Source organism: Acidobacteriota bacterium (genome assembly GCA_038040445.1).
GTDB classification, from domain to species: domain Bacteria; phylum Acidobacteriota; class Blastocatellia; order UBA7656; family UBA7656; genus Onstottus_A; species Onstottus_A frigus.
This window is the reverse complement of record JBBPIG010000005.1, coordinates 1-57,671: the sequence shown is the minus strand read 5'-3', so window position 1 is coordinate 57,671 and position 57,671 is coordinate 1. Positions and strand designations below refer to the sequence as shown.

Here is a 57,671-nt window from a genome sequence, read left to right as displayed (position 1 = left end):
TGACTCAAAGCCGACGATTCTGGTATTGAAGCAGGGCCAGTCGCAAGACCTCCCGCCAGCACAGGACAAGATCATGCTGAGCTACGGCAATCGCCTCGCGCATAAGCTCGAGATCAACGGTCGCGAAGCCTACTTCCCTTCCGATACTCCTCATTTTTCCTCGCAAGTGGTCATCTCTCGCGAGAATTTCCAGACACTCTTCCGATGATTGAACTGGACGGAGCCGTTTAGCAAGCTTCGGCGGGCCTATCAGGAGAAACTAGGCTCGCTCGTTTCTTGACTGGTTCTTAGACCTCTGATATACCTCGCGCGGAGCAAATCATGGCTGGCATAACATCATTCGGAGCATACATACCTTTCTATCGGCTCGCTCACAAAGAGATCGCTCGCGCCTGGTGCGGGCGTGCTGGCGACGGCGAGCGCGCGGTCGCCAACGTCGATGAAGACTCGATCACAATGGCAGTCGAAGCCGTCCGCGATTTGCTCGGCAAAGGAGACGGCCGCGAAATAGACAGTCTGATGTTCGCTACCACCACGTCACCTTACGCCGAGAAGCAGGCTTCGGCGTTGATCGCCACTGCCGCCGATCTAAGGAACGATGTGCGAACCGCTGACTACACCAGCTCTTTGAGATCGGCTACCACAGCCACTTTGGCGGCTCTCGACTCGGTCAAGGCGGGGTCGGTGTCCAACGTTATCATCACGGCTGCAGACACCCGGCTCGCGCCGCCGAAGTCGGCTAACGAACGAATGTTCGGCGACGCAGCTTCAGCGATCGCCGTCGGAAGAGACAAGGTGATTGCGGAGTTGATCGCCGGCCACTCGACTGTCGACGAGATGACCGATGTCTGGCGCGCGGATGACGATCGATTCGTTTCTGGATGGGAAGAGCGTTTCTCGATCACCCAGGGGTACCAGCGAGTCGTGCGGCAAACGGTCTCTGAGTTGTTCGAGCGAAACGCGATCGGTCCGTCAGAGATATCGAAGGCAATATTCTACGCGCCCGATCCTGGAACTCTCGCAGGCACGGCGAAAAGCCTGGGGCTCAAAGCCGAACAGATTCCCGATCATCTATTCTCGACGGTCGGCAACACGGGAACGGCGATGCCGCTGCTCGTGCTGTCGTCGGTGCTCGAAAACGCTCACGCCGGCGAGAAGCTACTGGTTGTCGGCTACGGCTCGGGCTGCGACGCGTTGATGTTTGAAGTGACCGATGAAATCGACAACGCGAAAACCAAAGCGGGGCGCAGAGGGGTGAACGGGCATCTGGCATCGAAGGCGAATCTGGACAGCTACGAGCGCTACGCGAAGTTTCGAGAGTTGATCAATACGGAAGCCGCGCGCCGCCAGTCTCCCTCCGCGTCGGCTCCCCAAATCTGGCGAAGACGCGATGACATCTATCGTCTGCACGGCTATCGATGCTTGAACTGCGGCAAGGTCCAATATCCGCATCAGAGGCTCTGCATAGGCTGCCAGGCGAAAGACAACTTCGAAAGCGTGAGGCTTGCCGATAAGCCGGCGACGCTATTCACCTTCACCGTCGACTTTCTTAATGCCGACCCCGATCCGCCAAGCGTTATGACCGTGGTGGACTTTGAAGGCGGCGGTCGAGGTTACCTGATGATGACCGATCGGAATCCCGCCGACGTGAGAATCGATCAGACCGTCGAGATGACGTTTCGGCGAATGTACGAAGCTGAGGGTTTCACAAACTATTACTGGAAGTGCAGACCGTTGCGTGATGCGTGATCCGTGAAACCGGATCACGGATCACGGATCACGCATCACGTATCGGTGCAAGATCAAACTTCCTTCCGCGTTCTAAAGCCAGATCGATTCTCCAGCCCAACACTCGATTCAAGCAAAAAACGAGGAGATCCCTATGAAAGCCCTGATCAGAGTCCTCACTAGCGTTGTGTTGTGTGCGTTGTCAGTGGCCTGTTCGCCGGCCGGCAGAATAGTTGAAGCAAAGTCCGACGGCGCTGCGAAAGGTTCGAGAGTGCGACCGGTGCCTTCGAGCCTCGGTTTACCCGCGCGCCCCGAATGGCGGTTGGGATCGCCTACCACCTACAACAACCTGACGGTCTTCCCGGTGTTCGGTGATGGATCTTCCGCGAGCGCCGATCTCATCACTCTTGACGAAGGGTTGCGCTCAGGCAAAGTCATCATCACCGAGCTCGGCGCCGACGGACGCTCGCACCGGATCAACCGCCGTCAAAGCGGCGACAGCGCCGAAGTGAACCGCCTTGCACTGACTAACAACTCCGGCAAGGCACTGGTGCTGATCGCGGGCGAAATGATACTTGGAGGAAAGCAGGACCGCATCGTCGGTCACGACTGTATTATCGAGGCTACGAACACGCCTGTTCCGCTCGACGTGTTCTGTGTCGAACACGGCCGGTGGTCGGGAGGTCTCGCGTTCGGTGAGAGCCGGGGCGCCGGAGCCGCGAGTGGACGCGGCCGAGGTTCAGGCTCAGGTTCTGGCTCGGGTGCCGGTGCCGGGATGTCCGTGGCGCCGATGGCGCTTCCCAAAATTCGCGAGAAGGCGCAAGCACAGAAAAGCCAGGGGGAAGTGTGGTCTGCAGTTGCCGAGACCGTGACCGTGACCGCCACGAGCACCTCGACTGGAAACCTGAACAGCGTGTATCAAGACAGGCGCGTGAACAAGAAGCTTGATGATTACGAACGCGCGTTCAAAGACAAACTCTCGGCTGGCAACATTGTCGGAGTCGTGGCGGCTGTCGGCGGCAAGATCGTCTCCGCGGATGTGTTCGCCAACCACTCCTTGTTTCAAGCTTACTGGCCGAAGATGCTTAAGTCTTATGCGCTCGAAGCGGTCAGCAGAGGCGAGAATCGCGCGCAGCAAGTGAGCAGGACCGAGGCCGAAGCTTTCCTGGCTCGCGCGCAAGGAAACAGCGCCTCGGATGGTCGCGAAGGGGTGTATCGCCTCGCGGAGAACCAGTCGAGCGCCGATGCAAGCTTCGAGCTTGAATACACCAGGAAGAGTCCGACACTCGTCCACTTCAATCGAGTGAGCAAGAAGTGAGAACGCTTCACCAGCCGAGGCGATTCACGGCGACCTTGCCGTTGTTGATCACGACGATCACGTCTTGAATAGCCGTTATGTCCGCAAGCGGGTCTCGCTCGATCGCGATGAAGTCGGCTTCCATCCCTGGCTTGATCGAGCCGGTGCGTTTATCAACTCCGATGCAAGCGGCGGCAACGGAGGTCGCCGCTTTAATTGCATCCATCGGCGGCATACCGATGTTGACCAGCTCGAGGATCTCGTGCGGAATGCGGCGGCTGCTGGCGGGTCCGTAGCCGGTGTCGGTGCCGGCGACGATCTTCACACCCATCTTCCATGCGTGAGCCGCAGTCTCACGCAATCGCGGCAGCATCGCGCGGCCTCGGACTGAAAGAATCGGGTTGTCGTAGTCGCCTCCCGGATCGATCAAGTCCAGCACCGTTGCTATAGTCGGCACGAGATATGCGCCACGCTCTTTCATAAGCAACAGCGTCTTGTCGCTCAAGTACGTTCCGTGCTCGATCGAGCGCACGCCTGCGCGTACGGCTGCCGCGCCTCCTTCATCGCCGTGCGCGTGGGCGGCTACGTACACGCCCGACTTGCGAGCTTCGTCGACCGCGGCAGCCAGCTCTTCGTCGGTGAATACGCGCTTGCGCGGATCGGTGTCGGGCAAGCCTGCGCGCTCGGTGGCCATGATCTTTATTGCGTCAACGCCCCGATCGATCATCGCGCGCACCAACCTGCGGACGTTCTGGGTTCCGGCCACTCCGGTCATCAAATCTCTCATCTTTGGGGTGTCGAGAAAGAACTCTTCGGCGGGCCGCGGGCGAACGTGGTAGCCGGCTGCGACGACGTCAGGGAGTTCGCTGACTCCGGCATGATTGAGCTCGCGGATGCCGATGTCCACGAAGTGATTCACGCCCAGACAGCGCACGGTAGTTGCTCCCGAAGCGAGCGCTCGCCGAGCCGCGCTGGTGTCCGCAAGATGCGCGTGCGTGTCCACGAAACCGGGCAGCAGCCATTTGCCGTTCAGATCCATCACCGTCGCGCCCGGGGGAAGTTCGGCCTTGCCGGTCACGACGCTTTCGACGCGGCCATCTCGAATGAGCACTGTCGCATCTCTGATCGGCGCGGCGGAGAATCCATCGATCAAGTTCGCGTGGGTGATGACAAGAACGTTTGTAGCTTGAGCGTGTGATGGCCCTGACTCGCCTGGGATCGCGCAAAGGAGCGATAAGCAGATGAGGAGCGGAATCAGCCTTTTCATGTTCAGCCTCCGATGAACGGTGATGTTGTGGAGGCGCGATCCTATCACTCGACCGGCCGGCATCTCAAGAATGCGAGTTGGCTAATCTCATGTGCTGGGTGTGATTAAGAATGGGGCGACCACAAAAGTGTCGTGCGCTAATACCACCTACGGTCGATCGGCCTCTGACTTGAAATCCCCGTCGGATGCCGCTAGCTTACACGCTTGTCATATAGCACGCGCGATTCTCATTCAGCTCACAAAAGGAATAGCTTCTATGCAACGATTCATTGACGGCTGGCACAGCCCAAGCTTGAACAAGCACATGGAGATCGTGACCTACGGGCATTATGGGTTTCCACTGTTGATGTTTCCGACAGCGGCGGCAGACTACCTCGAGTACGAGCGCTTTTATATGATCGACGCGATCCAGGACTCGATCGAAGCCGGCAAGGTGAAGGTCTTTTCGATAAACAGCATTAATCGCGAAAGCTGGCTCAACAACGAGCTGCATCCGAAGTACAAAGCGCTGCGCCAGGTCCAATACAACAACTACATCGTCGGCGAAGTCGTGCCCTACATCTGGAACAGCTGTCAGGGGCGCTTCGGAGTCATCACAGCCGGCGCAAGCCTGGGCGCATTTCACTGCGCGAATCAAGTCTTCCGCCGGCCCGATCTGTTTGCGGGCTGCATCGCGATGAGCGGCGCGTACGACATCCGCGGTTACTACCGGGGCGACTACTACGACGAGAACGTTTACTTCAACAACCCGGTTGATTATCTGCCGAACGTCGAGGGCTGGGAATTGGAAGCGCTTCGGCACAAGGAGCACATCCATATCGTCAGCGGTCAGGGAAACTACGAGAACCCCGATGCATCGCGAAGACTATCGGCGATCCTTACAAGGAAGGGGATTCCCCATGAATTGTCGCTGTGGGGATACGATATGCCGCACGACTGGCCGACGTGGCGGCTGATGATGAAGTACTACGTCGCGGAAAGGTTTTGAGCCCGTCATTCGAGGAGGCGATGGGGAAACTCGATGGACAAGTAGTGATCGTGACCGGCGCCTCGGCGGGCATCGGCGAGGCTACCGTCAGGATGCTCGCGAGCGGGGGAGCCAATATCGCGCTCGTAGCGCGCCGCAAAGAGAGGCTCGATCAACTCAAGTCGGAAATCGGGAGCGGCGTTCGCTCGCTCGCAATCGCCGCCGACGTCACCTCCGCCGAAGACCGCCAGCGCATAGTGCATGAAACTATGTCGGCGTTCGGACGCATCGACGCGCTGGTGAACAACGCGGGCTACGGGCAGCGCGGGCCCATCGAGATCGTTCCAATCGAAGCCATACGCCGGAACTTCGAGACAAATCTCTTTTCGCTGATCGCGCTCACTCAACTGGTAATACCGATAATGCGCGAGCAGGGAAGCGGGCGGATCGTGAACGTTAGCTCAGTCGCGGGACGAATCGCGCGGCCGCTGTCATCGGTGTACGATGCCACCAAACATGCTCTGGAAGCCGTGTCCGACGGCTTGCGCGGTGAGCTCGCGCCGTTCGGGATAAAGGTCATCGTCATCGAACCTGGTTTCATCATCACCGAGTTTCTCGAGGTCGCGAACGAGGTGTCGCGAGAGACCTTGGAACACCCGGGACCGTATGCGGAGCCTTTCGAGCGGCTGGGCGGGGCGATTCAGCGGTTGCGTAAGATGGCAGGCCGGCCCGAAGACATCGCGGAAGTGATCTTCAAAGCGCTGACTGCCCGGAGCCCACGCGCGCGCTACGCTGCTCCCGGCCATGCACGCTTTGCACTCGCAGTAAAGCGCTTGCTGCCCGCGCGATTTTTCGATTACGTCATGAACCGCTAGGCAGAACTTGGTGATGCAACTCAGATGGCAGACGAACCCATAAGCGCTGAACTCCGCGACGCCGAACAGCAAGTCGAACGGCGCAGCGAGGTCTTCAAGAAAGAACTTGGCCTCACCGATCTCGCGCTCACGCAGATACTGTTCATCATTGGTCTTCCGTGGGTTGGAATCGCCGCCAAGCTCGGCCCCTCGCATATCATCTTTTGGCTGCTGGGCATCGCGCTTTTCTATCTTCCGTCCGCGGCAGTAGTGATCTACCTCAATCGGTTGATGCCCCTTGAAGGAGGCTTGTACCAGTGGGCGAAGCTCGGGTTCAACAGCTTCATGGGTTTCATGGTCGCGTGGAACCTGTGGCTGTTCGTCATCCTGAACTGTTCGGAGATCGGCTTGCAGGCGGCGACGAGTCTTTCGTATGCGGTCGGGTCGCGCGGCGCGTGGTTCGCCGGAAGCAAGTGGTTTATTTCGCTGCTCAGCTTTTTGATCATCGGACTCCTGGTCGTAATTTCAATACTCGGCCTGGGTGTCGGTAAATGGCTGCATAAAGCGGGTGGCGTGACGATGGTGCTGACATTTGGGTTGCTGGTCGCGCTGCCAATTGTGAACTACGCGCGGGGGACAATTGGCCAGTACCATCCGCTGGCGACCGAGATGCCGGCGGTCTCTTTGTTCAGCTTGAACATTCTTGGCAAGCTTGGATTCGGCGCGCTCGGTGGGTTCGAATATGTCGCGATTCACGCGGGCGAGTGCCGCGATCCCGTCCGCACGATCGGCCGTTCGGTGGTCGTAGCCGCCCCGCTAATCGCAGTGATGTTCATCCTGGGAACGAGCTCGGTGCTGGCGCTTGTCGCTCCGGAGAACATCGACCTTATCGGGCCGATCCCGCAGGTTCTACGGCTGGGGTTCGGTAAGCTGGGCTTCGCTGCGCAAATAGTGCCGGTCGCCATCGTGGCCTTCCTCGGAATTCGCATCGCGCAGTCGAGCGTTCAATTCGCCGGCAACACCCGGCTGCCGATGGTAGCCGGGTGGGACCGGTTGCTTCCCGACTGGTTCACCCGCCTTCACGCCAGCCGCAAGACGCCGGTCAACTCGATCATCTTCATTGGCGCCGGAACGCTCGCGATAGGGCTGGTAGGATTGATCGGAGTCGGCGAACAAGAAGCCTTTCAGCTCTTATGGAACGCAAGCGGGATATTCTACGCGCTGACGTATCTGGTGATGTTCGCGATACCGCTTGTCGGGTTGAAGGGAACGGCCGGGCGCGCACCCCTGTGGCTGAAGCTTGCTTCGACGTCGGGGTTGTTGATGACCCTGTTGTATGTGACGCTGTCAATCCTGCCGGTGATCCAGGTGGAAAGCCGCTTTGCATTTGCCGCCAAGATTGCGACCGTGATCATAGTGACGAACCTCATCGGAGCGGCGGTATTTCTGATCGCCGAAAGAAGACGGAAGCTGCGAACTATCGAAGAGGCGAACGCCCCAGCGGATTGATCCTCGTGGCGCAGACTTTAGTCTGTGGGGAGTGGCTCAGCTATGACCTCCTTCACCGCACAGACTAAAGTCTGCGCCATGGAGTTTGGACATTGTGGCGATTCTGGCAGTGGAACTCCGTTAGGAGTTCAATGTGACGCTTAGTCGCCCAACACATTTCACTCCTAACGGAGTGAGCATCGACGCCACGCTCGTGACTATAAACATGCAACCACTACGTGGTTGAGCGGACAGAATAAAGTCTGTGCTACTTCCCGGCGGTCCTTGTTAAACTGGAGAGCCGCACATTAGTATTCTCTTTCCCTATGTCTGAACATCACCGACCTAATGAACTGCGATGCTCCCTGCGACGCTTCAATCCAAGCGATCGCCGAGTCTGGCTCGTGCCGGCTCTGATCGTGCTGTCGGCGATGGCAGGGACCGCCTCGCCGAGTCGGTCGAAGTCGAAAGCCCCCGCTCCTGCACCCTCGGCAATGCAAACCGATGCGGCTCTCCCGGAGATCCTAATAGGGGCGACCCGCCGCGACTTCGGTGATGTGTTTGCCGGAGAGGAGCTCGAACAGAACTTTCCCGTTCGCAATGTGGGAACAAAGCCGCTCGAGCTTGCGGAGAAACCGACGCTGGGTATGCGACCAACCGCGCCGGGTTACCCGGTTACAGAGGCGGCATGGCGGCCGCACGGCGCATTACTCAGTCGAACGGTGGCGGCGGTGCGAGCGGCGCCGAGTTGATGCCCGCCCTCCGACTTTTACTTCGAGAGAGTCGTCCAGCCTGGTCAGGTTGGCACCATCTTAATCAAGGTTCACACCGCCGACCTCCGCGGCCCGTTTGAGCATACCTACGAGCTTAAGACAAACGACCCGCGGCATCCGTTCATCAAGATCACGTTGCTTGCGAACATAAAACCGCTGCCCGAGTACGTCAAACGCATAACGACGGCAAACGTGGGGCGCGGAGAAATTGACGGCGCATTCCAGATTTGGCCGACGGCGCAGCCGGCGATCACCGTCGAACCCGGTGAGCGGGTAGCCATCGCGCTGAGGATCAAGGCACTCGCGCCGGAAGCCGGCAGCTTGAAGCTTGCGCCAGATGCGCCCGACACGTGGAAGCTCAGGCGCGAAGGTAATGGTGGGGACTACTGGCTGGACATACCGATCGGACCCGCGAGCGAATCTAGTTCACGCGTGGTGCCGTTTGTTGTGGAGCTGAGCGAGGGTCGCTCTCGAGAGATTCGGGTGCGATTGACGGTAAGCGTGCCGGCGGAGAACCTTGTCGCAACGCCTCGGTCCATTGACTTCGGCGAGATTTCTTTGGCTAGCCCGAAAGGCGCGCTTAAAAGGGTCGGCGTTAGAAAGATAGTCGGTTCCTTTCACATCAAAGCGCTCTCATCTACTTTGCCTTTTCTGAAGGTGGAGCAAGCGACGATTATCGAGGGCAGCAACTACATCATCAGAGTCACAATCGATCCAACCAAGTCTCTGAAGACCGGGATTCATGAAGGCGTCATACTCATTGAGACCGATGAGGGCAAGCGCCTTGAAGTCCCAGTGAAGGTGAAGCTGATTGATCGCTGAGCTCGATCTGCTAGATAGAAGCCTCGTTTGCGCAAAGAAGCAAAAACCCATTCCGCACATCGAGCGCTTTCTGGCGAAGGTCAATTCCTTGACACTCCTGTGGCCCGGCTATATGCTCAAAACTCTGTTAAGCATAGCTTCCCAGTAGTCATTTCTAGGCACATTCAGGAGGGATTCGAGCCGATGGACCCCAAGAGAGTTTTGCAGTTCGCAGTCGACGAGCAGGTGAAGTTCGTCGATATCAGGTTCACAGACCTGCCCGGCGGTTGGCATCACGTCACCGTGCCGATCAACCAGTTCAATGAAGATACGTTCGAGTCAGGCATCGGCTTCGATGCGTCGAGCCTGCGCGGCTGGGCCTCAATAAACGAGTCGGACATGCTGCTGATCCCCGACGCAAGCCGCTTCTGGATCGATCCGTTTTTCGAGGAGCCTACGCTGTGCATGTTCGCCAATGCGGTCGATCCGATGACCAAAGAAGGCTATGAGTTCGATCCGCGCGCGGTGGCGATGCGAGCCGAGAATTATCTCAAGTTCACCGGAATCGCCGATGTCTGCTACTTCGGTCCTGAAGCTGAGTTCTTTATCTTCGATCAAGTCAACTATCACAACGAAGTGAATAGTGCAGGCTATCACTTCGACTCGTCGGAGGGCATTTGGAATTCCGGCCGCACCGAAGACAATCTCGGTTATCGCGTTCGAACCAAGGAAGGATATGTTCCAGTCCCGCCGGTTGATTCGCTGCACGATCTACGCTCGGACATCGTCCAGAACCTCCAGGCAGTCGGCATCGAACCCGAGATGCATCACCACGAAGTGGCAAGCGGCGGCCAGTGTGAAATCGACTTCCGTTTTTCGACCTTGTTGGGCACTGCAGACAACGTGATGTTGTTCAAATATGTCGTCAAGAACACGGCGTTCTACTACGGCAAGGCGGCGACCTTCATGCCCAAGCCGATGTTCGGCGACAACGGCAGCGGGATGCACTGCCACCAGAGCTTCTGGAAAGGCGACAAGGCGCTGTTTGCCGGCGACAAATACGCGGGCATATCGGAGATGGCGTTGCACTATGCGGGCGGAATCCTGAAGCACGCGGCGGCGATTGCGGCGCTTGCGGCTCCGACAACCAACAGCTACAAGCGGCTGGTTCCGGGCTACGAGGCGCCGGTAAACCTGGCTTACTCGCGGCGCAACCGCTCGGCGGCGATTCGCATTCCGATGTACTCGCAAGCGGCCGGGGCGAAGCGGCTCGAGGTTCGCTTCCCCGATCCGTCGTGCAATCCTTATCTCGCATTTGCTGCGATGATGATGGCTGGACTGGATGGAGTTCAGAACCGGATCGACCCGGGTGAGCCGCTCGACAAGGACATATACGATCTATCGCCCGAAGAGCTTAAGGACGTGCCCACGCTGCCGGGTTCGCTTGACCGTGCGCTCGACGCCCTGGAGGCTGACCACGACTTCATGCTCAAGGGCGATGTGTTCACCGAGGCGCTCGTCGAGCGGTGGATAAGCTACAAACGGACGAAGGAAGTCGATCCTATTCGCATGCGGCCACACCCGCTCGAGTTTCAGATGTATTTCGATGTTTAACTCGTCGAGCCGACATCTACGCAAAGAAACGCAGACCGCGCTGTCTGCGTTTCTTTGTTTGCGCGGAAAGTTAGTTGGTGCGATGCCACGAGCCGTTGCTGCGATCATACTTGTAGGTGTTTCGGCCGCGCACATCCAGGCCGTTGAAGATACAAAGCCCGCTGTTCGGCTGAAGGGTGTCTCCGTCAAACGCATCGATTGGAAGGACCGAACCGCCGAGACTGAGCTTTCGATCTCGATAGACAACCCCGGCCCGGCGTTCAAGCTGAAGGATATGAGTTATCGCCTGAAGCTCAACGGCCAGCAAGCGGGAGAGGGAAAGTGCGAACGAGGGATCGAGGTTGCGGCTCATTCAAGCACAACGGTCAATCTCCCAGGGCGCGTTGACCTCTCAGCACTCCCTGGCGTCGCGTGGGGCATCATTGCCGGCGGCTTCGACGTTCATTACGAACTCGAGACGGAGTTCACCGTTCCGTTCTTTCCCTTGTTCACTCCTAGAATGAAGTCGTCCATCGCCGGCGATCTCTCGCTGGCCGGGACCGTCTCGGGATGGACGGCCAAAATCAAAGAGCGCATATCGAGAGAGTGATGGACGAAGCAGATACCCTCGCAAGCCTCTTGCTCTTGAAGCTCGAAGAACAGATCGAGCGAGCCGAGCATCTGATCACGCTAATCCCTGGTGACAAATTGGAATGGAAGCCGCAAGCGGATGCGCTTCGCGTCTGTGATCTGCTGGGTCATCTGCTCGAATGCATGGCGGGATTCTGCGCGACCCTGTACGCGGTCGACCCAGAACGACTCTCGCACTTCGATCGCTTGCGGGACCTGCCGGTGAATCACTGTTGCGGACTCGAAGAGGCGACTGAGCGATTGCGCGATTATGGATTGCACATAAGAGAGGGCTTCGGGTTCCTCGACGATGATGACCTTGCGAGACGGGTTCCGACTGGCTTTGTTCCCGCAGGCGAAGCAGTGATGACCGTGCTGTTGGGAAACCTCGAGCACTTCATCAATCACAAGTATCAGCTTTTTTTCTATCTCAAGCTGCTGGGAGTTGGCGTGAGTACAGGCGACCTCTATCGAGTGCGATAGCGCGGCTACTTGATCTTCACGACCGGTTGATCAGGATGCGCCGGATTGGGGACTAGCCGCCTATTTGCGCAATCCACGTGGAGATCGAGTGTCTCGAGAACCGTCTGCCCGATTATTACCTCGTCCCCGAGAACAAGCGCATCTTCGATTGTATTTCGCCCCTCGATATCAATCTCCACGGGCTCCGTCACTCCGACGGTCTCTTTGCGCCCATCGGCCAGCTCCACAACTCTCCGTCCCCGGATTGCGAGATCGAGTTGCTGTGCTACGTGAGGAGGGATCACCGTGCGAACCGCGCCTGTATCAACCAGAGCGTCAGCTCTGTAGGTATGCACCTCGTCCGCCTTGAGCTTGCCCCGGCGCACTAACACCTGATCGGTCGCATTGGTGAGTGTCACGAAAGTTCGTACTTCCCCCATCGTACCTCCTGCTGTTTCTCTGTTATCTGCAAGCTCGATTCACCTCTGAGCGCTTGGAACGGTCGATCGTTTCCTTGGTGGATCTCGATCAGCACTCGGAAGTAACCCGAAAGCATCGAGTAGCGGCCCAGGTAACCGACAGTATATCGCGCTTAGTTAACTCGTCAAATCAGGTCAGGCTTGAAATATTGACATTTCCTGATATTGCATTGGCAAATGTCAATATCTCAAGCCTGACCCCTCTGGGATGTTTAGGGAAGACTATTCTCAGTTGGTTTCTCAACCGGATAGCCGGCGTTTATCCAGCCGTTGGTCCCACCGACTACGTTGTAAATCTCGGTGAAGCGATGGCGTTCAAGGATGCTCGTCGCAGCGCTAGAACGATAACCGCTCGCGCAGATTATGGCGGTCGGCATCTTCGGGTTCAGCGTTGAGAGCTGCTCTTCGAGGTGCGCGAGCGTCACGTTGATCGCGCCCGGAACGTGCCCGTTGTTGTACTCACCCGAGCGCCGGACGTCCACCACCTGAGGAACCGCTCCTTCTGCGATCCGATGATGAAGCTCATAGACCGGCATCTGAGGAATTGCTGCCGTCTCAAGCTCCGCTCGATCCCAGGCGTGCATCCCGCCGCCCAGGTAACCCGCAACGCTTTCAATCCCCACGCGCGCGAGCCGCATCACCGCTTCATCAACCGCAGCTAAGTCGTCGGCGATCAGAACGATCGGCGTTCCTATACCGATCAGCGTGCCGCACCAGGTGGCAAACTGCCCGCTGAGTGCGATGTTCAGCGCTCGTGGCACGTGGGCATTGCCGAACGCCGCCGACGATCGAACATCGAGAAGCATATGACTCTGCTTTGAAAGCGCGTTCACTTCTTCCGGTGCAAGCTCGTTGGGCCGTGGCAACTCTTCAAGGGCGGCCGCTCCCGTTCGATTGATCTCCGCATCGCGCGGGAAATAAGCCGGCGCTTCGGGCAGGTCGGCGGTCATCATCCTGACAAAGTCGTCTTTCAACATCGGCTGCAACGCATAGTTGAATCGCCGCTGCTCGCCGACTGTCGATGAAGTCTCCTTTGAAATATTACGCCCGCACATGGAGCCCGCGCCGTGGGCCGGATAAACCTCGACCCCGTCGTCGAGCTTCATCAGTTTGCCGTGCAAGCTGTCGTAAAGCATCGCAGCCATTTGCTCCGCGCTGTAGCCGCGCCCGCCCGCAAGGTCCGGCCGTCCTACGTCGCCGATGAACAACGCGTCACCGGTCAACACCTTCTGAGGCTGAGGCGAGACTTCATTGTCGATCATCAGAATCGAGATGCTCTCGGGCGTGTGACCGGGAGTCTCGAGAATGCGCAGCGTGACTCCGCCAAATTTGATCTCGTCGCCATCGTTGACCGCTCGATGAGGGAACGTCGCTCCGGACCTTGCGCCGAAGACGATGACGGCGCCGGTGCGTGCGGCAAGCTCGAGATGGCCGCTTACGAAATCGGCGTGCAGGTGAGTCTCGATGACGTGTTTGATCTTGAAGCCCTGCGCCTCGGCTTCGTTTATGTACTGATCGACATCGCGCTGCGGATCGACAACCGCGGCTTCGCCATCAGAGCCGATCAGGTAAGAGGCGTGCGCAAGACACCCGAGATAAAACTGTTTGAAATACATAGCCAACTCCCAACCACCCTTGTTTGCCGAAGCGGGAATCTACGTCATTACCCGGCCACAATCAAGCCATCAGGCTATTCACAGACAAACAGTTCTAATCGGCTCGACTTCGCGCAAGGCGTTGATACACAGTGCCGGAATGACTAATATTGACCGGCATGTCTTCGGACCTAACATTTCTTACCAGCGCTTCAGGCCCGAGCAGACCCGCGAAATCATTTTCAAAATGATGCTCGACTCGGAGATTCATCACACGGTTCAACTTGACGGCTCCGGCCCGGCTGACTACCGGTCGGTCGTCGCGTTCTTCGCAAGGCAACTCTTGAAGGACCTTCGTCTCGTCGGCGGATACGACGTGCTTTACGGAAGAGTGAAGACCTTCATGCGTGAGTATCTGTTCTCGCCCTCGCCCGTGAATCTGGAAGATCCAGTCGTGCTGCGAAATCTCTCGGAGCCGGAGGCCGGAAAGATTCTCTATGATTCGTTCAAGATCGCCATCAACTCTCTGACCATCGAGGACACCGGCACGACTCGCATTGAAGATCGAATTCGTCTCCGCAACACGCGCCCGTTTCGCACGGAACACCGGCCTTATATCGCCGCCCGCAAGTCGATCTTCACCAAGATCGTCGGCGAGCCGCACTCGGGTGGGTTTGAACTTTCATTCGCAGCTTTCCTCGAAGATGCGAACGATGTAGCTGCGTTCGCCAAAAACTATCTCGCGGTCGGCTTCAAGCTCGATTACGTGAAGGCGGACGGCGACCTTTCCAACTACACGCCCGACTTCATTGTGCGAACCGCTGATCGAGTCATCTGGATTGTGGAGACCAAGGGACGCGAGGAACTAGATCTGCCGCAGAAGATGGCGCGGCTGAAGCAATGGTGCGCCGACGCGACCGCCGCGGAAGAAGATGGCCAGCGTTACGATTTCGTCTTCGTGGACCAAAAGGGTTTTGAGAAACATGCGCCGGGAAGCTTCGCTGCGCTCGCCGCCAGTTTCACCGAATACAAAGGATGACAATGAGCAAAGACACCACCAATCCCGAAACTCGCATCGCCCTGTTCCAGAGCAAGGAAATCCGCCGCGTGATTCACAACAACGAATGGTGGTTTGTCATTACCGACGTTGTGGCGGTGTTGACGGATTCTGTCAATCCGTCCGATTACCTCAAGAAGATTCGCCAGCGCGACCCCGCTCTTTCCGAGGCCTTCAAAGGGGGGGGACAATTTGCCCCCCCCCTTGGCCTGCACTTTGACTCGCCCGGCGGACGGCAGTTGTTTCAATGCTGGAATACGGAAGGCATCTTCCGGCTGATCCAGTCCATTCCCAGCCCCAAAGCCGAGCCTTTCAAGCGCTGGCTCGCGAAGGTCGGTTATGAGCGCATTCAGGAGATCGAGGACCCCGAACTCGGAACCAAGCGTACACGCGCCCTCTACAAAGCTAAAGGCTACCCCGACGACTGGATCGAAAAGCGAATGCGCTCCATTGCCATTCGTGAGGAGCTGACCGGCGAGTGGAAGAATCGAGGCGTCGGCGAGCATCGCGAATATGCAATCCTCACCGCCGAAATCTCAAAAGCCGCCTTTGGCGTCACGCCGTCTGAGTACGCCGAATTGAAGGGTCTCAAGCGCCAAAACCTCCGCGACCATATGAATGATCTCGAACTGATCTTCTCGATGTTGGGCGAGGCTTCGACTACTGAGATCACCCGGACAAGAGACACACAGGGCTTCTCCAGGAATAAACAAGCGGCGCGAGAGGGCGGCACCGTGGCCGGCAATGCCCGCCGCGAACTCGAAAGGAAGAGCGGCCGAAAGGTCGTGACCGGTGACAACTTTCTCGCGCTGACAGAGCCGGCCAAGACAACCAAACCGCTGACCACCTCCAAAGCCGAACGGAAAGGATCGAAGAAACGCTGATCGTGCGAAGCCGACTTCGCCGAATACAAGTAAAGCCATGATGACTCTCCGACTACTCGCCGCCGAACCGACCACGCTGCCCATGCGGACAACGTGGTATTTGACCGACCTCGCCGAAGCGCGCGGCAAACAGGAACTGTTCACCCGCCAGTCGCCGCAAAAACTGAAGGTGCTTCGGGACCACGCGCTCATTGAAAGCACCATCTCCTCGAACCGCATCGAAGGCGTCGAAGTCGACAAATCTCGCATCACCACGCTGATTTTTGGCAAAGCTGCCCTCCGTGACCGAGATGAGGAAGAAGTGCGCGGCTATCGAGATGCGCTCAAACTTATTCACGAGCGCGGCCCGAAGCTGCCGATCTCCGAAGCTACGATCAAGAAACTTCACACACTTTCCCGCGGTGAAATCTGGGATGCAGGTAAGTACAAGGAACAGGGCGTCGACATCATCCAGACCTTCGCTGATGGCCGCAGCCGCGTTCGTTTCAGAACCGTAAACCCGAAAGAGACACCAAAAGCGATGGCCGAGATGATCGAGTTGTGGCAACGAGGCGTTCGTGAGAAATGGGTTCATCCGTTTGTCCTTGCCGCGGCTCTGAATCTTGACTTCCTCTGTATCCACCCGTTCCGCGACGGTAACGGCCGCGCTTCTCGTTTGCTGTTCCTCCTTGCTTGTTACCACTGTGGGCTGGAAGTGGGCCGCTACATCAGCCTCGAACGCCTTATCGAGCAGAACAAGGAACGCTACTACGAAGTGCTCGAGCAAAGCTCTCAAGGCCGGCACGAAGGCAAACACGATCCCTGGCCAACGATCAATTTCTTGCTCTACACCCTGACCCAGGCCTGCAAAGAGTTTGAGGCGCGTATTGATCAGGTTAAGTCACCACGTGGCGCGAAGACCGAACTCGTTGAGCAGGCGATTGAATCGATTGACGGCGAGTTTGGCATCACGGACTTGGAAAAGCTCTGTCCCGGCGTTAGTCGCGATATGATCCGTTGGTTGCTGCGTGATTTGAAGGCGGGCGGACGAATCGAGTGCCTAGGACGCGGCCCGGGAGCAAAATGGCGAAAGAGGGTAATAACTCTTTAAGAGGGTAATAAAGAGGGTACTAACTCTGAGTGGGGTAGTAAACAGGGCATTCGCTCAGAGAATGTTGCCAATTGGGTATTACCTGATTAAGCAGGTATTGAATTAGGTACTGGAAGGAAACTAGGTATTAAACTAGGTAACGAGATCCTATGCGACGACAGCACGACGCCGAAAAATATGAGCTCTCCGATGCCGAGAAGCGCGACCTCATCAAGCTGATCAATGAGGACAAACCGCTCCCGGAGAAATACCGGTTCATTCTTTTTGAGGACAAGCGCGAGGTCGAGCTTGTCTGGAACGGCAAGACTCGCGAAGTCTCAACGGCCATACTTCCGTTTCAGACGCTCGAACATATCGACGAACCGCGCAAAGAAGCGACCGAGCAGGAAGCCGAGCTGTTCGACACGCGCGGGCGTCAGCTCAAGGGCTGGACCAACAAACTCATCTGGGCGACAACAAGCTGATTCTCTCATCGCTCAAAGCCGGGGCGCTGCGGCGTCAGATCGAGGAGGCGGGCGGGCTGAAGCTCATCTACATTGATCCGCCGTTCGATGTAGGCGCCAACTTCAGCATGGACATCGAGATTGGCGGAGAGACCTTTCACAAAGAGCCGAACCTTCTTGAACAAATCGCCTACCGCGACACGTGGGGCCGCGGCGCGGATTCGTTCATCGCCATGATTTACGAACGCCTGATTCTCATGCGCGATTTGATGCATATCGAAGGCAGCATCTATCTCCATATCGGCCCAGCGGTAAACCACTTCATCCGCGGAGTTCTGGACGAGGTGTTTGGGCGAATGAATTCACGCCGCGAAATCATTTGGAAGCGCGTCTCTTCGCGTAGCCACGGCGAATACTATCCGGCGACACACGACTCGACCCTGTTCTACTCAAAGGCAGACGGCCCGGTCTGGAATCAACTCTACGAGCCGCTGAATGAAGACTACGTCGCGTCAAAGTACCGATTCACTGATCCGGATGGCCGGCGGTATCGCAAAGACAATTGCCTGAATCAAAACCCGGACCGCCCGAATCTCACCTACGAATGGAATGGACACATCCGCACATGGCGATGGACGAAGGACAAGATGAAAGGGCTGCACGAATCAGGTCGCTTGATCTACACGAAGAGCGGGATTCCAGAATATAAACGCTACCTCGATGAATCGGACGGCCTCGCGCTTCAATCCGTTTGGGCAGACATCAATCCTGTTAACTCTCAAGCTCGCGAGGACACAGATTATCCCACGCAGAAACCGGAAGCTTTGCTTGAGCGGATCATCGAAGCCAGCAGCAACGAAGGGGATCTCGTTGCCGACTTTTTCTGCGGCAGCGGCACAACGGCCGCCGTAGCTGAAAAGCTCAGCCGCAAATGGATCGCCACTGACCTCGGCAAGTTCGGCATCCACACGACACGCAAGCGGCTCATTCAAGTGCAGCGCGACTTGAAAGCCACCGGCAAACCGTTCCGCGCTTTTGAAGTCTTGAACCTCGGCCGTTACGAACGTCAGGTTTACCTCAACGTCTCCGGCCGGCTCACCGGCAAAAAGAAGCAGCAGGCGCTCGCACTCAAGGAACAGGAATTCCGCGAGTTGATCCTGAAGGCCTACCGCGCCGAGCCTCTGCCGGAAGCGGGCTTCTTCCACGGCAAGAACGCCGGGCGGCTCGTCGTCATCGGTCCAATCAATCTGCCAGTCGGGCGTCTCTTCATTGAAGAAGTCATCACCGAATGCCGTAAGCGCGGCGCAACGCGCGTAGATGTGCTGGCGTTCGAGTTCGAGATGGGCCTGTTCCCCGCCTCGCTCGACGAAGCGAAGCAAAAGGGAATTGACCTCGCGCCCAAAACGATTCCGCCCGAAGACTTCGACAAGCGCGCGGTCGAGAAAGGCCAGGTGCGTTTCTTTGACGTGGCCTATATCGAAGTCACTCCGCGTTTCGATCCGAAAGACAAGCTCACGCTTTCGGTGGAGCTGACTGATTTCTCGGTCTACTATTCGCAAGGCATCGCGGATTCGATCGCTGCCGAAATGAAGAAGGCAAGAGCGAAGTCGTCTGCGAACAAGGCCAGCTCATCAAGCTGAGCAAAGACAAGCAAGGCATCATCACACGTGACGTTCTGACCAAGCAGTGGACGGATTGGGTGGATTACTGGGCGGTGGATTTCAACTACGAAAGCCGCAAGGAGATCATCAGCGCTCCGCACACCGCCTTTTCCGATAGCAGATTGCCCGGCGTGATTCAGCCGGACGGCGAGCTTATCCTATTTGAAGATCAGTGGACCGGCGCATACATTTTCGAGAACGAATGGCAAAGCTTCCGCACCCGCAAGAAGCGCGATCTCGAATTGCTCTCCGCCCCGCACACGTACGACAATCCGGGCCGATACATCATCGGCGTGAAAGTGATCGACATCTTCGGTAACGACACGATGTCACTCATCCCGGTAAATGTGTTCTAACTCAACTAGCCCTGTCTTTCGCTCAGTCATCGACTTTTATTGTAGAGTCTAACCGCTGAAGGATCATCAAGCGAAGCGAGGATTTTGCGGCAGGACGTTTTCAGTACAGGGTGCACAATCTCGGGCGCGATCTCGCATAGCGGCTCGAGCACGAAGCGGCGCACGTGCATGCGCGGGTGAGGCACGAAGACGTCGTTTCGGTCTATGAACGGCCACTCTTCGTCATCTTTCGAATGCGCGATGATCAGGTCGCCAAACAGAAGCAAATCGATGTCGATCACCCGAGGGCCGTTTGCGATTGTGCGTTCGCGCCCCATCTCGCGCTCAATTTTGAGTAGTTCGGAAAGAACAGCCTCGGCTCCAACGGTGGCGATCGCCTCGGGATCCCAGAGAACCGGCCCGTATTCCGACGTCAGTCCAGCAAGTATCGTCGTCTCGATCACCTGATTCAGAAACCACGGCTGATCCGTGAAGCCAACGGGTTCTGTTTCGTAAAGAGACGACTCGCTCTTGATCTCAAGCCCTAGCGCTTTGATGCGTTCAATGGCTTCGCGCAGATTAGCTTCGCGGTCCCCGATGTTCGAGCCGAGCCCGAGATAGACTGCGATCTCCGATTCTTTTGAGCGGTCGCCGTTTGTCATCGTTCACCGGTTATCATAGAGTCACACTGCGATGCCGACAACGGTCACCATAACAAAGCGAGGCGTCCAACGGGTGCGGGCGCGGCACTGCTGGGTCTACCGAAGCGACGTGTCTGAGGCGAAAGCGGCGCGGCCGGGTGATCTCGTATCCGTCTCGGATTCGGCCGGCCGGGTGATCGGTCGCGCGCTATTCAGCTCGCGTTCGCAGATAGCCCTTCGCATGGTCGCGTTCGAGGACGTCGAGATCGACAGAGACTTCTGGCTCGCGCGGCTTATGTCTGCCGAGCGATTGCGTAACCAGCTCGTGGGCGGCACGACTGCGTACCGGCTGGTCTACGGCGAAAGCGATTTGCTGCCGTCACTGATCGTCGATCGTTACAACGACTGCTTCGTCATTCAAACCCTGTCGCAGGGCATGGACGCGCTCAAGCAGATGTGGATCGAGCTGCTGGTCGAGCGATACCATCCGCGTGCCATCGTCGAGCGCAATGAAGCGCGGGTTCGCGATCTCGAAGGCTTGCCTCGCACGACGGGCGTGGTCTACGGCTCAGACCCCGCCGAACTCATTATCGAGGAGAGCGGAGTGCGGCTCGCTGTTAATCTGGTCGAAGGACAAAAGACCGGCATGTTCCTGGATCAGCGCGAGAACCGGATCGCCGCACGCGGCTACGCTCGTGGCCGAGCGCTCGACTGTTTTACGTATCAAGGCGCATTCGCGCTTCACCTGGCGCGCGGAGCCGAGCTCGTAATCGCCGTTGACGTTTCAGCTCCGGCAATCGCGGCGGCCAGGCGAAACGCCGAGCTGAATGGCACGGGCAATATCGAGTTAATCGAGGCGAACGTGTTCGACTTCTTACGCGAGATGGAGCACGCGGGCGAGCGTTTCGATGTGATCAACCTTGATCCGCCGGCTTTTGCTAAGAACCGCGGTTCGATTGAAGCGGCGGCCCGCGGCTACAAAGAGATCAACTTGCGAGCAATGAAGATGCTAACCCCCGGCGGCACGCTGATCACTTCCACCTGCTCGTATCATATGAGCGAAGAGTCATTCTTGAACGTGCTCGCCGATGCTGCTGCGGACGCGGGCCGCAGCGTGCAGATAGTAGAGAAGCGCACTCAGGCGCGAGATCATCCGGTGTTGATCTCGATGCCCGAGACTCATTATCTGAAGTGCATGATCTTGCGAATCGGATGAAAACTGATGCGTGATGCGTGAAGCTGGGAGCTTTATGCTTTACACTTCACGAATCAGCATCACAACTTCACGCATCACGCATCCACGCATTCACGCATTCACGCATCACACTTCACGCATCACGAATCACGCATCCCTACCGCACGGTCGCGGTGACCTTGGCGGTGCCGACGTTCGAGCTCGAATCCGCGCAGCGAAATGCGATCAGATGCTCGCCCGGCTTAACGAAGGGTGCTTTGACTTTGAAGCTTTCGCGAGCCGAGTCGGCGATCCCATCCACCGGAAAGATCAACTGCCAGGTGCTACCGTCGACGCTATACTCGCCACGCACTATGCGGCTGGTCGAGTCGGTCGCATCGAAGAGGACTTCTGCTGTCTGACCCACGATCGTCGGGCCGGTCACTTTGATCGCCGGAGGCGTGTTGTCGATTTCGATCGCGTCGGTTACTTGTTCGTCGGCCATCGCCATCTCTTTGGTGTTGCCCGGCTCGTCGGTCGCCACAATCTTGAATAGATAAGTTCCGTCGGGGAGTCGATTGCCGTCAATGGTGTAGTAGTTCTGCGAAAGACCCTCGGCCAGCACATGCCATTCGCTCTCGCCCAGCGTTCGATAAAACACCTTGTAGCTAAGCGTATCGTCATTCGGATCGGTCGCTTGCCAGCTCAACGTGCGCGCCCCCTTTTGAAAGAAGCGGCGGGGAGGCACATTCATCACAACGCCGAACAACTGCGGATCGAGTCCGGACGACGCGATCGATGGATCGACCGCCATGGGCATTTCCTGAAACGCCACTCCCGGAGCCATGACGTTCACCGACGCGATGTCGGGCGCTTGATTGCGCGGCAGATACGCGACTACCACTGACTGAAGCTGCGCTCCGCCTGGTCTGGAGCCCGCCGATGCAGGACTAGCGGACGCGCTCCGCAGCGCTGCGCGCCACTGAATGAAGCGAGCGCGCGGGCTGGTGATCTGATCGCCGGATGCGTTCCGGTAAGCCGGCGACCAATCGCTCCATGTCGCATCTGGAGCCTCGGTGTTGCCGCTGCGCGTCTGAAGCTCGACGCCCGCGGAACCACGCCAGGTTATGACGCCCCACTGACCCGCGAACCTGGTATCGCGCACAGACGAGATGTATGTGCCCTCGCTCACCGGGTCGCGCCCGATTCGATAGAGCCGCCCGAGATTGCTCGACGTGGCGTACAGGTTCTCGCCCACCGAAGCGATCGTAGACGTTTGATCCTCCGCCGATTGAATCAGCAGCGTGTGCGAGCGGTCGGCCCCAATCTGATAAATGCGGCCTTTGCTGCCCGTGCCCACAAGCACACGGCCGTCGGGCAGGGGCTTGAGTCCGAAACCCATGGTGTCATTCGAGCGCCAATAAACGTCGCTGCCTCCATCGGGCAGCACGCGAAACAGAGCGCTCCTGGCGCCATCGGTTTTACTGCGGCTCTGCGCCTGGCCCGATGCGAATGAGATGTCAGACCCCGAGGTCGTCCTCTCTTCCTGGTCGTCTCCGGTGGAGATGGTAACCACGCCTTCGGTTGACAGGGAAGTAGTAGTCGACACCCCGGCGGAGGACAAGCGTTGCGCGGCTTGCGAATTGACGCCAAGCGCAAAAATTGATCCGTCCGCTGCGACGGCCACACTATGAATCTCTTGCATCGGAGAGTCGAATAACGCAAACACCTTTCCATTCGGGAAAACGCGCAACAGAAGACCCGACGGATCGGTTCCAGCTAACAGATTGCCGCTCTTGTCGAGAGCCAGCGAGACGATGTTGGTCTCGTTTGTGTCCACCAGCACCGTAGCCTTCCCTGTCGAGTCGATCTTATAGATCACCCCTTTGTCGCCCGTGCCCGCGTACAACGTCGAAGTCGCCGCGTCGAACGCGAGCGACCAGATGTACTTGTCCGCCGGGTCGTAGAACACAGATTCTTTGCCGTCGGCTGCGATCTTGTAGACCTTGCCTTCGGGCGACGTGCCCGCATAAAGATTGCCTTGCGGATCTGTGGCCAGCGAGGTGACGTCAAGCTCGAGTGCATCGTACAGCAAGCGGCCCTCGCCATTGGGCGTCACCTTGAAGATTCGCCCATCGTGTCCCGTGCCTAAATAGATGTTTCCCGCCGTGTCGGTCGCGCTCGACCAGATGTACGCTTCTTTTGTGTCGTACACGAGCGTGAATGAAGGCGCGAGCGTGATCGTTCCGTTCTGGGCTATCGAAACTCCACGCGCGTCTCCCTTGATGACGTCGTCCTGTTTTGAAATCTCCCAGAAGATCGGGCCGACGGCTAGCGCGGAAACATACGTTGTAAGAAGAAAAACCAGCGCGAGTGACGATGTGCGCGGGAGCAAATGTTCGAGCATCAAATCTTCCTTTCAAACTGCGCCGACTCAACTACTCCCTGTCCAATAAAGCTGGTGAATGAATAGTCGACTACAAGTTCGATTACGCTTTTCAGTTGTTGAGAGCAATTACGAAACTCTATCTCATTGAGAGCCTTGTCCCCGAAGCGCCTTAAAGCTTCGCCGACCAACGCATGCACAAAGGATTGAGTTGCGTATTTCACTTCAGAGAAGTCAATGACTACTCGTTCTCCAGCATTGAGCGCGGGGATGATCTTCTCGTTCCGAAGGCTCCTTGCGAGGTCCTTGTCCTCCACGAAACCTTCTATGCCCGATGGTACTTTGATTTCAATCATGTTGAAAAGTAAGCTCGTTGCGGGCATCAAAAAGCCCGCTGGTGTCGCGGGCTTTCCGAACTCTCGTGTGCTCATTCTGTTTACTCGGGACTCCTCAGTCACCGGACCACGTTGATTGTTATCGTCTGCTGACCGCTGATGATGAACTGCGACGGCGGAAGCTCGTGTTCAGCAAGCGTAGCCACCGACAGCGGCGTGAAGCCGCCGGATGTGCGGCTCGATCCGAGCGTCGCCAGCATCGACGGCGGCAGCACCGGCATCTCTTCGTTGTTGACGATGGCGCCGGTCCCCGGGCGCAACACCCTGACGTAGAGCCGATTGTTCCTCTTCAGCTTGTTGATGGCGCGAACCAGTTGACCCAGATCCCTCGGCGAGAAATCCGCAGATGGCTGTGCGCGGTCCGCTTGATTGAGCGAGGCGCCGTCGCCGACCGTGATCACTACCGGGCCAATCGGCGCGTCGGCCGGAATCATCAACGGTATTCGCTCGACGAACTCGCTGCCGTTGTCGTTTCGGGCAAACGCTTGCATCTCGATGCTCTCGCCGCGACGCACTTCAGTCTTGTCTACCCACAACCGGTTCAAGCTGCCGCTCGATCGGCTGTCGGTCGAGGTGACGTCGAGCTCGATGCCGCGCAGGTCAAGCGCGTTGAAGCCGCTGTTGAGTAATACTGCCAGCGGTTGCGCGACCGCGTTCACCGCAAACAGCGCCGCGCCGTTCGGCGAAGCGAAGCTGTTGTCGAGCAGGATGTCCGGCTGCCCCTTAATCTGGATGCGGCCGCCGAGCTTAAGCGTCTGGTTTCCAATCTGACGCTCGGTCGCGGTTATTGCCGAGAACATTGTTATCCGGGTCAGCAGCGGAGTCAGAAACGGATCAGAGACTATTTCGAAGCTGTAGCTCTCGGTCTTGTTCCGGCTGGTATGAACGGTCAGGCGGACTGGAACCATTCGCGGCTTCTCACCCAACTGGCCATACACCCCGACAGAGCGATCCTGATTGATCGAGCCGACCAGATTGCCGGCCGCCGAAAGCTTGAATGAGTTGTTCAAGTTTGGCACGACTGTAACGATCGACGACTCTGCCATCGGCCAGCTTGTGGCGCCTGAGCTGAGAAACGGATGGCCGAACGCGTAGATGCGCCCGCCGTCGCGATAGGTCACCGTGCCGGCAGCGTCGATCGTGAAGTCTCCACGCACTAATTGCACGCTTACGGATGAGCCCGCCGCCAACGTGTCTTCGTTGGCCGGAACCATTGGCCCGAGGCTCGATCCACCGCCCACCCCGGCAATCGGTTGAATGCCGATTTTTCTCAGGTCGCCGGCGAACGCTTCGAGCACGTTTTGAGAAATGCCTGAAAAGGTTACGGGCGTGGCAATGGGAACAATGGTTTGACCGACGTAAGGCATCAGCGCAACATTGCTTGCGGCTCGAGCGCCGAGTTGCGCGGAAGGCAAAGCAGGCAGCAAATCAAATGAAGTGGTGGTGCTCTGCCCTATCAGTGTCTTGAAGCTGACGCTTTGGCTCGATCGAGGCTGCTCTTCTTTTTGCCCTTGTTCGAAGATGTCGATCATGTTTTTGATCGGCGTGATTCCGGCGATAGGCTCCTTGGCGAACGGAAACGCATAGGCCACCGCGCCGACCAGCTTGCCGTCGATGTAGACCGGGCTGCCGCTCATGCCCGCGAATACTCCGGTGCGATCGACAAGCGGACCGCTCAAACGCGCGATCACGATGCTCTGTTTAGGGTTGGGCATGCCCTCGAGTGTTCCAAGGATTTCGACCTCGAACCGCTCGGGCTTTGAACCCTGAAATACGCTCATGCCGTAACCCTTCATTCCCGGGCGAACTTGATCGAGCGGCATTAAGTTCGGGTTTGATGCCGAGTCGGAAGCCAGCGCGACAACGGTGAGGATGGCTATGCAACAGAATGCGGTGAAAACATGCTTCATATGTTGTACCTGTTTACGGGGCTGCCCTAAAGTTCAATCTCGATTGTGCTCACGTTGCTTGAAGCAACGTAACGGTGTCGTCTGAGAAGAGCAATTTGATCATACCCGCGTGTAAATCATAGAGTCAAGATTCTTCTAGGCCAGCCTCGACTCCCTGGTCCAAGGCCTCGAACGATTCGTGACGGTTGCGACTGGCGCCACTTGCTCGCGCATACCCACCTCGTGAGAGGGGACGCGGTGCTTTCTTGTAGGCTACAGCATCAGCCACCCACTTCTGACGAAGTGGGTATGAGCAAGCTCGAAGTTCGTCGTGCAGAAGCGTGTCGCCCATTCCGAGCGAAGGACCGCATGTCGCGAAAGACCGCGTTGACACTCACTCTGCCAGGTGGCAACGTTGACCAGGCGTTTCGGAAGCAGGATCGAGAGTGAGCTCATACAAGAATGAACATCAACGAACTCAGCGTAGGACTCATCGGCGGCACCGGCGAAGAAGGCCGCGGGCTGGCGCTTCGATGGGCGCTGGCTGGTGCGCAAGTGTCGATCGGTTCGCGCACCCTCGATCGCGCAAAGGCCACCGCCGATGAGCTGAATCAACTCCTGGATGTGCGCGCGGGGCAGTTGGCGTCGCCACGCATCGGCTACGGTGAGAATCGGGATGTGATCGCCGGGTGCGAGTTCGCGCTGCTCACAGTTCCGTTTGCGCACGCGGCTTCCACGCTCGAAACTCACCGGCAGGATTTCGGCGAAGGCTCGATCTTGATCGACATAACCGTGCCGGTCTCGTTCGAGCAGGGCCGTGTGCGCTACGTTGAGCTTCCGGAAGGTTCGGCGAGCGAGCACCTCAAGAAACTGCTGCCGGAGAGTATCCCGCTCGTTGCCGCTTTCAAGACCGAGCCGGCTCACCTGCTAGCCGAAATCGATGAGCCTCTCGATTGCGATTCGTTCGTGGCCAGCGATTCGAAAGAAGCGAAGTCGCGAGTGATGGAAGCGATCGCGTTCATCAAGGGCTTGCGAGCCGTCGATGCCGGAACGCTCTACAGCGCGCGCACGCTCGAGCGGATGACCGTGCTCGCGATCGGCATCAATCGAAGGCACAAGATCAAGACCGCGCGCTATCGAGTAATTGGTCTGTAGGGCGTGCCTAACGGTTCAGGGTTCAGGGTCTAAGTTCAAGGTTCCGAGTTCCGAGTTCCGGGTTCAGGGTTTCTGGTTCCTAGTTTCTGGTTTCTGGTTTCTGATTCCAGGCTCGTAACCAAAAATCAGAAAAGACATGTTGGAATGCGCGGAACCAGCAACAAGAAACCAGAAACTAGGAACCAGAAACCCTGAACCCGGAACTCGGAACCTTGAACTTAGACCCTGAACCCTGAACCCATGAATATGAAAATCACGGCATTGGCAGGAGGCGTCGGCGCTTCGAAGTTTCTCCTCGGACTCGCGCGCGTGATGCCGCCCGAGGACATCACAATCATTGCCAACACCGGCGACGACATCGAGTTGTTCGGACTTCGCATCTGCCCCGACATCGACACGATCACCTACACGCTCGCGGGCGAAATCAACGAAGACAACGGGTGGGGACTGAAGGGCGACACGTTCGAATGCTTGCGATGGCTCGCGCGCTACGGCGAAGCGGCGTGGTTCAACGTTGGTGATCGGGATCTGGCTACAGACATTTTCCGGACGAACGGGCTTCGAAGCGGCCGCTCGCTCAGCGAAGTGACCGACTTCATCCGCCGGTCGCTTGGCGTTCGCTCGACGATTCTGCCGATGACCGACGCTTACACGCCCACGCGAGTGGTGACTGACGAAGGCGAGATGCACTTTCAAGAGTACTTCGTGCGTCGAAGGTGCGAGCCGCGTGTGCGTGCAATTCAGTTTGATAACATCGACTCATCCGAGCCTGCGCCCGGCGTTTTGAATTCGATTCTGGAATCTGATGCAGTGATCATTTGTCCGAGCAATCCGTTCATCAGCATCGGCCCGATTCTCGCAGTGCCCGGCGTGCGAGAATCTCTACGAGAAACTCGAGCGACGGTCGTCGCCATTACGCCGATCGTCGGGGGAAGAGCTCTGAAGGGTCCGGCGGCTGACATGCTGAGCGACCTCGGGCATGAGGTTTCGGCAAGCGCCGTCGCGGAGATCTACGACGATGTCCTGGATGTCTTCATCCTTGACGAAACGGACTACGAACAAGCAGCGGACATCCAATCGCTCGGTATGCGGGTGTTTAGCACTGACACGGTCATGAAGACCCTCGATGACAAGCAGCATCTGGCGCGGTTGGTCCTCGAAATGTTGAATCCCTTTCACGATATCGGGGTCACTGAATCAGGCGCCACATCGATATGAAAGCGCTTCTCATCCCAATCAAAGATCCAACCAATGCGAAGACTCGGCTTGCAGACTTGCTGTCAGCCGAGGAGCGTCGGCGCCTGGCTTGGGCGATGTTCGAAGACGTTAGCCGGGCAGTCGCCGCGGCGCGCAAGCCAGATCGGGTCGTGATGGTTACAAGCTTTGCGCCGGCCGTCGACCGCGCGCGCGAACTCGGATGGGATGTGTTGATCGAAGAATCGCAGGTCTCGGAAAGCGCGTCCGTTGATTGGGCCTCGCGCATACTGAGCGAACGCGGCTTCGATACGGTGATGAGGCTGCCCGCCGACCTGCCACTTGTGCGAGGCGCGGACATCGACGAGCTTCTCTCGATCGAGCTTGAGTCGCCCGGCGCGCTGCTTGTGCCTTCGCGAGAGGGTACAGGCACGAACGCGATTATTCGCACGCCGCCGTATCTGTTTCCGTCGCGGTTCGGTCCTGATTCGCGCGCGTTGCACCAGCAAGAAGCAGCGCGCGTTGGTGTTGAATGCATGATTGTGAATAACCCTCGCATCGCGCTGGACATCGACGAACCCGCCGATGTAGCTCACTTGCTCGAAGAAGGCGGCGGCGCCCAAACAGTCGCCGCTTTGAGTGAGATGAGAGCTTTCGAACGGCTGCAGGATGTGAGACGCTGATTTGCGGCTTTGCGCCTTTGCGGTAGAAGCAGGCCCTCGCGCAAAGCCGCAAAGCACGCAAAGATTGTGACCACCAAGATCGAACTAATCGGACTACCGGGAATGCCGGAAGTGGCCGGCGGCGATGATGTCGCCTCTCTGATCGCTACGGCTCTCGGCGATGCCGGGATCGAAGTCGTCGACGGCGATGTGTTCGTCGTCGCGCAGAAGATCATTTCGAAAGCCGAACGCCGGATCGTGCATCTGGATTCTGTTACACCCTCATCACGCGCTCGAGAGTGGGCCGCCGCTTATGACAAAGACGCTCGCGTCGTTGAAGTCGTGCTGCGCGAGTCGAAGCGGATCGTTCGCATGGAGCGCGGTGTGCTGATCTCGGAGACCGAGCACGGCTTCGTGTGCGCCAACGCGGGCGTCGATACTTCAAACGTCGCCGAAGGGATGGTGACTCTGCTGCCCAAAGATCCCGACGAATCAGCTCGAAGGATTCAGACAGCGCTTAAACAGGCATTCGGGGTACGCCTCGCGGTGATTGTGTCTGACACCTTCGGCCGCCCGTGGCGCGAGGGACTGGTGAACGTCGCGCTCGGGGTCTCGGGCATAGCGCCGCTGATCGACTATCGCGGCCAGAAGGACTCACACGGTCGCCCGTTGCAAGTCACCGTCATCGCAATTGCGGACGAGCTTGCCTCGGCGGCGGAGCTGGTGATGAAGAAGAGCGTTGGAATCCCCGTCGCGATCATTCGCGGCTTCGACTATGAATCGCGCGATGCGTCAGGCCGCGAGTTGATCCGCGTTCCCGAGCTTGATTTGTTTCGATGAGGGCGGTCCTGTGATAAAATCGCGCCGTTCCAAACGAGAAAGTTCGGCATCACTTCGGGAGTTTGAACGAACCGGGAGAATCAGCGAGATGGGGCCACCGCTCACCCGGCACGAACACCTGACTGAGCGGATACTCCTGTGGTCAGACGTGCCCCTGCTTATTGCGCTACAGCCGCAATGAGCATCGGGCGAGAGGACAATCGCATGTTTACGAGACGAACCTTCCTAAGATCGGTCGGCAGCGCGGCTACCGTGGCCAGCCTCGCTTCACTTCGCGAAGGCGGCATCGATCGCATTCTTGCAGCTTCGCGAGCCGCAGGCGCAGCCTCTCCGGACAAGATCGCCGCCGATGAAGACTTCTGGCGCGAGATTCAGCAAGCGTTCACCGTCGATCGTTCGCTGATCAATCTCAACAATGGCGGCGTGAGCCCTTCCCCCCGCATCGTTCAAGACGCGATGCGCCGCTACCTCGAGTTCTCAAATTCGGCGCCGACGATCACCATGTGGAAGGTGCTCGAGCCCGAAGTCGAAGGCGTGCGCCGCAGACTGGCCGCCGCGTTCGGCTGCGACCCCGAGGAAATGGCGATAACTCGAAACGCAAGCGAGTCGCTCGAGATCTGTATCTTCGGGTTGGACCTGAAGCCCGGCGACGAAGTGCTCACAACCAATCAGGACTATCCGAGAATGCTCACTTCGTGGCGGCAACGCGAACGGCGCGACGGCATCAAGCTCAAGACGATCTCGTTCCCGGTTCCGCCGCCCTCGATGGATGATCTGTTCGAACGGTTCGAGCGCGCAATCACTCCGAAGACCAGAGTCATCCTGGTCTGTCACATCACCAACCTGACCGGCCAGATATTTCCAATCAAGCGAATCTGCCAACTGGGACGCGAGCGCGGCATCGAAGTGATCGTCGACGGGGCGCACGCGTTTGCGCATTTCCCGTTCAAGCACGCCGATCTGGACTGCGACTACTACGGCACGAGTCTGCACAAGTGGCTGCTCGCTCCTCACGGCACCGGCTTTCTCTACGTTAGAAAATCCAAGATCGCAAAGCTATGGCCGTTGATGGCCGCCGACAAGAAACAGGACGACGACATTCGCAAGTTTGAAGAGATTGGCACGCACCCGGCGGCTAATCACAACGCGATCTCCGAAGCGCTCACCTTCCACGAAGGCATAGGCAGCGAACGAAAAGCCGCGCGGCTTCGCTTCTTAAAGGACCGTTGGGCGCGCCGGCTCGAGACGATTAAGGGTGTGCGCATTTTGACGCCTTACGATCCTCAGCAGTCTTGCGGGCTGGCGAACTTCAGCGTGGAAGGCGCCGATCACGCCAAGCTTTGCGCGCACCTTTGGGAACGTTATCGAATCATCTGCGCGCCGATCGCTCACGACGAATTCAAGGGGATCAGGGTCACGCCGAACGTCTACACGACGCTGCCCGATATCGACACGTTCTGCGACGCGGTCGAGAAGGCGATTCGCTCAGGGTTGGCGGCGTGAGTCTTGGTTCGCGTATGAAGAGGTTCGTAGTTCGGCCTTAGGTTCCAGTTGGTATGTTAGTCTCTTCGGCGAGCGTTACGAACTTCCGCCTGAAGGCCGAACTACGAACGCTTCAGAACATGACGACACCTGAGAAACAAGTCCTGGCCCGCGTCGATGACCTCGCTGATGAAATGGTCGAGTGGCTTCGGCAACTCGTCCGCATTCCTACCGTCAACCCGCCGGGCGAAAACTACAAAGATTGCGCGCACTTCGTCGGCGATAAGCTAAGAGAGTTCGGCTACGAGGTGAGCTTCATCGAAGCGGCCGGCCGCCCCGAATGCACGCCCGAACATCCGCGCGTCAACGTCATCGGTCATCTGAACGGCTTGCGCTTTCATCCCACGCTTCACTTCAACGGCCACATCGACGTAGTGCCGCCGGGCGCCGGGTGGACGCTCGATCCGTTCGCCGCCGAGATGCTAGACGGACGAATTTATGGCCGCGGCGTGACTGATCAAAAAGCCGGGATCGCCGCGTCGTTGTTCGCAGTCGAGGCGATTCGCCGCGCGGGATTCAAGCTCGCGGGATCGGTTGAACAGAGCGCAACCGTCGATGAAGAGAGCGGCGGGTTCGCAGGCGTAGCGTATCTTGCCGAGCATGGCTATGTCAGACCGGATCTGATCGATTACGTGATCATCACCGAGCCGCTCGATTACGATCGGATCTGTTTGGGCCACCGCGGCGTGTATTGGTTTGAAGTCTTGATGCACGGACGAATCGCCCACGGCAGCATGCCGTTTCTGGGGGTGAGCGCGATTGATCGAATGGCCCGGCTGATCGAGCGAATCGAACGTCAGCTCAAGCCTAAGCTTGCCGAGCGCCGGACTCGAATGCCGGTCGAGCCCGAAGGCGCTCGCAGCGCTACGATCAACGTGAACGCGATTGTCGGCGGTCAGGATCCCGACTCGCCTCAAACGCCCTGCGTCGCCGATCTGTGTCGAGCGGTGTTCGACCGCCGGTTCCTGATCGAAGAGAAGCTCGAAGACGCGCGCGAAGAGTTCATCGAGCTGATCGAGCAATTGCGCGCCGATGACGCCGAGCTTCAATATGAGTTGAAGGATTTGATGATCGTCCATCCGACGATGACCGCGCCCGAGTCGCAGCTTGTGAAAACGATGAGCGCTGTGATCACCGAAACTGTCGGCCGCGAACCGCCGCTGATCGCCAGCCCGGGCACTTATGATCAAAAGCACTTCTCGCGGATCGCCGGCATCGAGCAGTGCATAGCTTACGGGCCGGGGATACTCAACCTTGCGCATCAACCTGATGAGTATTGCGAGATCGAGCATCTGACGGCTGCTTGCAAGGCGATGGCGCTGGGGACAATGAAGTTGGTGGGAGTCGAGTGACAATTGGCCGCTGAAGCTGGCAACACACACGCGAACTACTAACCTATGCCCACTGTCTTCAGAACCGGACCGTACAGGTTTTTCTTCTACGCCGGGGACCGCGATGAGCCGCAACACATCCACGTCGAGCGCGACGCGGACATCGCGAAGTTCTGCCTTGATCCGGTAATATTGTTGACCTCTTGTTTCGCATAGCTACTCAGCGTATTCTGGTCTCTGCCATGCCCATCGATGTCATACACATCAACACAAAGCTGCCGTTGAATTGTTTCAAGGCGAAAAGCGGCGATTGGATTGCAGAGTGCGAACCTCTCGGCATTACGGTCCAGGCTGAGACTTGGTCTGAATTGATGGAAGATATTGGATATACGCTCGATGCGATTTTTCAAGATCTTCTCACCTCAAACGAGTTAGATAGGTTTCTCAGAGATCACGGCTGGGAAGCTGTCGGGCAGATTCCGGCTCAGCCCGATCGAGCTGTAAGGTTCGATCTGCCATTCATCCCCGCACTTGTTGGAACGCCTGCATGATCCGTAGAGAGGCCTTTATCAATAAGATTCGGGTTCTCGGATAGACTTATGACAGCAATGAAATCTGAACCGTCTCGTGACTTGGAGCTTTCTTGGCTTGCCGGAATGTTTGAGGCAAGAGGCTCAATAGTGATAAATAAGTCCGGTAAAGACGCTTATACATTGCGATGTGTGATTGTCGGCATTGCCAAAAACATTCCCGAACTGTTTCAGAAGCAGTGGCATGGATTCAACAAAGAGATCACACAGCCTTCAAACTTAAAGCGGCAGTGGAAGTGGGCCATCGCTTCAGAAAAAGCACTGGCATTTCTAAAAGACATTATGCCGTTTATCCACACAGAGCCAATGAGGAAAAGGGCACAGGTCGCACTTGAATTTCAGTCAGAGAAAAATGATAAGGGACAACAATTATTGTATTACCGGCAGATGACAGAGCTAAACAAGGAAAAGATTGATTGAAGGAATAGAGAAAGAAGAGAGAGCTCGCCTTCACCGGTACGTCAACAACTGGATGGACCGGAGCCGCGCAAGCGAGTTTCGTATCATTTCTTGAGTGTTACGTGCGCGGCCCGTCATCCCAACCGTTCGGTAGATCCAACCGTCGGCCGCGCCTGCAAGCTGCTTCAACCGCCTCGAGATCGGGGGAGCGATCGTGACTAGACCAACTCGACGTGAAGTGTTGCGCGGCGCAATCACCGCAGCAGGTATTAGCGTGTTTGCGCCGTCTCGCACAGCAGTCGCTTTTGACCGTGCAGCGGAAGATAACGCCAGCGCTCTGACTGCTACTGCTGACCGGCGTTCGATCACCGACGTCGCAGGAATCAAGGTCGGGCACTTCACCGACACGCGCAGGCCCACCGGCTGTACGGTGATTCTCACCGAGGAAGGCGCGGTTGCCGGTGTCGATGTTCGAGGCTCTGCGCCCGGAACGCGAGACACCGATCTGCTCAATCCGATCAACACCGTTCAAACGGTCCACGCGATCATGCTCTCGGGCGGGAGCGCATTCGGGCTCGATACGGCGACTGGCGCGATGCGCTACCTTGAAGAGCACGGGATTGGCTTCGACATGCGAGTGGCTCGCGTGCCGATCGTTCCTGCGGCGATCCTGTTCGACCTCGGAGTCGGCGACGCGAAGATCCGGCCCGATGCTGAAGCCGGATACAAAGCCTGCAAAGCTGCGGTGACGACGGCGCCTGTTGAAGGCAACGTCGGCGCGGGCGCTGGGGCTACGGTTGGCAAGTTGTTCGGAATGTCGCGGGCGATGAAGAGCGGCATCGGCACATCGGCAATAAAGCTCGAAGGCGTTACGGTCGGTGCAATCGTGGCAGTAAACGCCGTAGGCGACGTCTTTGATCCAGCGACTGGCAAGGTCGTTGCCGGGGCGCGAACGAAAGACGGTAAGTCGCTGCTGAATTCGATGGCGGCGATACTCGGGGGCGAGCCGTTACCGCCGGCTCTTGCCGGCGCAGCGACGACGATCGGAGTCGTTGCGACTGATGTGGCGCTAACAAAAGCACAGGCGTCGAAGGTTGCGCAGATGGCTCACGACGGGTTGGCTCGGACGATTAATCCGGTGCACACGGCTTATGACGGCGACACGATTTTTGCGCTCGCGACCGGCAGGTCTTCGAAGCCGGCTAACGTGACGTTGATTGGCGCGCTGGCCGCCGAAGCGATGGCTCAAGCGGTCTTGCGCGCGGTTCGCGCCGCTCGCGGGATTGCTGGATTGCCGAGCGCTACAGAATTGTGACGCTAGAGAGTTCGCGTTCTTTGCGGCTTTGCGGCTTTGCGGCTTTGCGCGAAACCGTTTTACGCAAAGACGCCAAGCCGCAAAGAAACGCAAAGCCCGATGACCTTTCTTCTAATTCTTGTCGCCTACGCCGCGTTGATGATCGTTGTTGGCGCGGTCGTCTCGCGAGGTGTGCGACACTCAAGCGACTTCTTTGTAGCCGGGCGAGGCCTCGGGGCCGGGTTGATCTTCTCGACGCTTCTCGCCGCGAACATTGGCGCGGGCTCGACTGTTGGGGCAGCCGGGCTCGGCTATCGCGATGGACTGTCTGCGTGGTGGTGGGTCGGGTCGGCGGGGATCGGCTCGGTGATACTCGCGCTGACCGTAGGCCCCAAGATCTGGAGCGTCGCCAAGGAGCACAACCTCTACACAGTCGGCGACTATCTGGAGTTTCGCTACGACAGAAGCGTTCGCGGTGCGATGGCCCTGCTTCTTTGGTTTGGGTCGCTGTCGATTCTCGCCGGTCAGTTGATCGCAGTCGCGTGGATACTCAACGTCGTCGCGGGCGTGGGCAAGCCCGTCGGCTGCTCGATCGCAGCGGTCGTGATCACGACTTACTTCACGCTTGGAGGCTTGCACGCGACGGCTCGCGTAAACGTATTGCAGTTGACGGTTAAGATCGCGGGCTTCGTGGCCGTGTTGATTTACTTACTTGGCGCGGGCAACGGGCTCGCGGGCTTGAAGGAGAGTGTGACGACCACGGTTGGGGCGGAGAACGTCGAGGCTTACTTCGGAGTGACAGGTCAGGGCTGGTCTGCGGCGATCAGCTACCTCGCCATCCTCGCGCCGTCGTTCGTGATCTCGCCGGGCCTGTTGCAGAAGCTCTTCGGCGCGCGCGACAAGAGAGCGGTGCGCATCGGGGTTGGCGCAAACGCTGCGGCTCTGCTGGCGTACGCCATTGTGCCCGTGCTGATTGGCGTCATCGCGCGATCCAAATTTCCGGAGCTGACAAATCACGAACTGGCGCTTCCGACGTTGTTGACTCAGGCGCTGCCGCTGTGGCTGGGGGCGTTGTTGTTGGGCGCAATCTTTTCGGCTGAGCTGAGCGCGGCCGACGCGGCGTTGTTCATGCTGAGCACCTCATTAAGCAAGGACCTCTACAAGGCCTTCCTCAATCCTGTCGCTACGGATGAGCAACTGATGCGAGTAGCTAAAGCTTCGGCGATTGCGTGCGGAGTTGCCGGTGCGATACTGGGTACTTTTCTCCCGACGGTGATCTCGGCGCTGAAGATCTTCTACACGCTTCTGTCGGCGGCGTTGCTATTGCCTCTCATAGCGGGGTTGTACACGCGAAAGGTCCAAGCACGCTCGGCCATTCTATCGATGTTGGCTTCTGTGTTTGTGACGTTCGCGCTCGAGCTGATCTCTGAAGGCCGAGGAGTTCGAGGCGTGCCGTCGCTGATTGTGGGCATCGCCGTAGGCACGGTGGTCATGTTGAGCGTTAATGCTATTTGGAAAACGCGCGAGCTAAACGCGAGTTAATAAGGTATGGGTAGGATCACAGGCCGGGAAGGCATCTGAAGTCCTCTGGCAACCCCACACTGAGCTTGACCATGCGACTGCCAGCAAATGCCATGATTCTCAAGCTCGCGGTCGGGAAGGTGGGCTTGCCCCCGCTTTTTCTTGATGAAACAATTCTCACCAAGAGCGGGGGCAAGCCCACCTTCCCGACCTGTGATCCAGGGCCAGGCGTTGTTATCCTTCAGCACCCTGGTCGCCCGAGCAGCTTCCCGATCTGTGATTTAGTGTTCGGCCTTGCGATCCTTCGCTACCTTGGTCGCGCGAACACGGTGACACTGGTCAGGCGAAACATTGGGTGTGAGGCGATGAATGGACTACCAAAAACTCTTTAACCTGGAGGGCCGCGTAGCAGTGGTGATCGGGGCGGGGTCGGGCATCGGCCAGGCTGCCGCAAAGGGACTCGCGGCCCATGGCGCGTCGGTTGTTTGCGCTGATGTCGACCCGGAAGCCGCCGAGAAAACCATGCGTGAGATCGCTGGCGGAGCAACGGCAATGCTCGTTGACATCACGCAAACCGAAAGCGTCGCGGAGCTGTTTCGCGCTGTCACGGATGAGTATCAGCGTCTGGACATAGTCGTCACAACGCCGGGCGCTAATGTGCGCAAGCCAATCGCAGACTATCAAGACGCGGAGTTCGACCGAGTGATCGAACTGAATCTTAAAGGAACGTTTCGAGTCTTGCGCGAAGCGGGGCGAATCATGTCGGAGCGCGGTAGTGGCAGCATCATCGCTTTCTCGTCTATTCGTTCGCAGGTCGTTGAGCCAGGACAGGGCGTGTACGCGGCAACCAAGGCCGGCATCGTGCAGATGGTGCGCGCTCTCGCGGCCGAGCTTGGATCGACTGGAGTGCGAGTGAACGCAATCGCTCCTGGAGTTGTCGAAACCCCGTTAACCCGACCCATCAAGGATCACCCCGAATGGTATGCGGCTTATGCAGCGAAGAGTGTGTTTGGCCGATGGGCCACCGCGGATGAGATGGTCGGGCCGGTGGTTTATTTGGCCTCGGATGCGTCGAGCTACGTTACCGGTTCGGTGCTATTCGTTGACGGCGGATGGACTGCGGTAGACGGGCGATTCGACCCGCCACTCTAAAGCCAGGTTCAGGGTTCAGAGTTCCGGGTTCAGGGTTCAGAGTTGAAGTTTTGTGTTACCGCGTCGTGGATTCAACGAACACGAATCAAGAGCCGACAACTCAGGAAACTGCGTCTTCAACTCTGAACCCTGAACCCTGAACCCTGAACCAGGAACCCGGAACCCTGAACCTTAGGCAATTCGCCCATCAACGATATTAATAATCCGGTGCGCTAGCGCCGAGTTCTCAGGATTGTGAGTCACCATAAAGACAGTCTGTCCCTGCGCGTTGAGCCTGAGGAACACTTCCATAACTTCGCGGCCGGTCTTTGTATCGAGCGAGCCGGTCGGTTCATCAGCAAGAATCAAAGGCGGCTCGTTGACTATCGCCCGAGCGATCGCCAGCCGCCCTTGCTCGCCGCCTGAAAGTTGATTCGGCAGCCGTGAAGCCTTGTCGGCAAGCCCGACTTTTTCCAGCACGGTCATTGCGCGTTCGCGTTTCTCCTTCGCGCTCAAGTTGGTCGTCGCAACCGGGAGCATCGCGTTCTCGATCGTGTTCAGATAAGGCATCAGGTGATGCTGCTGAAAAACAAAGCCGAGATATTCCCGGCGAAAGTCCGCGCGGCGCTCATCGGCTAGGGCGTAAACGTCTATCTCGTCAACGAGCACGCGGCCCTCGGTGGGATGATTCATCGCGCCGACCACCGTGAGCAGCGTGCTCTTGCCCGAACCCGACGGCCCCATCAAACAAACAAACTCGCCTTCTGCGATCTCAGCGTTAACGTCCGAAAGCACGCGCACGCTCGCGGACTCTCCGTTTGCTTCGTAAACCTTGCTGATGTTCTCGATCGCTATGAAGGGCATTTCGTTTTCAGCCAAAGGGTCCTCGCGCAAAGAACGCAGAGACTCGCAAAGACGCTAAGATCACACATATCGCACGGCTTCGGAGGGATCGAGGCGCGAGGCGCGAACGATGGGGTAGAAGCTGCTGACGGTGCCAATGGTCAATCCCGCAAGGACCGCCACTATTGCAAGCCAGGGCTGAAATTCAAAGATCACTCTCGTTTCCGCGAAGTAAGGCAGCGCAACCCAGCTTGCGAGCATTCCTGCCGCCCAACCCAACAAGCCGCCGAACAGGCTGATCACCGCGACCTCGATCATCAACCCTTTGATGATGTGAGTCCGTCGAAATCCTATCGCTCGCAGCACGCCGATCTCTTTCGTGCGCTCGATGACCGAGCCCATCATCGTCGTGAAGATCATCAACGCTCCGATCGCGAGCACCACCGCTGAAACCACTCCCGAAAACCGTGTAAGCCGCTCCACCGTGTCCGATCGCGCGCGAACCGATTGCTGAATGGCGGAAACCTTCGCGTGAGGGATGCGCTCGCTTATCTGTGCGACGATGTCGCCGATCGGGCAGTCTTTGCACAACGCGCTCACTTCGATCAGGCTCAACTGATCCGGCTTGTTCAGGAGCGATTGAACGTGAGCAAGCGATCCGAAGATCATCTGGTCCTCGGGCCCGCCTGTCTGGGCGATCACTCCCGCCACTTGATGATCGCGGTCGGCGATCTTCACCCGGTCGCGGACGATCTTGAACTGAAACTGATCCTCGCCGCTCTGGTGCGAGCCGCCGTGCGAAACGTGTTGCTGCCCGTCGGTCGAGCCTGGCTCAATGAGTGAAAGAGCGCGGGCGACCTCGTAGCCGACCAGCACCTCCTGTTCGCCTTCAGGCTTGCGACCGGCTAGGCGCCACCAGCGCTTCAGCGTCAGCTCGCTGTTGAAGTCCACGCCTGCGAGAAGAACCTCGCGCCCATTGGCACTGACTGCGCCGAGCAGCTTTGGCGAGACGTTGCTGATACGATTTCGAAACGGAATGTCTAGAACGCTGTGCGCGTCTTCGTTCTTGAGTTGTTTGACGTCGAAGGAAACGCTCGACACCGAGAGTCCTCCGTAGTCGAGCGAGAGGCTGTTTGATTGAGGCACGACGACGATGTTTGCGCCGAACCGATCGAGTTGCGAGCCGATTTCTTCTTTGATGGAACCGCTCAGACTCAGCAGGGCAACCGCGGTGCCGATGCCGATGGCGATGCCGATTGTTAGGAACATAGCTTTGCCTTTGCGGCGTTTGAGATTTGCAAATGCGATTGTGCTTATGCGCATACGCGTTTAGAAGTAGCCCCCGCGGCTCTCGAGCTCGCTCGCTTTGATCACCAGTTGATCGCCCTCGACCGTTCGTGGAAGCCCGACCGGATTGCAGCCGCCGTGCACCTCATTGATCTTCGCCGAATGAAAATGCAGCCCGCAGTTCCGGCAGACCATGTCGTCGCCTTCCTGCTGATAACCCTTCTTCGCGTGATAGCAGGTGTCGCACGCATCGAGCGCCGCGCGATAAACGCCGTCGGAACTCTTGATCACGAAGAATCGGACGGGCTTGTTGTCGGACAGCTTGTAGTCGAAAAACTTCGCGGTGCTGCTCAAGTCTGAAAGCGCGATTCTGACGTCGCGAGAGTCTGATCCGCTGGAACCTGGGCTGGTCGCTACAGCGGTGGCGGGCGGGGTTTCGTTTGAAGCATTCATTACCAGAAAAACTCCCACGCCGGCCAGCACCACGGCGATTGCGACCAGGATCGCGGTCGTCTTGCCCTTGGCCTTTGAGCCTTCCGAAAACTGCGCCTTCTTATCCGCGCGCATCTGCGATTTCGTGTCCATGCCTGCTTGCCCTCCGACTATACTCCGAGGTTCCGGGTTCAGGGTTCCGGGTTCCAGGTTCACTCTCATCCTCGTAAGACGCTACACTGCGAATTACGAATCTGGCTGTACCACCGAACCCTGAACTCGGAACCCTGAACTCTTGAGTTTCTTAAGCGAGTCATTATAGCAACCCCGCAAAAGCCAATACCAGCGGGCTCGAAGTTGGGACGAGTGAGAATTGGATGGTATATTAGTGCCATCGCAGCATGTTGGGCATCGGCCGTTGAAATAATGATTCCCTCCCTTGATAACATTGATTCGCGGATCACCGCGATCGTAAAGACGGCAAAGACGCTTGCCATCCAGTCAGGAGATTGAGAATTGATCCTTCAAGACCAGGCTTTCACTCCCGCGGTGGAAACGCTGTTTGAGCGAATCATCAGATACCTCAACACCCCATTCATCGAGCGGAAGGGTTTCAGCATCTCGATTGTCAGCCTCATTCTGCTTGTTCTGGTGATATGCGTCGCGGCGTTGATATCGCGCTACGGCCGGCGATTCCTGCAGAAGCGCGTGCTGGCGAGATTTCACATTGACACCGGGCTTCAGTACACGCTGCTCAGGCTTGCGCATTATCTGATCATCACGCTCGGCGTGTTGTACGCGTTGAACCTCGGTTTCAGCGCAGACCTGACCAGCGTAGCGGTCATAGTAGGGTTTCTTTCAGTCGGTATTGGCTTTGGGCTTCAGTACATTGCCGCGGACATTGCCTCCGGGTTCATTCTGTTGTTTGAGAGGCCGGTTCGAGTAGGTGACCGCGTCAGGCTTGAAGATGGAATCGAGGGCCGAGTCGAAAGCATAAGCCTCCGAGCGACCGTTCTCGTAACCAACGAAAACATGACGGTCATAATACCGAATTCCAAGCTCGTTCAAAACAAACTGGTGAACTATTCCCGCGGTTCGAATGTGCGTCTCAACATCCCGGTCGGCGTGGCATACGGAAGCGACCTCGAGAAGGTGACGGAAGCGTTGCTCGAGGCGGCCGGTTCGGTGGAGCCAGTGTTGAAGACGCCCGCTCCGCGCGTACATTTCGCCGGGTTCGGAGATTCGTCCCTCGACTTTGAGATACGCGTCTGGATAGACGAGCCACACAAGCATCCGCAGATTCGCAGCACGGTAAACTTTGCAATAAACGCCGCCTTCTTAAAGCACAATATTGAAATCCCGTTCCCGCAACGCGACTTGCACATTCGGTCAGGCTCTTCTGGAATCTCGCGAGATGAATCCGCGGGCGATCATCGCGAAGGTGAACGCGGCGAACCCGTCGAATAGCGCGAGCCGCGCGTTACTCGCCTCTTGAAGGGCTACACTGAACACCAGGCGATGGGCTCATCCGGCAAGCTTGGTAGTGTCCTAAGTTCAATTCTCTCCGCGATCTCTGCGTCCTCGGCGTCTCTGCGTTGAGTGATTTTCGACGTTTGTCTTCACCGCAGAGGCGCAGAGGGCACAGAGATTGCGCAGAGAAAACGCTCAAGAAATAGGACACTACTGTGTGCTTCTTGACGTTTAACCTTAGCGCCTTCTAAACTGAAATTCACCTTTTTGGACGTGCTCTTATGCTGGCAGTCGATTGAATCTGCAAGGCGCTTCTCCCGCGCGGCATGAAACCCGATGGTTGAAAGTTCTATGGCACACAATCTCTTCAACTCATTACAAAACTTCGAAAGCAAAGACGGCTCGAACGGCAGTTTCTACTCCTTGCCCGAGCTCGAACGTCAAGGCATCGGCCCTATTTCAAAGCTTCCCATCAGCATTCGCATAGTTCTCGAATCAGTCTTACGCAACTACGATGGCAAACGCGTCACTGAGGACAACGTACGCAGGCTCGCGAACTGGGAACCAAACCATCTGCGGACCGAGGAGATTCCGTTCACGGTTGCGCGCATACTGCTGCAGGACTTCACCGGCGTGCCGCTGTTAGTCGACCTGGCGGCCATGCGCTCGGCCGCGGCCCGAATGAACAAGGGCCCCCAGATCATAGAGCCGCTCGTTCCGGTCGATCTGGTGATCGATCATTCCGTTCAGGTCGACTTCTCGAGCGTGCCTGATGCTCTGCGTTTGAACATGGAAATGGAGTTCAAACGCAACCGCGCGCGGTATCAATTTCTGAAGTGGGGGATGCAAGCGTTCGACGGCTTCAACGTCGTGCCGCCCGGCATCGGCATCTGTCATCAAGTCAACCTCGAGTACCTGGCCAAAGGAGTTCAAGAGAAAGACGGCGTCTTCTATCCTGACACGCTGGTCGGCACTGACTCGCACACAACGATGATCAATGGGTTGGGCGTCGTAGGCTGGGGTGTTGGCGGTATCGAAGCCGAAGCGGGAATGCTCGGGCAACCGGTCTATTTCCTCACCCCCGACGTTGTCGGTGTGCACCTGACCGGCAGTTTGCGCGACGGTGTGACCGCGACCGACCTGGTGTTGACCGTGACCGAGATGCTTCGCAAGGCGCGGGTCGTCGGCAAGTTCGTCGAATACCATGGTGAAGGCGCGGCCAGCTTGTCGGTCACCGATCGCGCGACCATCGCCAACATGTCTCCTGAATACGGCGCAACGATGGGCTTCTTCCCGATCGATGAGCAGACCTGCGCTTACTACAAAGCAACCGGACGCTCGGACGAGCAAGTGCAGTTGATCCGAAGCTACTTCACCGCGCAGGGGATGTTTGGCGTTCCGGGCAAAGGCGAATGCCATTACAGCACAGTGCTCGAGCTCGATCTTTCATCAGTCGAACCCAGCGTCTCCGGACCGAAGCGCCCGCAGGATCGCATCGCGCTGTCGGACCTCAAGGGCAAGTTCGTCGAGATCCTTCAGAAGCCATTCGGCGAGAACGGCTACAACAAATCGAAAGACGAAATTGGCCAACGCTTCCCGGCAATCATCGGTGCGCGGCACAACGGACCGCTCGCGGGTGGCGGAGAGCAGGAACCTGAGACGGCCCCGGTCACCGCGCACGGCGCAACCAGCGCGACGAACACTAGCGTCGCCAGCGAGACCGAGATGATGAACAACCGGCCGACTCCGGACCGTGTTGAAGAGACCAAAGCCGCCGGCTTCCACAGCAGGATAGATCTCGGCCACGGCGATGTGTTGATCGCGGCGATCACTTCGTGCACCAATACCTCGAACCCGAGCGTGATGCTTGCCGCGGGGCTGTTGGCGAAGAAAGCGGTCGACAAGGGCCTGATGGTTCGCCCGGCTGTAAAAACTTCGCTCGCGCCGGGCTCGCGCGTGGTCACCGACTATCTCGAAAAAGCCGGGCTTCAGCCTTATCTGAATGAACTAGGCTTCAACCTCGTCGGGTACGGTTGCACGACGTGCATCGGCAACTCGGGACCGCTCGATCCCGGCATTGAAGAAGTGATCAGCCAGAAGGACCTGGTCGGCGCAAGCGTGCTGAGCGGCAATCGAAACTTTGAAGCGCGCGTGCATCAAAGCGTCAAGGCAAATTTCCTGATGAGCCCGCCTCTGGTCGTCGCATTCGCGCTTGCGGGCCGCGTTAATATCAACCTCGCGGAAGAGTCGATAGGGAAGGGAACAGATGGCCGCGAGGTTTATCTACGGGACATCTGGCCGAGCGCCGAAGAAGTGCGAGAGCATCTGCAGACAGCATTTGACCCCGAGACTTACCGCCGCCGCTACAGCAACTTTGTAGAAGCGAACCCGCTGTGGAATGAGATTCCCTCGATCGCCGGCGATGTCTATGAATGGGACCCCGAATCAACTTACATTCAGGAGCCGCCTTATTTCGAAGGCTTCTCGATGGAGCCCGAAGGCGTCTCCGCGATCAAGGGCGCGCGGGCGCTGGCGATATTCGGCGATTCGGTGACGACCGATCACATCTCACCTGCCGGCGCCATCAAACCGACGTCGCCGGCCGGGCTCTATCTTCAAGCGATGGGCGTGTCGGTGGCGGACTTCAACAGCTACGGTGCGCGCCGCGGGAACGATCGAGTGATGACTCGCGGGACTTTTGCTAACGTTCGGATCAAGAACTTGATGGTCCCCGGCGTCGAAGGCGGCGTGACTATTCATCAACCCGGCGGCGAGCGAATGAGCATCTACGATGCGTCGATGAAATACCAGGCTGAAGGCGTGCCGCTGATGATCTTCGCGGGACAGGAGTACGGTACGGGCAGCTCGCGCGATTGGGCAGCGAAGGGAACTCGACTGCTTGGCGTTCGCGCGGTTGTGGCGCAGAGCTTTGAGCGGATACATCGCTCGAATCTTGTAGGCATGGGCGTGCTGCCGTGCCAGTTCGCGGAAGGCACAAACACGCAGTCACTTCATCTGGACGGCAGCGAGACTTTCGACCTCACCGGGTTTGAAGGTGGAGTCAGCCCTCGCCAGGATTTGACGCTGGTGATTCACCGCTTGAGGTGCGAAACCGAGCGCGTCCCGGTGACGCTTCGCATCGACACCCCGATTGAAGTTGATTACTACCTGCACGGCGGGATACTGCCTTATGTGTTGAGGCAGTTGATTGCGCAGAATCAAAAGACCTTCCGGTGATTAGATGCTCGTGAGAGGATGGCCTATGACAACAACTATCGAGGCAGTATATGAGCGAGGCGTCCTGCGGTTGAAGGAACCAGTAGCGCTCGCGGATGGGACGATCGTCGAAGTTACGATCAGGACAGCTGAGCCTTCCGGCGAGAATAATACGCCCGCCGAAATACTGTCAGCGATCGCCTCTCTGCCCGTTGAGGGGGATGGCCAACCGTTCTCGGGAAGGGACCACGATAAGATCCTATACGGTGAGAAGACTACACCATGATCTTCGTAGATACGGGTGCGTGGTTCGCGAGCGTTGTGCCGTCAGATATCGACCATGCCTCAGCTTCGCAATGGCTGAATCAAAACGTTGAGCCGCTGCTAACGACCGACTACATCATTGACGAGACACTAATTTCGTGTCGTCAGCTTTTTTACTTCCTGAAGTATCGTTTCATCAGGCGGTCTGTCTTGAGCGTCCTTGCCCACGTGGAAGTAGCGGATCTTTCCTTCCTTATCCAGAATGAATATCGCAGGGTGAGCTATCCCGTCGTGCTCGGCGGCGTTGAGGATGCCGTATGAGATGATGGTCTTCTTGTCGGCGTCGGAGAGTATCTGGAACTTCGCACCGGTGGTCTGCGCCATCGACCAGGCGAATGACTGCGCGTCCACGCTGACGGCAATCAAGTCCCCGCCCGCCTGTTTGATCTTGTCATAATCCTCAGCCAACCTGGTGAGCTGCTGTGTGCACGCGCCTCACCAGAAGCCCCGGTAGAAGATCAACACCACAGGCGACCGCTGAGTGTATTCAGACAAAACAACCAGCTTGCCATCGCCGTTGGGCAGCGCAAAGTCCGGAGCCTTTTCTCCCAGCTTCAGTTTGACCGACGCTCCGGCCGGCCCGGGCGCAGGAAGCTTGGGCGGCGTGAGCGGTGATTGGGGTGATTGTCCGTAGGCTGCGATGCCCGAGACGATCAAGAGGACAGTGCTGAAAAGCGCTTTCATCGTTGGGTAGAATCTAGTTCGTATAGTGAGCGATTGTCAACGCATCGCTTCCCGGCGCCAAAGAGAACGCATTAAAGTAGAGCGCATTGAGGAAGAGCTGCGGATGTGGTATCTATCCGCCCACAGTATGTCTACCAGATCGGAGCCTCAGTGAGCTTTCCAAGAGCGAGCGGCATCCTTTTGCATCCGACATCATTGCCAGGGCGCTTTGGCATAGGCGACCTCGGCGGCGAAGCGTACGCTTTTGTCGACTTTCTCGCGGCGAGCGGACAGAGCTTGTGGCAAATCTTGCCGCTCGGGCCTACCGGCTACGGCGACTCGCCTTATCAGTGCTTTTCCGCATTCGCCGGGAATACGCTACTGATCAGTCCTCAGCGGCTGGCTCAAGCCGGACTGCTGTCGGAGGAAGACCTCAACGTTGCACCGCGGTTTAGCTCCCGACGTGTAGACTTCGGCCGAGTCATCGAGTACAAGAAGGCGCTTCTTGAAAACGCGTTTGATAACTTCAAGCGCGTTACCGACACCGGCCTGCGAGCCGAGTTCTTGGAGTTTTGCCGCGAGGCTCACTGGTGGCTCGAAGACTATGCGCTGTTTCGCGCGTTGAAGGACGCGCACGGCGGGGTCGCCTGGACTGAGTGGGCGCCGCAGTTCGCCGCGCGCGACGCCGCCGCGCTGGCTTCAGCGCGTGAGACGCTCAGAGACAGAGTCGACGCTGAGAAGTTCAATCAATTTCTTTTCTTCAGGCAATGGCTTTCACTCAAGGCCTATTGCCACGAGCGCGGTGTAAGCATCATCGGCGATGCTCCGATATTCGTGGCTTGCGATTCGGCTGACGTGTGGACCCATCCGGAGCTGTTCAAGCTGGACAAGGAAAGGCGCCCGACAGTCGTCGCCGGAGTTCCGCCCGATTACTTCAGCCGGACCGGGCAGCTCTGGGGCAATCCGATTTACGATTGGGACGCGATGTGCGCGACAGGCTTTCGCTGGTGGGTAGACCGGCTGCGCGCGACGCTTCAGACGGTAGACATACTCCGCATCGATCACTTCCGCGGATTCGCCGCCTGCTGGGAAGTGCCCGGCGAAGACAAGACTGCCGAGCGCGGTCGTTGGGTTGAAGTTCCCGGACGGAAACTTTTCACAACCTTGAGAAATACGTTTGGCGAGCTACCGATCATCGCCGAGGATCTGGGCGTGATTACTCCTGACGTCGAAGCGTTGCGTGACGACTTCGGCTTTCCTGGCATGCGTGTTCTGCAATTCGCGTTCAGAGCTGATAGTAAGACAATCGATCTGCCGCACAACTACATTCGAAACTGCGTCGTGTACACGGGCACGCACGACAACGACACGACCGTTGGATGGTTCAAGAGTAGAGCCGGAGCGGGTTCGACGCGCACCGCTGATGAGATCCAACGCGAGCGCGCGTACTGCCTCCGATATCTGAACACCGACGGGCACGAGATTCACTGGGACCTCATTCGAACGGCGTGGGCGTCAGTAGCAAATACCGCGGTGACTCCACTGCAAGATGTACTCGGGCTCGGTTCGCGCGCTCGGATGAACCTCCCCGCGAGCGAGCAGGGCAACTGGCAGTGGCGATACAGAGCCGGCGCCCTGACCAGGAAGCTCGGCAATAGGCTGGGCGAACTGACTGAGCTTTATGGAAGGAAGGGGAAGAACTGAAACCGCCACTGTCATTTTATTTTCCATTTTCCATTTGGCATTTTTCATTTGTGATTGCCCTACGCTCTAATTGACTAAAATGACAAATGAAAAATGCCAAATGGAAAATTGGCTGCTGCCGTAGGCGCTCAATTCCGGCCACTAAACCACGCTCGCCGACGAATTTCGACGTTCAAACACGCGTGAGGTGGCCGACGACTTGCCGGCCCATCTCCTCGGTGGTGACGAACGGCTCGTCACTCTTCACAAGATCGCGGGTTCGAAGTCCCCTGGCCAGCGACACCTCTACGGCTTTTTCAATCGCCGCCGCTTCGCTTTCGAGCTTGAACGAATACCGCAGCATCATCGCCGCTGAGAGTATCGCGCCCAATGGGTTTGCAATGCCGCGGCCGGCAATGTCCGGCGCGGAACCGTGCACCGGCTCGTACAATCCCACGCGTCCGCCGATGCTTGCGGATGCCAACAGACCGAGCGAGCCAACGACTGCGCCGGCTTCATCAGAGAGGATGTCACCAAACATGTTTTCGGCGAGCATTACATCAAAGCTCGCGGGCCGCGCAACCAGCGCCATCGCGCACGAGTCGACGTACTGATGCTCGAGCTTCACGTCCGGGTATTCCTCGGCCACGCGCTTAACGGTTGAGCGCCAGAGTTGCGAGCACTCCAGCACGTTGGCTTTGTCGACTGACGTCACCTTGAGCTTTCGCAGTCGCGACAGCTCGAACGCCACGCGAGCGATGCGCTCGATCTCCGGCTCGGTGTAGCGCATTGTGTTGATTGCCTCGTGCACGCTGGCGTCGTTCAGGTAGCGCGGCTCGCCGAAATACAACCCTCCCAGCAACTCACGGACGATCAGGATGTCTGTGCCGTTGATCACTTCAGGCTTCAGCGGTGAAGCGTCGACCAACGCAGGAAAAAACCGCGCGGGCCTCAGATTCGCGAACGCGCCTAGTCCCCGGCGCAGCCTCAACAGTCCTGCTTCGGGCCGAAGGTTAGTGGGATAGTTGTCGAAGGCCGGATCGCCTACCGCGCCGAGCAGAACGGCATCTGATTCGAGACATGCGTCGAGCGTGGCATCAGGAAGCGGGTCGTTGTGCTGCTGGATCGCGGAACCGCCAATGGATTTGAACGCGAAGTCGATCTCATGCGCGAACACTTTCGCGACGGCGTCGAGCACACGAACGGCTTCGGCAGTGACTTCGGGCCCGATTCCGTCGCCCGGCAGCACGACTATTCTGAATCTCATGGTGGTTAGCTTTGCGCGGTGGGATTCGCTTAGTCAATACCCTGGGAGCGCGGCCGTCCCGGCCGCATCTTATGAGAAGAAAGTCGCTAAGCGTGGGACAGGAAGCTCAAAGATGCGGCCGGGACGGCCGCGCCCCTAAGGTATCACACTGCCCAAAGTGAATCGTCGCTGCGGTGTTCCTGCTCGTCCGCTGTCTCGAGAGCGAAGCTGTCTTCGATGGCTTCAGCAGAGTGGCTGAATCCGGAAGGAATGATCACTGCTTCATCATGACGCACAGTCAACTGGTCATTGGCGATCTGCATCCGCCACGCGCCCTCGAGCACCTGAATACACAAGTCGCCGGTCGCAACCTCGGCGCGAATGCGTTGACCCTTGCCGACCCGCACGGTTCTCGGCACTCCGTGGCCAGGCGGCATATCGCTTTGAACAGATGTAGGTGTGAACTTTCTCTCGACTGAATCCCAACGGTACAACGTCATCTCGAATTCCTCTCCCTTACCCTGGAATTGTGCCACATCAGGCGGCGGTGGCCTCCTGCAACTCGCTGCTTATGATGCGAGTCAGATGATGATCCTCAACAACCTTGATCTCATCGGCGAGCGCGATGAACCGCTTGTATATTCCATCCAGCTCGCGCCGTGAAAACTGATAACCCAACTGCTCGCATCTCAGCCCGAGCGCGTGCCTGCCCGAGTGTTTTCCCAACACCAGCTTGCTGTCGGGCACGCCGACCGATTGCGGAGTCATGATCTCGTAGGTCAGCCGGTTCTTGATCACGCCGTCCTGGTGAATGCCTGCCTCGTGCGCGAAGGCATTTCGGCCGACTATCGCTTTGTTTGGCTGAACTGCGACGCCCGTCACTTCAGTCAACAATTGGCTTGCAGGATAGATTTCCTCGGTAACGATGGCGGTTGCGAACGGCATCACGTCTTTTCGAACACGCAGCGCCATCACTATCTCTTCGAGCGACGCATTCCCCGCTCGCTCTCCGATTCCGTTGATCGTGCATTCAACTTGCCGAGCGCCGGCTTCGATGGCGGCGATCGTGTTGGCGACCGCAAGCCCCAGGTCATTGTGACAGTGGACCGAGATCGTCGCGCGCTCGGCGCCGCGCACGGTGCTTCGAATGGTCTCGATTATCCTGGTGAACTCGCGAGGCGTCGTGTAGCCGACGGTGTCGGGAATGTTGACCGTTGTAGCGCCCGCGGCGATCACCGCTTCGACGACGGCGCAAAGAAAGTCGAGGTCAGTGCGGGTGGCGTCTTCGGGCGAGAACTCGACGTCGTCGCACAGCGAGCGCGCGAGTCCCACAGCCTCGCGCGCCTGTTTGATCGCCTCTTCGCGAGTAATCCGCAATTTGTAATCGAGATGAATGTCAGAGGTAGCCAGAAAGGTGTGGATTCGCGGGCGCGCCGCGTCGCTCACCGCTGCCCATGCGCGCTTGATGTCGTCAGGCGTGGCTCGCGCGAGAGCCGCGACGGCCGGCCGGCGAATCTCCGCAGCGATGGCTTGAACCGCTTCGAAGTCTCCGTCTGATGCGATCGGGAAGCCCGCTTCGATCACGTCGACGCCCAGCCGGTCAAGCTGGCGGGCCATTCGCAGCTTCTCCTCCAGGTTCATACTGCAACCCGGCGATTGCTCTCCGTCTCTCAGAGTGGTGTCAAAGATGATCACCTGCGAATCTGCCATAGGTAGTCCTCTCCTCATTGGGCTGAAAGCTGCCCGAGCGAGATTAAGCGCAAGGGTGACCAAAGTCAAAGTTATAATTCTTAGGCTAGCAGTGGCTTTTGCTTATGCTATAATGCGCGGTCGTCAGCGATCAAAGTTCTACTAATAGGGAGCCAAATGCTGTCCGACGAGTCCTGGGAGCGCAGGCTCTCACGGGAGGGTGAATGGACCTTTTTCAGCTCGAGGTGTTCTTAGCGGTGGCGCGAGAGGGGAGTTTCTCGCGAGCCGCCGAGAAGCTATATCGGACACAGCCGGCAGTCAGCCAGGCGATCCGCAAGCTCGAGCGCGAGGTTGGCGAGTCGCTGTTTGACCGCTCGTCGCGCGATGGGACTCTTACGGACGCGGGGCAGATGCTTCGAGAGTACGCGCAGAAGCTTATGAACTTGCGCGCCGAGGCCCATGTAGCGCTGAAAGAGCTTCGCGAGATGCACAAAGGGAAGCTCGCGATAGCGGCGAACGAATTCACCTGCCTTTATCTTTTGCCCGCGCTGGCGGAGTTCCGCAAGCTTTACCCGATGATCAAGGTGACGGTTCATCGATCGCTCGCCAGCCGCATACCGGCCGATGTGCTCCGGCACGGCGCGGAGCTTGGTGTCTTGTCGTTCAATCCGGAAGAACCTCTGCTGCGGTCGATCGTGGTATATCGAGATGAGCTTGCGTTCGTGGTGAACCCGCGGCATCTGCTTGCCTCGGCGAAGCAGGTCAGCATACGCCAGCTCGGAGCAGAATCATTTGTCGCTCACAATGTACAGTCGCCGTATCGCGCAAAAGTCGTCGAAGCGTTCAAGCGACACAAGACCAAGCTCAACATGGACGTCGAGCTTCCGACGATCGAGGCGATAAAGCTATTCGTGTCGCGAGGCACCGGAGTCGCGCTTGTGCCGGGCATCTGCGTTGAAGCTGAAGTAGCGGCCGGCGAGCTTGTGCGCGTGCCGGTACGCGAGCTGCACATCGAGCGCAAGCTGCGGCTGATCTATCGAAAGAACGCCAGCCTCTCGCACGCGGCGCGGGCTTTTTTGACAGTCGCCGAATCCATGGCGTCGCTTCAAAAGGGCAGGTATTCATATCAGCCCGAGCGTTGAGCCCTCTACATTGGCGATTGCCGATTGCCAATTGCCGATTGCCAATTTGAGGATCGCAGATTCCCCAATCCCCAATCCGCAATCCGCAATTGGCAATCGGCAATCTTTGGACACTCATGCGTCACCTGGAGTAGTATCTTCCGGCGCGCTTCGCCTGATCGATCATCGTAACGGTTATGCCGCGAACTCTATTCGACAAAATCTGGGACAGCCACGTCGTCCATCACGAACCGGGTAAGCCCGCGATTCTCTACATCGACTGCCACCTTGTTCACGAGGTCACCTCGCCGCAAGCATTCGAAGGCTTGAGACTGGCAGGACGCAAAGTGAGGAAGCCGGATCTCACGTTCGCGACCGCAGACCACAACGTTCCGACCTCGAGTCGCTCGCTGCCAATCGCGGATCCAATCTCCAAGACGCAGATCGACACTCTTGAGAGCAACTGCCGTGAGTTCGGCATCCAGCTCTATGGACTGGACAGTCCCGATCAAGGAATCGTTCACGTCATCGGACCCGAGCTTGGTTTGACTCAGCCGGGGGCGACGATCGTGTGCGGTGACAGCCACACCTCGACTCACGGCGCGTTTGGAGCGCTGGCTTTCGGCATCGGGACCAGCGAGGTCGAACACGTTCTGGCGACTCAATGCCTCCCTCAATCAAAGCCGAAGACGTTTCTGGTTCGCGTCGAAGGCAAGCTCGCCCGCGGCGTTACCGCCAAGGACGTTGTGCTCTACATGATTCGTTCAATCGGGACCGATGGCGCTTCCGGTCACGTGATCGAATACGCCAGCGAGACGATTCGCGCCCTGACGATGGAAGAGCGAATGACGGTCTGCAACATGTCGATCGAAGCCGGCGCGCGCGCAGGCATGATTGCTCCCGACGAGACTACCTATGCCTATTTGGAAGGCCGCGCGTTCGCGCCCAAAGGCGGCGCGTTCGAAGCGGCGGTCGCATACTGGAAGACTTTGCCCACGGACACGGGAGCTGCGTTTGACCGCGTGCTCGAGATCGACGTTTCAACGCTGGCGCCCCAGGTGAGCTGGGGAACGAATCCAGGAATGGTGACCGATGTGACCGGAGCTGTTCCCGATCCCGAATCGATGCCCGACGAGAACGCACGCAAAGCTGCTAGACGCGCGCTCGAATACATGGCACTGCAGCCTGGCACCGCGATTCAAGAGATCAACGTTGATCGGGTGTTTATAGGCTCGTGCACCAACTCGCGCATCGAAGACCTTCGCTCGGCGGCGAGCGTGATCAAGGGCAAGAAGGTCGCCGGAGGACTTTACGCGATGGTCGTGCCGGGTTCGCAGAAGATCAAGCAGCAGGCAGAGCTGGAGGGACTTGATCAGATTTTCAGACAAGCCGGGTTTGATTGGAGAGAGTCGGGTTGCAGCATGTGTCTTGGAATGAACCCTGACATTCTTCAGCCTGGCGAGCGGTGCGCGTCGACTTCGAATCGAAACTTTGAGGGCCGCCAGGGGCGCGGCGGACGCACTCATCTGGTGAGCCCCGCGATGGCAGCCGCCGCGGCGATAGCCGGGCACTTCGTTGACATTCGTGAGTGGGACTGACGGAATTGCCGATTGCCGATTTCGGATTGCCGATTTCGGATTCGACGTTTGACTTCTGATCTTCAAATCGGAAATCGGCAATCGAAAATCGGAAATCATGAAGCCGTTCTCAAAACACACTGGCCTCGTGGCGACGCTCGATCGAGTGAATGTCGACACTGACCAGATAATCCCCAAGCAGTTCCTGAAGCGAATCGAACGCAGCGGCTTCGGGCAGTTCTTGTTTTTCGATTGGCGCCTCAATACCGACGGATCGCTCAAGCCGGACTTCGAGCTGAATCAGCCCCGGTTTCACGGCGCGACGATACTCCTGGCGCGCGCCAACTTCGGTTGCGGCTCTTCGCGCGAGCATGCGCCGTGGGCCCTGCTCGACTACGGGTTTCGTTCGATCATCGCTCCGTCGTTTGCAGACATCTTCTACAACAACTGTTTCAAGAACGGCATGCTCCCGGTGCGGCTTTCTGAAGAACAAGTCGAACAGCTCTTCGAGCGCGTCGCTTCGAGTCCCGGTTATGAGCTGACGGTTGATCTGCAGCGTCAGTGGATCACCGATGACCTCGGGCTGAGGTTCAGCTTCGAGGTTGATCCGTTTCGACGCGAGTGTTTGCTAAAAGGCCTGGACGACATAGGTCTGACACTTGAGCACGAAGACACGATTTGCGAACACGAGGCGCGGCGTGTTGTGTTCAAATAAACCAATGCCCATAACTTTTCCCGAAAAGTTCAATATGGCGACCTACTTCCTCGACGCGCGCATCGAGGAAGGGTTGGGCGAGAAGATCGCGGTCTATTGCGGTGAAAAAAGGTACACCTACAGAGAAGTGCAGCAGATGGCGAACGAGGTGGGAAACGCGCTGCTGCGGCTGGGCGTCGAGATGGAGGATCGAGTCTTGATCGTCTTGCCCGACTCGATCGAGTTCGTTGCGACCTGGTTCGGCATCGCCAAGATCGGCGCGGTCATAACTATGGTGAATACGATCCTGCCGCCGACGGATTACGAGTACTATCTCGACTACACCCGAGCCAAAGTCGCGGTAGTTCACGCGGACGTGATGGAGCGATTCACGCCCGCGGCTTCGACCTCGCCTTTTCTCAAACACACAATCGTCGTCGGGACAAAAGTATCGGGGAGCCTCGAAGGCCTGGAGGGCCGCTCTTCGATTCGCTCGTATAGCCGAGTGACGATGGAGGCGCCTGACACGCTGGAGACTGCGCCGACTACCCGTGACGACATCGCGATCTGGCTATTTACATCGGGCTCGACCGGTCACGCCAAGGCTGCGGTTCATCTTCAACACGACTTGCCGTACAACACCGAGTGCTACGCGAAACAGGTGCTGGGCATCAACAAAGACGACATCACGCTTTCGGTGCCCAAGCTGTTCTTCGGTTATGCGACCGGCACGAATCTGCTGTTCCCGTTTGCGGTGGGCGGAGCGACCGCCCTGTTCTCGGAGCGCTCGACGGCCGAGACTATGTTCGAAATGATTCAGAAGCACCGGCCGACCTTTCTCACAACCGTTCCGACTATGATCAACTCGATGGTGCAGGTCGAAGGCGCGCGCGAGCGGTACGACTTGTCATCGCTTCGCTTCTGCGTGTCGGCGGGCGAAGCTCTTCCACCTGAGCTCTATCAGCGATGGGTGGACACCTTCGGCGTTGAGATCCTCGACGGCATCGGCTCAGCCGAGATGTTTCACATCTACATCACGAACTATCCAGGCGACGTCGTTTTGGGCAGTCTCGGAAAGATCGTCCCCGGCTACGAAGCGAACATCGTCGACGCCGAGGGGAGCGTAGTGCCTGTCGGTGAAATGGGAACGCTCAAGATCAAAGGCGATTCGTCGGCGCTGTGCTACTGGAACGCGCACGAGACATCCAAGGCGACGTTCGCGGGCGACTGGTGCACCACGGGCGATCAGTTTCGCGTGGACGAGCGAGGCTACTACTGGTACTGCGGCCGCACGGACGAGATGCTGAAGGTAGGCGGCATATTTGTTTCGCCTACCGAGATTGAGAACTGCTTGCAGGAACACGAAGCGGTGCGCGAGTGTGCGGTCGTCGGGGCGAGCGACGAACAGAAGCTGATAAAGCCGAAAGCATTTGTGGTTTTGGCAGAAGGTTTCGTTGAAAGCAAGGAGCTCGAGAATGAACTGAAAGAGTATGTGAAGCGACGGCTGGCGGTTTACAAGTATCCTCGGTGGATTGAGTTTCGGAACGAGCTTGCCAAGAATGACCGCGGCAAGATTGATCGCCGGGCGCTCAAGCAGTAGCCCGCGCGGCATCAGGCATCAAGCTCTCTCCGTAAGCTTTGTTATCAGAATGCGATGAAAAGAACTGTGCTGGTGCTGATACCGATAGCTATGGTTGTTGGATGCCAAAGGCCTGTGCACATCTCACAAAGCACTTTCCTTTCAAAGTTCTCTCTGGAAAGATCGGCGAAGCAGACTGGCTACAAAGGCATAAACAACTTTCCCGGGCCGGGCGGCAGTATTGGAGGGAGTAGCGGACTCGGAGGCGGAACGACCGGGCCGCAAGGAACAAGGTGGCAGCAATCATCTACAACTGGTTTTATGATTAATCAAGACGGAGAGAACAAGTTTAATGAGAGTGAGTTCATGGAAGCTCTTACCTCTCAGTTAAAGAAAGAGATTGAGGAAAACAGCGGGAGAATCACCGGAAGCGGGAGTCCTTCCTCCAACGAGTTCTACATAAACTACAAGGATGGGAACATAAACGGGCGGATAACAATTTCAGGTTCGGACAGGGGACAACCTTATGTTCTCAACGCGAACGTCGACGAAACCAGCAAACCATAGCCGGAAGGGAGGTCGCTTCACACGCGCGTGAAAAATGACGAGCATTCTTTGTACGCTATTGATGTTTGCCAATGCCGGCTTTGCCGAATGCAGGCCGCATATTCCACTTCAGTCAACGGACATCCCGGAATCAGTGACCAGGCTTTTCAAAGCAACGGGGCTTGATCGGCAGTATGATTTCTCCTCACATTTGAAGCCCTCTTATCTTCGTGGTGATTTCGACGGAGACGGCAAACCCGACGTGGCGATTCTGGTCAAACACAAAACCAGCCGGAAGGTCGGCATAGCAGTTTGTCACTCCTCTACCAACAAGATTCTATTGATCGGCGCTGGAACAACTGTGGGAAACGGTGGAGACAACTTCGACTGGATGGATATATGGAACGTAACGCCGAAAGCTAGCGCTGCCAAGAAAGTCGGAAAAGCTAGGGCAGCACTGCTGAAAGGCGACGCGTTACACGTCGAGAAGAGCGAATCGGCCAGCGCGTTGATCTACTGGAACGGCCGGAAGTACGTATGGCATCAACAGGGTGATTGAAGGACGCCCTGACGCACGCAATGAAAGAGTTTGTAGTTCGGCCTTCAGGCGGAAGTTTGTATGTTGGTTCTCCAGCGAAGCGCTACGAGCTTCCGCCTGAAGGCGGGACTACGAACTACCGGTGAGGAGGAGCAGTGACTGATCTTCAATTCCCTATTGGACGGTTCAAATTGGAAGGCGCGCCGGCAGATGAAGACATTCGGCGAGCGATCGACGAAATTGCGGAAGCGCCGGCTAAGCTTCGAGCCGCCGTCGAAGGCTTGACGGCCGAACAGCTCGATACACCTTACCGCCCGGGCGGTTGGACCGTTCGCCAGGTCGTCCATCACGTGCCCGATAGTCACTTGAACAGCTACTGCCGGTTTAAGCTCGCGCTGACTGAAGACGAACCGACAATCAAGGCTTACCACGAAGACCGATGGGCGGAACTTGACGACGCTCGCACTGCGCCGATTGAAGTGTCGCTCGCGATGCTCGAATCGCTTCACAAGCGGTGGGTACTGATGTTGAAGTCACTCACGCCTGACGCTTTCGAGCGAACTTTTCGACATCCGGAGATTGGAGTCGTCAGTCTCTCAACGAACGTCTGTCTTTACGGCTGGCACGGACGGCATCACGTTGCGCACATCGCGTCGTTGCGGGAACGAATGGGGTGGGGCAAATAGCACTCGTCAAAGTTACACTGAGTTAAAGAGGATTCGTGTAATGCGCAAGCTCACCATCATCGCCATCGTCGCGGGCGTCTTGCTGGCATTCGCACAATCGCAGAACGCGCAGAGCCCAACCTATGATCTCGTGCTTCGGAACGGGCGCATTGTAGACGGATCTGGCAATCCCTGGTATCGAGGAGACGTAGCAATACGAGGCGATGCGATTGTTCGAGTCGGGCCTGCCATTACTGATTCCGCCGCTCGGGTGATCGATGTCGAAGGCCAGGTGATCACGCCCGGCTTCATCGACATTCACACTCACGCGCGAAACGGCATCTTCCCAGTACCTACCGCCGAGAACTACGTGCGACAAGGTGTGACGACTTTGATCGAAGGCCCAGACGGTTCGTCGCCCGTTCCTCTCAAACCATTTCTCGACAGACTCGAAGCCTTGCCGAAGTCCGTCAACATCGGCAGCTTCATCGGACAGGGCGCGGTGCGAGCGGCGGTCATAGGGAATGCCAATCGCAAGCCGACATCGGAA

At 57.7% G+C, this 57,671-nt stretch carries 52 protein-coding genes and 1 pseudogene (1 of these 53 running past the window's edge); 39 read left to right on the top strand and 14 right to left on the bottom strand.

What is annotated here, in order from left to right; all coding sequences use genetic code 11:
* The 3 genes from AABO57_07030 to AABO57_07020 form a co-directional block, all read left to right on the top strand.
* Positions 1 to 208 carry the 3' portion of a hypothetical protein gene (locus AABO57_07030; GenBank protein ID MEK6285476.1) on the top strand. It extends 17 nt beyond the left edge of the window, so 208 of the gene's 225 nt are visible here — the last part of the coding sequence; the start codon falls outside the window, past its left edge; the stop codon is at positions 206 to 208.
* A 113-nt stretch (positions 209 to 321) separates the two neighbouring features.
* A complete protein-coding gene (locus tag AABO57_07025) occupies positions 322 to 1,749 on the top strand; it encodes a 3-oxoacyl-[acyl-carrier-protein] synthase III C-terminal domain-containing protein (GenBank protein MEK6285475.1) in 1,428 nt (475 codons plus the stop codon).
* A 133-nt stretch (positions 1,750 to 1,882) separates the two neighbouring features.
* Positions 1,883 to 3,046, top strand: a complete 1,164-nt coding sequence (locus AABO57_07020; protein MEK6285474.1) for a DUF6569 family protein — start codon at positions 1,883 to 1,885, stop codon at positions 3,044 to 3,046.
* 7 nt (positions 3,047 to 3,053) lie between these two features.
* On the opposite strand, the gene AABO57_07015 is transcribed toward AABO57_07020, so the two are convergent.
* A complete protein-coding gene (locus tag AABO57_07015; GenBank protein ID MEK6285473.1) occupies positions 3,054 to 4,292 on the bottom strand; it encodes an amidohydrolase family protein in 1,239 nt (412 codons plus the stop codon).
* Between the two features lie 256 nt (positions 4,293 to 4,548).
* On the opposite strand from AABO57_07015, the gene AABO57_07010 reads away from it, so the two are divergent.
* The 8 genes from AABO57_07010 (at position 4,549) to AABO57_06975 (ending at position 11,881) form a co-directional block, all read left to right on the top strand.
* On the top strand, positions 4,549 to 5,280 hold the full coding sequence (locus AABO57_07010) for an esterase (protein MEK6285472.1): 732 nt from the start codon (positions 4,549 to 4,551) through the stop codon (positions 5,278 to 5,280).
* Complete coding sequence (locus AABO57_07005) at positions 5,277 to 6,134, top strand: SDR family NAD(P)-dependent oxidoreductase (protein ID MEK6285471.1); 858 nt, start codon at positions 5,277 to 5,279, stop codon at positions 6,132 to 6,134. Before AABO57_07010 ends, AABO57_07005 begins: the two co-directional genes overlap by 4 nt.
* Positions 6,135 to 6,158: 24 nt before the next feature.
* Complete coding sequence (locus tag AABO57_07000; GenBank protein ID MEK6285470.1) at positions 6,159 to 7,622, top strand: APC family permease; 1,464 nt, start codon at positions 6,159 to 6,161, stop codon at positions 7,620 to 7,622.
* 383 nt (positions 7,623 to 8,005) lie between these two features.
* Positions 8,006 to 8,353 carry a hypothetical protein gene (locus AABO57_06995; GenBank protein ID MEK6285469.1) on the top strand — a complete coding sequence of 116 codons (348 nt, stop codon included), beginning with the start codon at positions 8,006 to 8,008 and terminating at the stop codon, positions 8,351 to 8,353.
* Positions 8,354 to 8,509: 156 nt separating this feature from the next.
* Positions 8,510 to 9,196, top strand: coding sequence for a hypothetical protein (locus AABO57_06990; GenBank protein ID MEK6285468.1), 687 nt, complete (start codon positions 8,510 to 8,512; stop codon positions 9,194 to 9,196).
* A 183-nt stretch (positions 9,197 to 9,379) separates the two neighbouring features.
* On the top strand, positions 9,380 to 10,789 hold the full coding sequence (gene glnA / locus AABO57_06985) for a type I glutamate--ammonia ligase (GenBank protein ID MEK6285467.1): 1,410 nt from the start codon (positions 9,380 to 9,382) through the stop codon (positions 10,787 to 10,789).
* A gap of 82 nt (positions 10,790 to 10,871) precedes the next feature.
* Positions 10,872 to 11,378 (top strand): LEA type 2 family protein, encoded by a 507-nt coding sequence (locus tag AABO57_06980; protein ID MEK6285466.1) that lies wholly within the window; start codon positions 10,872 to 10,874, stop codon positions 11,376 to 11,378.
* A complete protein-coding gene (locus AABO57_06975) occupies positions 11,378 to 11,881 on the top strand; it encodes a hypothetical protein (protein ID MEK6285465.1) in 504 nt (167 codons plus the stop codon). The genes AABO57_06980 and AABO57_06975 overlap by 1 nt, the downstream gene beginning before the upstream one ends.
* Before the next feature lie 5 nt (positions 11,882 to 11,886).
* On the opposite strand, the gene AABO57_06970 is transcribed toward AABO57_06975, so the two are convergent.
* Complete coding sequence (locus AABO57_06970; protein MEK6285464.1) at positions 11,887 to 12,300, bottom strand: retroviral-like aspartic protease family protein; 414 nt, start codon at positions 12,298 to 12,300, stop codon at positions 11,887 to 11,889.
* A gap of 251 nt (positions 12,301 to 12,551) precedes the next feature.
* On the bottom strand, positions 12,552 to 13,955 hold the full coding sequence (locus tag AABO57_06965; GenBank protein MEK6285463.1) for a rhodanese-like domain-containing protein: 1,404 nt from the start codon (positions 13,953 to 13,955) through the stop codon (positions 12,552 to 12,554).
* On the opposite strand from AABO57_06965, the gene AABO57_06960 reads away from it, so the two are divergent.
* From AABO57_06960 to AABO57_06945, 4 genes and pseudogenes are all read left to right on the top strand, one after another.
* Positions 13,945 to 14,973, top strand: coding sequence for a hypothetical protein (locus AABO57_06960; protein MEK6285462.1), 1,029 nt, complete (start codon positions 13,945 to 13,947; stop codon positions 14,971 to 14,973). The two genes, AABO57_06965 and AABO57_06960, sit on opposite strands and share 11 nt — an antisense overlap.
* A 2-nt stretch (positions 14,974 to 14,975) precedes the next feature.
* Complete coding sequence (locus AABO57_06955; protein MEK6285461.1) at positions 14,976 to 15,875, top strand: Bro-N domain-containing protein; 900 nt, start codon at positions 14,976 to 14,978, stop codon at positions 15,873 to 15,875.
* Positions 15,876 to 15,912: 37 nt separating this feature from the next.
* The gene (locus AABO57_06950) at positions 15,913 to 16,965 is read left to right on the top strand and encodes a Fic family protein (protein ID MEK6285460.1); all 1,053 of its coding nucleotides are present in this window, start codon (positions 15,913 to 15,915) and stop codon (positions 16,963 to 16,965) included.
* A 149-nt stretch (positions 16,966 to 17,114) separates the two neighbouring features.
* Positions 17,115 to 19,425: pseudogene (locus AABO57_06945) on the top strand (site-specific DNA-methyltransferase).
* 26 nt (positions 19,426 to 19,451) lie between these two features.
* Here the strand turns inward: AABO57_06945 and folK are convergent.
* Positions 19,452 to 20,066 (bottom strand): 2-amino-4-hydroxy-6-hydroxymethyldihydropteridine diphosphokinase, encoded by a 615-nt coding sequence (gene folK / locus AABO57_06940; protein MEK6285459.1) that lies wholly within the window; start codon positions 20,064 to 20,066, stop codon positions 19,452 to 19,454.
* 31 nt (positions 20,067 to 20,097) lie between these two features.
* Between folK and AABO57_06935 the strand changes: the two genes are divergently transcribed.
* Positions 20,098 to 21,261, top strand: a complete 1,164-nt coding sequence (locus AABO57_06935) for a class I SAM-dependent rRNA methyltransferase (GenBank protein ID MEK6285458.1) — start codon at positions 20,098 to 20,100, stop codon at positions 21,259 to 21,261.
* Between the two features lie 136 nt (positions 21,262 to 21,397).
* Here the strand turns inward: AABO57_06935 and AABO57_06930 are convergent, their stop codons facing one another.
* From AABO57_06930 to AABO57_06920, 3 genes are read right to left on the bottom strand one after another with little or no spacing between them, the layout of a single operon-like run.
* Entirely contained in the window at positions 21,398 to 23,626 is a 2,229-nt protein-coding gene (locus tag AABO57_06930; protein MEK6285457.1) for a hypothetical protein, read from the bottom strand.
* Entirely contained in the window at positions 23,626 to 24,036 is a 411-nt protein-coding gene (locus AABO57_06925; protein ID MEK6285456.1) for an STAS-like domain-containing protein, read from the bottom strand. The genes AABO57_06930 and AABO57_06925 overlap by 1 nt, the downstream gene beginning before the upstream one ends.
* Before the next feature lie 23 nt (positions 24,037 to 24,059).
* Positions 24,060 to 25,910 carry a SpoIVB peptidase S55 domain-containing protein gene (locus tag AABO57_06920; protein MEK6285455.1) on the bottom strand — a complete coding sequence of 617 codons (1,851 nt, stop codon included), beginning with the start codon at positions 25,908 to 25,910 and terminating at the stop codon, positions 24,060 to 24,062.
* A 441-nt stretch (positions 25,911 to 26,351) separates the two neighbouring features.
* On the opposite strand from AABO57_06920, the gene npdG reads away from it, so the two are divergent.
* The 11 genes from npdG (at position 26,352) to AABO57_06865 (ending at position 37,569) form a co-directional block, all read left to right on the top strand.
* Positions 26,352 to 27,044: an NADPH-dependent F420 reductase gene (npdG, locus tag AABO57_06915; protein ID MEK6285454.1), complete on the top strand. Its 693-nt coding sequence runs from the start codon at positions 26,352 to 26,354 to the stop codon at positions 27,042 to 27,044.
* A gap of 246 nt (positions 27,045 to 27,290) precedes the next feature.
* Positions 27,291 to 28,262: a 2-phospho-L-lactate transferase gene (cofD, locus tag AABO57_06910; GenBank protein ID MEK6285453.1), complete on the top strand. Its 972-nt coding sequence runs from the start codon at positions 27,291 to 27,293 to the stop codon at positions 28,260 to 28,262.
* A complete protein-coding gene (cofC, locus tag AABO57_06905) occupies positions 28,259 to 28,921 on the top strand; it encodes a 2-phospho-L-lactate guanylyltransferase (GenBank protein MEK6285452.1) in 663 nt (220 codons plus the stop codon). The genes cofD and cofC overlap by 4 nt, the downstream gene beginning before the upstream one ends.
* A gap of 66 nt (positions 28,922 to 28,987) precedes the next feature.
* Entirely contained in the window at positions 28,988 to 29,740 is a 753-nt protein-coding gene (cofE, locus tag AABO57_06900; protein ID MEK6285451.1) for a coenzyme F420-0:L-glutamate ligase, read from the top strand.
* Between the two features lie 204 nt (positions 29,741 to 29,944).
* Entirely contained in the window at positions 29,945 to 31,243 is a 1,299-nt protein-coding gene (locus AABO57_06895) for an aminotransferase class V-fold PLP-dependent enzyme (GenBank protein ID MEK6285450.1), read from the top strand.
* 119 nt (positions 31,244 to 31,362) lie between these two features.
* Complete coding sequence (locus AABO57_06890; protein MEK6285449.1) at positions 31,363 to 32,634, top strand: acetylornithine deacetylase/succinyl-diaminopimelate desuccinylase family protein; 1,272 nt, start codon at positions 31,363 to 31,365, stop codon at positions 32,632 to 32,634.
* Between the two features lie 45 nt (positions 32,635 to 32,679).
* A complete protein-coding gene (locus AABO57_06885; protein MEK6285448.1) occupies positions 32,680 to 32,829 on the top strand; it encodes a DUF4160 domain-containing protein in 150 nt (49 codons plus the stop codon).
* Between the two features lie 383 nt (positions 32,830 to 33,212).
* Positions 33,213 to 33,623 (top strand): hypothetical protein, encoded by a 411-nt coding sequence (locus tag AABO57_06880; protein MEK6285447.1) that lies wholly within the window; start codon positions 33,213 to 33,215, stop codon positions 33,621 to 33,623.
* 316 nt (positions 33,624 to 33,939) lie between these two features.
* A complete protein-coding gene (locus AABO57_06875) occupies positions 33,940 to 34,917 on the top strand; it encodes a P1 family peptidase (GenBank protein ID MEK6285446.1) in 978 nt (325 codons plus the stop codon).
* 99 nt (positions 34,918 to 35,016) lie between these two features.
* Entirely contained in the window at positions 35,017 to 36,438 is a 1,422-nt protein-coding gene (locus AABO57_06870; protein MEK6285445.1) for a sodium:solute symporter family protein, read from the top strand.
* 348 nt (positions 36,439 to 36,786) lie between these two features.
* Entirely contained in the window at positions 36,787 to 37,569 is a 783-nt protein-coding gene (locus AABO57_06865) for an SDR family NAD(P)-dependent oxidoreductase (protein MEK6285444.1), read from the top strand.
* Between the two features lie 171 nt (positions 37,570 to 37,740).
* Here AABO57_06865 and AABO57_06860 read toward each other — a convergent pair whose 3' ends face one another.
* The 3 genes from AABO57_06860 to AABO57_06850 are packed head-to-tail and all read right to left on the bottom strand — an operon-like array spanning position 37,741 to position 40,263.
* Positions 37,741 to 38,427, bottom strand: coding sequence for an ABC transporter ATP-binding protein (locus AABO57_06860; GenBank protein MEK6285443.1), 687 nt, complete (start codon positions 38,425 to 38,427; stop codon positions 37,741 to 37,743).
* Positions 38,428 to 38,472: 45 nt separating this feature from the next.
* The gene (locus tag AABO57_06855; protein ID MEK6285442.1) at positions 38,473 to 39,660 is read right to left on the bottom strand and encodes an FtsX-like permease family protein; all 1,188 of its coding nucleotides are present in this window, start codon (positions 39,658 to 39,660) and stop codon (positions 38,473 to 38,475) included.
* Between the two features lie 60 nt (positions 39,661 to 39,720).
* Entirely contained in the window at positions 39,721 to 40,263 is a 543-nt protein-coding gene (locus AABO57_06850) for a DUF2318 domain-containing protein (protein MEK6285441.1), read from the bottom strand.
* Positions 40,264 to 40,626: 363 nt separating this feature from the next.
* Between AABO57_06850 and AABO57_06845 the strand changes: the two genes are divergently transcribed.
* The 3 genes from AABO57_06845 (at position 40,627) to AABO57_06835 (ending at position 45,082) form a co-directional block, all read left to right on the top strand.
* Positions 40,627 to 41,577 (top strand): mechanosensitive ion channel domain-containing protein, encoded by a 951-nt coding sequence (locus AABO57_06845; protein ID MEK6285440.1) that lies wholly within the window; start codon positions 40,627 to 40,629, stop codon positions 41,575 to 41,577.
* A 354-nt stretch (positions 41,578 to 41,931) separates the two neighbouring features.
* Positions 41,932 to 44,817, top strand: coding sequence for an aconitate hydratase (locus AABO57_06840; protein MEK6285439.1), 2,886 nt, complete (start codon positions 41,932 to 41,934; stop codon positions 44,815 to 44,817).
* 25 nt (positions 44,818 to 44,842) lie between these two features.
* Positions 44,843 to 45,082 carry an antitoxin family protein gene (locus tag AABO57_06835; GenBank protein MEK6285438.1) on the top strand — a complete coding sequence of 80 codons (240 nt, stop codon included), beginning with the start codon at positions 44,843 to 44,845 and terminating at the stop codon, positions 45,080 to 45,082.
* Positions 45,083 to 45,210: 128 nt separating this feature from the next.
* Here the strand turns inward: AABO57_06835 and AABO57_06830 are convergent, their stop codons facing one another.
* A complete protein-coding gene (locus AABO57_06830) occupies positions 45,211 to 45,804 on the bottom strand; it encodes a peroxiredoxin family protein (GenBank protein MEK6285437.1) in 594 nt (197 codons plus the stop codon).
* A 150-nt stretch (positions 45,805 to 45,954) separates the two neighbouring features.
* Here AABO57_06830 and malQ point away from each other — a divergent pair, with 150 nt between their 5' ends.
* Positions 45,955 to 47,487 carry a 4-alpha-glucanotransferase gene (gene malQ, locus AABO57_06825; protein ID MEK6285436.1) on the top strand — a complete coding sequence of 511 codons (1,533 nt, stop codon included), beginning with the start codon at positions 45,955 to 45,957 and terminating at the stop codon, positions 47,485 to 47,487.
* Between the two features lie 172 nt (positions 47,488 to 47,659).
* Here malQ and leuB read toward each other — a convergent pair whose 3' ends face one another.
* From leuB to AABO57_06810, 3 genes are all read right to left on the bottom strand, one after another.
* On the bottom strand, positions 47,660 to 48,733 hold the full coding sequence (leuB, locus tag AABO57_06820; GenBank protein ID MEK6285435.1) for a 3-isopropylmalate dehydrogenase: 1,074 nt from the start codon (positions 48,731 to 48,733) through the stop codon (positions 47,660 to 47,662).
* Positions 48,734 to 48,876: 143 nt separating this feature from the next.
* Entirely contained in the window at positions 48,877 to 49,212 is a 336-nt protein-coding gene (locus AABO57_06815) for a hypothetical protein (protein ID MEK6285434.1), read from the bottom strand.
* 37 nt (positions 49,213 to 49,249) lie between these two features.
* The gene (locus AABO57_06810; GenBank protein ID MEK6285433.1) at positions 49,250 to 50,422 is read right to left on the bottom strand and encodes a 2-isopropylmalate synthase; all 1,173 of its coding nucleotides are present in this window, start codon (positions 50,420 to 50,422) and stop codon (positions 49,250 to 49,252) included.
* 203 nt (positions 50,423 to 50,625) lie between these two features.
* Here AABO57_06810 and AABO57_06805 point away from each other — a divergent pair, with 203 nt between their 5' ends.
* The 8 genes from AABO57_06805 to AABO57_06770 all read left to right on the top strand — a co-directional run.
* Positions 50,626 to 51,543, top strand: coding sequence for a LysR family transcriptional regulator (locus AABO57_06805; protein ID MEK6285432.1), 918 nt, complete (start codon positions 50,626 to 50,628; stop codon positions 51,541 to 51,543).
* Positions 51,544 to 51,719: 176 nt separating this feature from the next.
* A complete protein-coding gene (gene leuC / locus AABO57_06800) occupies positions 51,720 to 53,120 on the top strand; it encodes a 3-isopropylmalate dehydratase large subunit (GenBank protein ID MEK6285431.1) in 1,401 nt (466 codons plus the stop codon).
* A 97-nt stretch (positions 53,121 to 53,217) separates the two neighbouring features.
* On the top strand, positions 53,218 to 53,814 hold the full coding sequence (gene leuD, locus AABO57_06795; GenBank protein ID MEK6285430.1) for a 3-isopropylmalate dehydratase small subunit: 597 nt from the start codon (positions 53,218 to 53,220) through the stop codon (positions 53,812 to 53,814).
* A gap of 4 nt (positions 53,815 to 53,818) precedes the next feature.
* On the top strand, positions 53,819 to 55,393 hold the full coding sequence (locus AABO57_06790; protein MEK6285429.1) for a benzoate-CoA ligase family protein: 1,575 nt from the start codon (positions 53,819 to 53,821) through the stop codon (positions 55,391 to 55,393).
* 54 nt (positions 55,394 to 55,447) lie between these two features.
* Positions 55,448 to 55,939 carry a hypothetical protein gene (locus tag AABO57_06785; protein MEK6285428.1) on the top strand — a complete coding sequence of 164 codons (492 nt, stop codon included), beginning with the start codon at positions 55,448 to 55,450 and terminating at the stop codon, positions 55,937 to 55,939.
* A 34-nt stretch (positions 55,940 to 55,973) separates the two neighbouring features.
* The gene (locus AABO57_06780; GenBank protein MEK6285427.1) at positions 55,974 to 56,477 is read left to right on the top strand and encodes a hypothetical protein; all 504 of its coding nucleotides are present in this window, start codon (positions 55,974 to 55,976) and stop codon (positions 56,475 to 56,477) included.
* 134 nt (positions 56,478 to 56,611) lie between these two features.
* The gene (locus AABO57_06775) at positions 56,612 to 57,142 is read left to right on the top strand and encodes a YfiT family bacillithiol transferase (GenBank protein MEK6285426.1); all 531 of its coding nucleotides are present in this window, start codon (positions 56,612 to 56,614) and stop codon (positions 57,140 to 57,142) included.
* A 40-nt stretch (positions 57,143 to 57,182) separates the two neighbouring features.
* A partial coding sequence (locus tag AABO57_06770; GenBank protein ID MEK6285425.1) for a D-aminoacylase occupies positions 57,183 to 57,671 on the top strand: 489 nt, incomplete at its 3' end.

Coding starts and splice junctions, on each gene's coding strand:
- folK (MEK6285459.1), bottom strand. CDS start 20,066: ATGACAAACGGCGACCGCTCAAAAGAATCGGAGATCGCAGTCTATCTC.
- AABO57_07000 (MEK6285470.1), top strand. CDS start 6,159: ATGGCAGACGAACCCATAAGCGCTGAACTCCGCGACGCCGAACAGCAA.
- AABO57_06890 (MEK6285449.1), top strand. CDS start 31,363: ATGACGACACCTGAGAAACAAGTCCTGGCCCGCGTCGATGACCTCGCT.
- AABO57_06975 (MEK6285465.1), top strand. CDS start 11,378: ATGGACGAAGCAGATACCCTCGCAAGCCTCTTGCTCTTGAAGCTCGAA.
- AABO57_06840 (MEK6285439.1), top strand. CDS start 41,932: ATGGCACACAATCTCTTCAACTCATTACAAAACTTCGAAAGCAAAGAC.
- AABO57_06850 (MEK6285441.1), bottom strand. CDS start 40,263: ATGGACACGAAATCGCAGATGCGCGCGGATAAGAAGGCGCAGTTTTCG.
- AABO57_06970 (MEK6285464.1), bottom strand. CDS start 12,300: ATGGGGGAAGTACGAACTTTCGTGACACTCACCAATGCGACCGATCAG.
- AABO57_07010 (MEK6285472.1), top strand. CDS start 4,549: ATGCAACGATTCATTGACGGCTGGCACAGCCCAAGCTTGAACAAGCAC.
- AABO57_06835 (MEK6285438.1), top strand. CDS start 44,843: ATGACAACAACTATCGAGGCAGTATATGAGCGAGGCGTCCTGCGGTTG.
- AABO57_06920 (MEK6285455.1), bottom strand. CDS start 25,910: ATGAAGCATGTTTTCACCGCATTCTGTTGCATAGCCATCCTCACCGTT.
- AABO57_06950 (MEK6285460.1), top strand. CDS start 15,913: ATGATGACTCTCCGACTACTCGCCGCCGAACCGACCACGCTGCCCATG.
- AABO57_06885 (MEK6285448.1), top strand. CDS start 32,680: ATGCCCACTGTCTTCAGAACCGGACCGTACAGGTTTTTCTTCTACGCC.
- AABO57_06790 (MEK6285429.1), top strand. CDS start 53,819: ATGCCCATAACTTTTCCCGAAAAGTTCAATATGGCGACCTACTTCCTC.
- AABO57_06980 (MEK6285466.1), top strand. CDS start 10,872: ATGCCACGAGCCGTTGCTGCGATCATACTTGTAGGTGTTTCGGCCGCG.
- AABO57_06935 (MEK6285458.1), top strand. CDS start 20,098: ATGCCGACAACGGTCACCATAACAAAGCGAGGCGTCCAACGGGTGCGG.
- AABO57_06930 (MEK6285457.1), bottom strand. CDS start 23,626: ATGCTCGAACATTTGCTCCCGCGCACATCGTCACTCGCGCTGGTTTTT.
- leuD (MEK6285430.1), top strand. CDS start 53,218: ATGAAGCCGTTCTCAAAACACACTGGCCTCGTGGCGACGCTCGATCGA.
- AABO57_06955 (MEK6285461.1), top strand. CDS start 14,976: ATGAGCAAAGACACCACCAATCCCGAAACTCGCATCGCCCTGTTCCAG.
- AABO57_06865 (MEK6285444.1), top strand. CDS start 36,787: ATGGACTACCAAAAACTCTTTAACCTGGAGGGCCGCGTAGCAGTGGTG.
- cofD (MEK6285453.1), top strand. CDS start 27,291: ATGAAAATCACGGCATTGGCAGGAGGCGTCGGCGCTTCGAAGTTTCTC.
- AABO57_07020 (MEK6285474.1), top strand. CDS start 1,883: ATGAAAGCCCTGATCAGAGTCCTCACTAGCGTTGTGTTGTGTGCGTTG.
- npdG (MEK6285454.1), top strand. CDS start 26,352: ATGAACATCAACGAACTCAGCGTAGGACTCATCGGCGGCACCGGCGAA.
- AABO57_06880 (MEK6285447.1), top strand. CDS start 33,213: ATGACAGCAATGAAATCTGAACCGTCTCGTGACTTGGAGCTTTCTTGG.
- AABO57_06810 (MEK6285433.1), bottom strand. CDS start 50,422: ATGGCAGATTCGCAGGTGATCATCTTTGACACCACTCTGAGAGACGGA.
- AABO57_06815 (MEK6285434.1), bottom strand. CDS start 49,212: ATGACGTTGTACCGTTGGGATTCAGTCGAGAGAAAGTTCACACCTACA.
- leuC (MEK6285431.1), top strand. CDS start 51,720: ATGCCGCGAACTCTATTCGACAAAATCTGGGACAGCCACGTCGTCCAT.
- AABO57_06805 (MEK6285432.1), top strand. CDS start 50,626: ATGGACCTTTTTCAGCTCGAGGTGTTCTTAGCGGTGGCGCGAGAGGGG.
- AABO57_06965 (MEK6285463.1), bottom strand. CDS start 13,955: ATGTATTTCAAACAGTTTTATCTCGGGTGTCTTGCGCACGCCTCTTAC.
- AABO57_06925 (MEK6285456.1), bottom strand. CDS start 24,036: ATGAGCACACGAGAGTTCGGAAAGCCCGCGACACCAGCGGGCTTTTTG.
- glnA (MEK6285467.1), top strand. CDS start 9,380: ATGGACCCCAAGAGAGTTTTGCAGTTCGCAGTCGACGAGCAGGTGAAG.
- AABO57_06895 (MEK6285450.1), top strand. CDS start 29,945: ATGTTTACGAGACGAACCTTCCTAAGATCGGTCGGCAGCGCGGCTACC.
- AABO57_06870 (MEK6285445.1), top strand. CDS start 35,017: ATGACCTTTCTTCTAATTCTTGTCGCCTACGCCGCGTTGATGATCGTT.
- AABO57_06780 (MEK6285427.1), top strand. CDS start 55,974: ATGACGAGCATTCTTTGTACGCTATTGATGTTTGCCAATGCCGGCTTT.
- AABO57_06785 (MEK6285428.1), top strand. CDS start 55,448: ATGAAAAGAACTGTGCTGGTGCTGATACCGATAGCTATGGTTGTTGGA.
- AABO57_07025 (MEK6285475.1), top strand. CDS start 322: ATGGCTGGCATAACATCATTCGGAGCATACATACCTTTCTATCGGCTC.
- leuB (MEK6285435.1), bottom strand. CDS start 48,733: ATGAGATTCAGAATAGTCGTGCTGCCGGGCGACGGAATCGGGCCCGAA.
- cofC (MEK6285452.1), top strand. CDS start 28,259: ATGAAAGCGCTTCTCATCCCAATCAAAGATCCAACCAATGCGAAGACT.
- AABO57_07015 (MEK6285473.1), bottom strand. CDS start 4,292: ATGAAAAGGCTGATTCCGCTCCTCATCTGCTTATCGCTCCTTTGCGCG.
- AABO57_06855 (MEK6285442.1), bottom strand. CDS start 39,660: ATGTTCCTAACAATCGGCATCGCCATCGGCATCGGCACCGCGGTTGCC.